This is a genomic window from Erythrobacter aurantius (genome assembly GCF_023823125.1).
Classification (GTDB): domain Bacteria; phylum Pseudomonadota; class Alphaproteobacteria; order Sphingomonadales; family Sphingomonadaceae; genus Erythrobacter; species Erythrobacter aurantius.
Genome location: NZ_CP090949.1, coordinates 1,309,099 through 1,364,914, shown reverse-complemented (window position 1 = coordinate 1,364,914; position 55,816 = coordinate 1,309,099). Strand labels below are relative to the sequence as shown.

Here is a 55,816-nt window from a genome sequence, read left to right as displayed (position 1 = left end):
GGATGAACGAACCGGCAAAGCGGTTGGGCGCGGTGAGGTAGATGTAGCCCATGTCGGGCTTGATCGATTCCTCGCCCTTTTCGATCTCGTCTTCCTCGATCGGGCGGGCGCTGGCCCCGGTTGCGGTGGCAAGACCCAGCGCCGCGACGCAGGCGAGTGTGATTGCGTGTCTGATCATCGGTCAAGCGCCTCCGTCGCCGGCTTGGGGCCGGACGCGACCTTGGCCTGTTGCAGCAGTGCGGCCTGCCGGACATCCTCGTCCTCGCGGCCGCCGCCCTCTTCGAAGTTGAATTCGGTCCAAAGGTTCTTGGGAATGCCGTAACGGCCGTATCCCTTGTACCCCATGCAGTTGCGCATGTTCACGCGGCGCATTTCGCGCCGTGCCGCAGACCCGTGGATCGCATCGGCCAGCACGGCGCCAAGCACCCCGCCGATCACCCCGCCAATGCCGTATTGATCGACATAATAGCCCGGATAGGGTTCGGCATTGCCGCGATAGGAGGCAAGGCCGCTGGCCAGATCGTCGCATTCGCTGATGTCAGCAAAGGCTTCGTCGAACGAAGTGCCCTCGCGGTGGAAGTAGTAATACTTCTCGAAATCGCCCACGCGCGCGCGGCGCATGTCAAACGCGGTTTCCGGCATCGGAATGGCGGCCACTTCCTCCGCCGTGAATGCGCGGACTTCCCGCGACTGCTCGATCGCCTGTGCCGATGCGGCACCGGCCAGGGGCAAGAGCAGCACCCCCAACAATTTTGCTTTCATACAGACCCTTCGCGCCCGCCCCCATTGGCCGCGCCATTCGCCGGGATTATCACGGATTTTGCCGCCGACAAGACAGCAAATTCAAACGCTGCTTTGTCTAAATCCTCCCCCGGAGCGCCTGATAGGCGGCGGCGGAAACGGTGTTCGCCAGATTGAGCGAGCGGATGACGTCGGAACGCATCGGCAGGCGGAACAGGCGGTCTGAGTGACGTTCGATTATGCTGCGCGGTAAACCTTTGGTTTCCTGACCGAATACCAGCATTGCATCCTCGGGATATTCGGGCTCGTAGAAACTGCGGCCGCCGAATTCCTCGAATAGAAAATGACGTGCTCCCCTGAAATGTGACCGCTTTTTGGTAGAGTCTGACGCAAGGAGTCGGACGATATGAAGCGAAGCAGGTTCAACGAAGAGCAGATCATTGCGATCTTGAAGGAGCAGGAAGCGGGCATGGCGACGACTGAGGTCTGCCGCCGCCACGGGATCAGCTCGGCGACGTTCTACAAGTGGAAGTCTAAGTTCGGCGGGCTCGAGGTGTCCGAGGCCCGGCGGCTGCGATCGCTCGAGGAGGAGAACTCGCGGCTGAAGAAGCTGCTGGCCGAGGCGATGTTGGACAACGCGGTGCTGAAGGATCTGGCATCAAAAAAATGGTAACGCCCGGCGCCAAGCGGGAAGCCGTCGCCTATGCCCGGGAGCATCACGGGGTGAGCGAGCGTCGGGCGTGTGCACTGGTTGGTGTGAGCCGCAGGGTAATCCGTTACGAGCCTACAAGGCCAGATGACGGGGCGCTGCGGCAACGGCTGCGCGAGCTGGCGGCGGAACGCCGCCGGTTCGGCTATCGCCGCCTGGGCTACCTTCTGGCGCGGGAAGGCATCAGGCCCAACCACAAGAAGCTGCTGCGCATCTACCGGGAGGAGGGGCTGCGCGTGCGTCGCCGTGGCGGCCGGAAAAGGGCCTTGGGCACGCGCAGGCCGATGGTGCTGCCGGACGGCCCGAACCAGCGTTGGTCGCTCGACTTCGTCTCCGACAGCCTGATCTGCGGTCGGCGCTTCCGTATCCTGTGCGTGGTCGATGACTACACGCGCGAGTGCCTGGCGCTGGTGGCCGATACGTCGCTGTCGGGTGCTCGGGTAGCGCGGGAACTGACCAGCCTTATCGGCATCCGGGGAAAGCCGCATACGGTGGTCAGCGACAATGGCACCGAACTGACCTCGTCGGCCATCCTGCGCTGGTCGCAGGAGCGCAGGGTCGAGTGGCACTACATCGCACCGGGAAAGCCAATGCAGAACGGCTTCGTGGAGAGCTTCAATGGCCGCCTGCGCGACGAATGCCTCAACGAGACGCTGTTCACCTCGCTGGCCCATGCCCGGTTCGTGCTGGCCGCCTGGCGACACGATTACAACACGGTCAGGCCACACTCGAAACTGGGCGGGAAGACCCCCGCCGAGATCGCCGGCCAACGTGTCTGGGGGCATGCCCCCAGACACGTTGCCATCCCATCAAACAACCATCATGAAGGAGCCAGACTCTACCTCTGACTGGTAACAATCAGGGGAGCACGTCAAAAAAGCTGACCTGGACGGGGCTGGCGCGCCTCCAGAAACGCGTCCCAACTAGCGTATTCCGTAAGGTGGACATGCGGCCAGTAATCAAGGCCCGAACGCTTCACCCGCTTGTCGCTGATTTCGAAGCCAAGCGGGTGGATCAGAATCAGTTCCATGCCCAGCGCCACACAAGTGCGCCCCACCGCCCCGGTGTTGCCGGGAATCTCGGGTTGGACGAGGACGATGGAGAGGCTCACGCCCCTGCCCTTACCCCAGCTTGTCCTTCAGCAGCTGGTTCACCACCGCCGGGTTGGCTTTGCCCTGCATCGCTTTCATCGTCTGGCCGACAAAGAAGCCGAACAGCTTGTCCTTGCCGCCGCGATATTCTTCGACCTTGTCGGCGTTGGCGGCGATGATGGCGTCGATCGCGGCTTCGATGGCGCCGGTGTCGCTGACCTGCTTCAGCCCTTCGGCATCGGCGATTTCACCCGGTTCACGGCCCGTACGCAGCACCAGTTCGAAGATTTCCTTGGCCTGACCGCCCGAAATCTCGCCCTTGTCCTGCATCGCGAGGATCGCGGCCTGGCTTTCGGCGGTGGCGCGGGCGGGATCGGCTTCCTCGCCATAGTTTTCGCGCGCCTGCTTGATCACGCCGGGGGCGACAGACAGCGCCCAGTTGGCGACCTGCGTGGCGACAGCGGTTTCAGCCTTGCCGATGGCCTTGGCCGTCGCGGCCAGCAGCGTTTCGAACCTGGCGAAAGTCTCAACCTCCGCCGTCAGTTCGCGCGCATTGTAAGGCGTGAGGCCCAGCTCCTGCTCATACCTTGTGCGCTTGGCATCGGGCAGTTCGGGCAGGCTGGCGCGGCATTCCTCGAGGAAATCATCCTCCAGCACCAGCGGCAGCAGATCGGGATCGGGGAAGTAGCGGTAATCATGCGCGTCTTCCTTGCTGCGCATCGTCCGCGTGGTGCCGGTGCCCGGATCGAACAGGCGCGTTTCCTGATCGACGGTGCCGCCACTTTCCAGCACGTCCACCTGACGGTTCGCCTCGTATTCGATAACCTGCATGACGAAGCGCACCGAATTGACGTTCTTCGTTTCGGTCCGCGTGCCGAATTCCTCGCCCGGACGGCGCACCGACACGTTCACGTCGGCGCGCATCGATCCTTCTTCCATGTTCCCGTCGCACGAACCGACATAGCGCAGGATCGAGCGCAGCTTGCGGACATAGGCCCCCGCCTCTGCGGGAGAGCGCATGTCCGGACGGCTGACGATTTCCATCAGCGCGACGCCCGAACGGTTCAAATCGACATAGGACATGGTGGGGTGCTGATCGTGCATCAGCTTGCCCGCGTCCTGTTCGACATGGATGCGTTCGATGCCGATCACCTTGTCTTCGGGAATTCCGGATTTTTCGTCCGCCTCGATCAGCAACTGCCCTTCGCCCACCAGCGGGTGGTAAAGCTGGCTGATCTGGTACCCCTGCGGCAAATCGGCGTAGAAGTAGTTCTTGCGGTCGAAACGGCTCCATTTGTTGATCTGTGCTTCGATAGCCATGCCGGTGCGCACCGCCTGACGGATGCATTCACGATTGGGCACGGGCAGCATCCCGGGCATAGCCGCATCGACGAGGCTGACCTGAGAGTTCGGCTCCGCACCAAAGGCGGTGGAGGCGCCTGAAAAGAGCTTGGCATTGGAGGTCACCTGCGCGTGGACTTCAAGGCCGATCACGACCTCCCATTCACCCGTTGCGCCCTGAATGCGGTAGTTACTCATCGTTTTCTGCCTTGTCTGTCTCAAGTCGCCGTGCGGGCTTTGCCTCATCCGGCGGTGTCGGAGCGGGATCGCGGATCACCTTCCCGCTCGCATCAAACCGCGCTTCGCCGTGATCGATCGTCTTCGAAAGATACATCACCACCCCGCCGATCAGCACAAAGGCGACGAGGAAGATAAGGACGAAGGTCGCGGTGAAACCCATTTACCACCACTTCTCCGGCGCATGGGTGAACCCGGCGCGTTCCTGAATGGCAAGGCCCGCATCGAGCACGGTCTGTTCGTCAAACGGCTTGCCCACCAGTTGCAGCCCCAGCGGCAGGCCGTCGGGGTTCAGCCCGGCAGGCACGCTCATCGCGGGAAGGCCAGCGAGGCTCGCGGGAACGGCGTAAACGTCGTTCAGATACATCGCCAGCGGATCGTCCACGTTCTCGCCCAGCGGGAAGCTGGCGGTCGGCGTGGTCGGCGCAAGGATCAGGTCACAATCAGCCCATGCGTTTTCGTAATCGCGGGCGACGAGCGCGCGCACTTTCTGCGCCTGATTGTAATAGGCGTCATAAAAGCCCGCCGACAGCACATAGGTGCCAATCAGGATGCGGCGCTTCACCTCGTCACCGAAACCGGCGGCGCGGGTGGCGGCATACATGTCCTGAAGGCCCGCACCATCGGGCAGGTCGCGCAGGCCATAGCGCACGCCGTCATAGCGCGCGAGGTTGGACGAAGCCTCTGCCGGGGCGATGATGTAATAGGCGGGCAGCGCGTATTTGGAGTGCGGCAAGGAGACGTCGACGATTTCGGCGCCCGCATCCTTCAGCCACGCCATGCCCTGTTCCCACGAAGCGATAACGCCCGCGTCGGTGCCTTCCATGCGGTATTCCTTGGGAATGCCGACACGCTTACCCTTGAGGTCGCTCGACAGCGCGGCTTCCCAGTCGGGGACGTCCATCTTGAGGCTGGTCGCATCCTTCGGATCGAAACCCGCCATCGCGCCGAGCATGATCGCGCAGTCTTCGACGCTGCGGGCCATCGGGCCTGCCTGATCGAGGCTGGAGGCGAAGGCGACAACGCCCCAGCGCGAACACCGGCCATAGGTCGGCTTGATCCCGCAAATGCCGGTGAAGGCGGCGGGCTGGCGGATCGAGCCCCCGGTGTCAGTGCCCGTCGCTGCCGGAGCGATGCGCGCGGCCACCGCAGCCGAGGAACCGCCCGATGATCCACCGGGCGACATGGCGGCGTTGCTGCCGGCCTTTTTCCAGGGCGAGGTGACATTGCCGAAATAGGAGGTTTCGTTCGACGATCCCATCGCGAACTGATCGAGGTTCAGCTTGCCCAGCATCCCCGCGCCCGCGTTCCACAGGTTCTGCGACACGGTGCTTTCGTATTCGGGTTTGAACCCTTCGAGGATGTGGCTCGCCGCGCTGGTCTGCACCCCGCGCGTTGCGAACAGGTCCTTCATCCCGATCGGCACGCCCGCCATCGCGCCCAGTTCCTCACCGGCGGCGCGCTTGGCATCGACGGCATCGGCAGCGGCCAGCGCGTGATCGGGGGTGGTGACGATGAAGGCGTTGAGCGCGGCGGCCTGCGCCACGGCGGCGTTGAAGCTTTCCGCCACTTCGCGCGCGGTGAAATCGCCGGCGCGCACGCCGTCGCGGATGGCTTTGACACCCAGAGAGGTAAAGTCGGTCATATTATTCGATCACCTTCGGCACGCCGAAAAATCCGTGTTCCGCAGCCGGAGCATTGGCAAGCACATCGTCGCGCTTGCCACCGCCCGTCAGCGGATCGGCGTCAACCACGTCATCGCGCAGGCGCAGCGTGTTGGGGATGACGGCGGACATCGGCTCAATGCCGGTCACGTCGACTTCGCCCAATTGCTCAACCCATGCGAGGATGCCGTTCAATTCGGGCACCATGCGTTCGAGTTCTTCGTCGCTCGTCTTGATCCGCGCCAGCGACGCGATCTTGGCAACATCTTGTTTGGATACTGACATGGCGCGAGCGTTAGCGCCGCACAGGGGCGCCTTCAAGCGGGAGTTGGGCTGTCAGCGCGCTATTTGAAAGGATCGCCGACAGGTTTGCCGTCGATATAGACCTGTTGCCCGGTGAAGGGGCGCAATTCAACGGTTGCGTCGCCGTCGAATTCGGGCACTTCGCGCGCCACTGACCGCCCAAGTTCGCCCTGTACCACGTCCAGCACAATCGCCCTTTGGGCATTCGGTTCAACCCGGAGCAGGCGCATGGAGCCGCCACGCTCTTTTGTGTTCAGCACCACCGCGAGCACCCCGTTCGCATCCTCGCGCAAATTCGCTACGCGGCAGCCATACTGGCACAGCCAGGCATCCTCTTCGAGCCGCGCCCTGATTGCCGTAGCCGCAGCCTCGTCAAAGCCGGAAAGATCCACCCCGGCAATTGCGTCGCGCTGTTCGGGCAGCAAGGGGCCGAAACCGCGACTTTCCATCGCCTGCGCCTCTGCAGCGAGCTTTGCCACCTCGCCTTCGCGCGCGGCGAGATCGGCCAATGCATCGCGTCCGGCATCGCCGAAATCCCAGCGCAGCGCGTTGAAATCGAAATCCTCCACACTTACCGCACCGGAATCGAGCCGGGCGATCTGGTTCTTCGCGGAAATCGCGCCGAAATTGAAAATCGGCATCGCCAGCACCAGCGCGATCCCGCAGGTCAGCATCGCCAGATGCAGGTTCGACTGACGCAAATGCTCGCGCCATCCCCCCTCCAGCAGCGTGCGCCAGCCGCGAATGGCGGAGACGAAATAGGCAACACCATAAGCCACCGCGACCGCGATCGAGACAATTGCCCAGAGGCGTTCCGGGCTGAGGCCATGCTGCGCGATCCGCGTGCCCATCGACAGCGCGGCCATCACCGACAGCGGCAAAATGCCCAGCGCCAACACGAAGCCCGCGACCCGCAGAACCCGTGAATGGCTGGCATGTTCGTCATCATCGCGCACCACCGAATTGGCGAGCACGAAACAGCCGACCGCAATGGCGAGCAACAGGGGCGTGGCACTGCGCGTTGCCTCCCACAGTACGTCGAGGCCCGACAGCGCGACCGCCAGCAGGAACAGCACCAACGCGACAGCCAGCGGCAGGGCAAGGATCGACAGCACCAGCAGCACGACATTCTGCAATGTGCCGATGATCTTCAACTGGTTGCGCAGCACACCCAGCGCCGCGCCGAAAGTGACGCCGGAATAGACCCAGCCGAAGATTTCCTCTTCGATCAGGTCTTTCAGTAGCTCGATCCGGATCGCGCTGAACAATTCGGCGAGGATCGCGATCAGCGCCCATGAAAGCCCGACAAAGGCGAGCGCCCCGGCGGCGGTGATTGCATCGGTCCAGACGTGGAAATGGGTCGCCTTGTAACTGGTCGCCCAGCGATGCCGGTGGAAACCCGCCTGGAACAGCGGGACGGAAAGCGTCACCGCCAGCAGACCGGCGGCGACCCAGAAACCTTCATCGGCATAGCGATCACCCGCGCTCGTCGCGCGCCACGCTATTCCGGCCATGACCAGCGCGACCCCGCCCGCAAACAGCGTGGATGATTTCCAGCGTTCGGGCGATAGCGTGACAGCGCAGGCGAGCGGCCCGAACACCAGGGCCGCGGTAATCGCCATGCGCCACGGCACCTGCTCGCCGCCATCGCTGGCAAAATGGACGAGCATCGCCGCCAGCCCGAGCATCAGCGCGAGCGCCCACGGCCGCGAAGGCCATTCGTTCAGGCTGTCATCATCATCAACCGCTGAGCGTTCGTCCGTCATGTGACCCCCGGCTCAGCGGCTGTCCGGATCAGTTGGCCGGAGCCGCTTCAGGCCCGGGGCCTTCCGGTCCGCCTGCGCCCATCTGGCTTTGCATTGCGCGCTGCAGGATCGACAAATTGCGATCGAACATCTCGCGGGTCATGAAATCGACCACTTCGACTTCGAATTTGAGGTCGGCACCCGGAGGGATCGGCGCACCCGGAGGCGGCGCGTCGCCATAGGCCATTTCCGCCGGGATATAGAGTTCGTACTTGCCGCCCTTCTGCATCTGCTGGAGGCCGAGGTAGAACCCTTCGATGGTCGCGTCCTTTTCGACCGGGAACGGGCTGCCTTCGGGGAAGACACCCTGAACCGGCAGCGGGATGTCCTGCGATTCGTCGAAGACTTCGCCGGTGGATGCCAGCATCCCCTTGTACCGTACGAAAACCATGTCGCCTTCCTGCGGGTTGGGGCCTTCGCCAGCCACCAGCGTATCGACGCTGAAACCCTTGGGTACGGCAGCCCATGCGAGCCCTGCGCCGAGCAGGATGGCGATGATTACGCCCAGCCAGATCTTGGTAAGCGAGCCCTTGGCAACGGGCTGGATCGGAACGCGGGTGACTTCGGTCATGGATGATCCCTGAAAGATTGCGCCGGACAGCAAAAGGGCGCGGTCAATACACCGCGCCCTGATGGCTTATCCGATTGTGTGTTTCAAGCGATTGCTGCCTGAAACGCGCCTTTGACAGCGCGGCGACGGCTTACTTGATGCCGTCACGCTCCATCCGCTTGCGCTCAAGCTTGCGAGCGCGGCGAACGGCTGCAGCCTTTTCACGGGCGCGCTTTTCGCTGGGCTTTTCGTAGTGACGACGCAGCTTCATTTCGCGATAAACGCCTTCGCGCTGCAGCTTCTTCTTGAGAGCGCGGAGAGCCTGATCGACATTGTTATCGCGAACGATGATTTGCATAAACGAAGTCTACCTTACCTTTTCAAAAGCGCGAAGACCCGCAGAAAACCGCGGAATTGCGCGTGAAACTGACGCTGAAACAGGCGCGAATCCCGATGGAGACGCGCTCAAACTGGGGGCGACATAGCGTCGCCTGCACGAAATGGCAAGATAGCAGGGCCGTCCAAAGCGAACGCGCGCTATGCAGACGGGCCACCCCGCGCTAAGGGCGGTGCAATGTCCGCTGCAAGCCTGCCCCCACTCATCGCCTCGCTTTATGTCGCCTCCGGTGCCGCCGTGGGCGGACTGGCGCGTTATCACATCGGCCGCGGGATCAATTACACCTTTGTGCAAGGCTCCACCTTCCCGTGGGCCACTCTGGTCATCAATGTTGTCGGCAGCCTGCTGATGGGCGTACTGCTGGGCTGGCTGGCGCGATCATCGGGCGCGCCGCAGTTCAAGGAAAGCATGCAATTGCTCATCGGGGTCGGATTGCTGGGCGGCTTCACCACCTTCAGCGCTTTCAGCGCTGAAATGGTGACGATGATCTATCGCGGGCAGATGCTCGCCAGCGTGCTGTATGGCTCGGCCTCGGTGATCGCCGGGATGATTGCCTTCGTGATCGCGCTGATCGCGGTGCAGGGCCTGCAATGACCGATACGAGCACCGAAGTCCGCCAGTTCACCATTGGCGAAGACGATGACGGCGTGCGGGTGGACCGCTGGTTCAAACGCAATCTGCCGCAGATCGGGTTCGCCACGATCTCGCGCTGGGCGCGCACCGGACAGGTGCGGGTTGATGGCAAAAGGGTGAAGCCCGAGGACCGATTGCAGGCAGGCCAGGTGCTGCGCGTACCGCCAGGTGGTGAAGTGTCGGGCAAGCCGCAACGCCCCCGCCGCGCGCTTTCGCCCGAACAGATCGCCGAAGCGCGCGCGATGGTGATCCGTGAAACACCCAGTGCGATCGTGCTCAACAAACCGCCGGGCCTCGCGACACAAGGCGGCAGCAAGACCAACAAGCATGTCGACGGGCTGCTTGATGCCTTTGTCGAGGATGAAGGCACACCCCGCCCGCGTCTCGTCCACCGGCTCGACAAGGATACGTCGGGCGTTTTGCTGGTGGCGAAAACGCCGGGCAGCGCAGCGAGTTATTCCAAGCGTTTCGCCGGGCGCAGCGCGCGCAAGGTGTATTGGGCGCTGGTCGTCGGCGTGCCCGAAGTGCGCGAAGGGACGATTGATGCCCCGCTCGCCAAGCAACCGGGCACCGGCGGCGAGAAAATGCATGTCGACGAAGAAAACGGCGCGGCTGCGAAAACGCGGTATCGCGTGGTCGAACGCGCCGGGCAGAAGGCCGCATGGGTCGAGCTGGAGCCGCTGACGGGCCGCACCCACCAGCTGCGCGTCCATATGGCCGCGATAGGCCATCCGATCGTCGGCGACGGAAAGTACGGCGGGCAGGACGCTTTCCTGACCGGCACGATCAGCCGCAAGATGCACCTCCACGCGCGCCGCCTGATCATCGCCACGCCCGAAAGCAAGGGAAGCAGCTCAACCGGGGGGGGCAAGCTGGACGTGACCGCCGATTTGCCGGAGCATTTCGCCGCAAGCATGGAAGCTCTGGGTTTTGACCCGGCGCTGTCCGATGCTGCGCCGATCCGCGACGAAGCGCCCGAACGCACTCCGGCGGAAAAGAAGCTGGCCGCGCGTCGCCACTTCAAACAAGCGCGCAAGGAAGCCCGCGCCCCGCGTCGCGCACGCGGAGCCGCGAACAGCGCGAAGAAACAGGCGAAAGGCAAGCCCAAGGGGCGCAAGAAGTGACCCAGCGCCTTGCTGTGTTCGATTGCGACGGCACTCTGGTTGACGGGCAGGCCGATGTGCTGTGGGCGATGGCCCGCGCATTCGAGCGCGCGCAGATGCCCACGCCCGATCCGGCCAAGGTCCGCAGGCTGGTCGGGCTGAGTCTGCCGGTCGCGATCCGCGAGCTGGCCCCCGATGCGGAGCCCGCAACGCAGCGCGACCTTACCGAATTCTACAAATCCAGCTTTCGCGCCCGGCGCGAGGAAGGGTTGCTGGACGAACCGCTTTACGACGGGATCGCGGATTTGCTCCGCGCCCTGCATGCCGATGGCTGGAGCCTGGCGGTTGCCACCGGCAAATCGGATCGCGGCCTGACCGCCTGCCTCGCCGGGCACGGCCTTACCGATCTGTTCGTCTCGCTCCAGACGGCCGACCGCCACCCGTCGAAACCGCATCCCGCCATGCTGGAGGCCGCGCTGTTCGAAGCGGGTGCGCAGCCCGAAGACACGGTGATGATCGGCGATACCAGCTTCGACATGCAGATGGCCCGTGCGGCGCGGGTGCGCGCGGTGGGCGTGGCATGGGGCTATCACTCCCCGGCCGAACTGCTGGCGAGCGGAGCTGACATCGTGGCACGCAGCGTCGCACATCTCGCGACGGAATTGGGAGCGATGCAGTGACCGACATGATCGACAGCGCGGAGATGCAGGCCCGCCGCCGCTATCTCCTCACCAATCTGGTGCGGCTGGGTTCGCTGGCCGCAGTGCTGGCCGGGCTTGCGATGGCACGTCAGGTGATCCCGGGCCCGACCATGCTGGGCGGTGCAATCGCACTTGGCGGGATGCTCGGGTTCTTCTTTGTCCCGGCCCTGCTGGTTCGACGCTGGAAATCTCAGGACGGAAAAGTCGAGAAATGAAGCGCTTTTACAAGGAAGTTGCCGCTGCCCCAGTGGATGGCGGATGGCAGGTCACGCTTGACGGACGCGGGATCAAGACGGTCAAAGGTGCGCCGCAGATCGTGCCGAGCGAGGCGCTGGCGCTCGCAATGGCGGCAGAGTGGGACGCGCAAGGCGAAAAGATCGACCCCTCCAGCTTCGTTTTCCGGGACATGGTGGATTACGCCATCGATGTCGTCGCGCCCGATCCGGCGGCGCTGGTCGAAAAGGTTTCGACCTATGGCGATACCGACACGCTGCTGTACCGCGCCGACCCGGACGAGCCGCTGTTCGCGCGCCAGCAGGAAATCTGGGAGCCGATCGTCACCACATTTGAGCAGCGCCACGGGATCGAACTGGTGCGGGTCAGCGGCATTGTCCACCGTCCGCAATCCGATGCCGCGCTGCCGCGGCTGCGAGAACGGCTGGGCGAACAGACATCCTTCGCGCTGGCTGCGACCGAAGCCATGACGAGCCTTGCCGCTTCGCTGGTGATCGGGCTTTCGGCGCTCGACACCTCGCAGGAGGATGCGGCGCTCACGCTGTGGCAGGCCGCCTGTCTCGAAGAGGAATGGCAGGCGGATCTCTGGGGCCGCGATTACGAGGCGGAAGAACGCCGCGCAAAGCGGCAGGCCGATTTCCTCAACGCGTGGCGGATGGCTCGGCTGGCAACGGCCTGACCGCCACCTATCCCGCGTCAACCACCCAGTCGGCAACTTCGCCCGCGACGGTGTTCGCCACCCGGTTGAGCGCCGGGCCGACCGATCCCGCTTCGGGCTGCACGCCCTGTTCACGCGCTTCGAACCGGCGCGAGACGACCTTGCCATCGGCATTCGTTCGGATCGCTTCGAAGCGTACCACCACCGACGAAGTCGGCGCATCGTAAGTCATGTCGAGCAACGTCCCGCGCACAAAGGTATCGGCGCGCGCCGGAGTATCGTCATTGTCCAGCACCAGCGCCGCCACGCGAGTGCGCAGCGTTTCCCCGATCAACCGGCGGAAGAGACGTGCAGGCTTTTCGATCCAGAACGCCTCTTGCAGATAGGCGACTTCGGTTTCCGACACATTCACCGGAACGCGCAGAACATCGAGCTTTGCCGGGACTTCCGGAGTCAGCACGGCAATCGCGCCTTCGCTGTCCTCTCCGCCAGCCTGCGCACCCGATCCGGCGGGCGCGCTCGCGGTCGACGACAGCGTGAGCAGGCTTTCGGGCGGTTCCTGCCCAAGGCTGATGCAGCCGGACAGGGTCAGGGCAAAGGCGGCGGAAATGCCCGCCAGCAAGCGGCGCTGTGACGCGGTGTTCATCAATGTCCCCATCATGGCTTGTAATCCGGCAGCGACTGCCCGTTAAGCAGCGACCCGGCCCCTTCGGCTTCGAGCCTTTCTGTAATGGATCGCAGGCTTCGGCTGGTGGAGCGCAGGTCCTGCAAGGTCGCCTCGGCCGCAGGCAGCGTCGATTCGCGCAATTGCCGCGCGGCAGGGCGTGTGTCCTCCAGCGTCGCGGCAAGCGCGGCTGCCGCTTCATTCGCGCTGCGCAGCGTGCCGCGCAGTTCCTCGGCCAGTTGCGGCCCTTCCTCGTTGATCAGCCTGTCGGTCGACTGGGTTGCCTTTTCAAAGGCGTCCAGCGCTTCCCCGGCTTCCTTCAGTGCCACTTCAAGCTCGGCAAAAGTGGTTTCGAGGCGCGGCGCCGCATCGGCAAGCTCACGCGTCAGCCGGTTCGAATTTTCGAGAATTCCCGCAAGCTGCGCCTGATTGTCCGGCCCCAGCAGGATGTTGAGGTTTTCGGTCAGCGTCGCCAGCCGCTCCAGCAGCAGCGGCGCGTTGTTGAGCAGCGCGTTGATGCCGCCATCCTTGGGCGGGATCACCGGCGCGCCTTCGGGGCAGGCCGTCGTTTCACAAGTGATCGCGGGCGCACCACCGCGCGCGCCGTCAAGCAGGATGGTGGAAACGCCGGTAAAGCTGGCCTGGATTGTCGCCGTCGTCCCGATCAGGATCGGCACGCCGTCCTTCACCCGGATGCGCACGCGCACAAATTCGGGGTTCTCCTCGGACAGGGCGATGTCCACCACCTGCCCCACCGGCACCCCGGCGTAGGCAACCTGGCTGCCATTGGCGAGGCCGGAGACCGATTGCGCATAAAAGATATCGTATTCGTTGTGCGCGCCCTGCCCCAGACGAGCGATCCAGACAATAAACGCCGCAAGCGCCACCAGCAGTGCCAGCGTGACCGCGCCTACCCAGAGGTGATTGGCTCTTGTCTCCATCGTCTTTCCCTATGAACGCCCTTTGGCGTCTGTGTCTATCGCTCTGTCGGTTCGCATGGGCATCACCACACCTGCTCGCTCGCTGACAAGGTCTTGAGATTGTGGGTGTTGCGCGCGCCGCGCCCGCGTGGGCCGTTGAAATATTCCTCGATCCACGGGTGCTTGGTTTCCAGCAGTTCCGGGATCGTGCCGACTGCAATCACTTTCTTGTCCGCCAGCACCGCGACACGGTCGCAAATCTCGTAAAGCGTATCGAGATCGTGCGTGATCAGGAACACGGTAAGGCCCAGTGTTTCCTTCAGCTCGCGCGTCTGGCGGTCGAACTTGGCCGCACCGATCGGGTCCAGCCCGGCGGTGGGTTCGTCAAGGAACAACAGCTCCGGATCAAGCGCGAGTGCACGGGCAAGTCCGGCGCGTTTCTTCATCCCGCCCGACAATTCCGACGGATATTTGGCGATCGCTTCTTCGGGCAGGCCCGACAGCAGCACCTTGTAGCGGGCGATTTCCGCACGCAGATCTTCCTCGATCTCGGGATAGAACTGCTTGATCGGGACTTCGACATTCTCGCCCACCGTCAGGGTCGAAAACAGCGCGCCGCCCTGGAACAATACGCCCCAGCGCCGCCGCACCCCGATCTTCTGATCCAGATCGACCCCGGTGATCGTCCGCCCGAGCACTTCGATATGCCCTGCGGTGGGATATTGCAGGCCGATGATCGAGCGCATCAGCACCGATTTGCCGGTGCCCGATCCGCCGACGACACCGATGATTTCGCCTCGGCGTACTTCGAGGTCGAGCCCGTCATGCACGGCAAAATCGCCAAATTTGTTGACCAGCCCTTCGACCTTGATGACGGGCGGCTCCTCGGCTTTGGCGGCGCGGGTTTCGTTCTCAGCCATGGCTTACCCCCACCCGATTTCGGTGAAGAACACGGCGAAGAACGCATCGAGCACGATCACCGCGAAGATCGCGGAAACCACCGCCATCGTCGTGCGGGTCCCGACTTCCTCGGAATTCCCGCGCACCTGCATCCCGTGATAACAGCCCGCCAGCGCGACGATCAGCCCGAACACCGGCGCCTTGATCAAACCGACCCACAAATCATGCGTGGGCACCACGTCCTGAATCCGCTCAAGGAAGGTGAAGAACGGGATGCCGAGCGCGAATTGGCCGACCACCGCACCGCCGACAATCGCGACCATCGACGAATAGAAGCCCAGCAGGATCATCATGAAAGTGCAGGCAAGAATGCGCGGGATCACCAGCTTTTCTATCGGGGAAATGCCGATGGTGCGCATCGCGTCGACTTCCTCGGTCAGCTTCATCGTCCCGATCTGCGCGGCAAAGGCGCTGCCCGAACGGCCGGCAACCATGATCGCCGTCATCAGCACGCCGAGTTCGCGCAGGGTCAACCTCCCGACAAGGTTGACCGTCAACGCCTCGGCCCCGAATTGCTCCAACTGCACCGCGCCCTGCTGCGCGATGACGATGCCGATCAGAAAGCTCATCAGGCCGATGATCGGCAACGCCGCCACCCCCACCAGCTCCATCTGCCGCACCAGCGCCCGCATCGGAAATTGCGACGGGTGGCGGATGAGGTTCCAGACCCCGATCAGGATCTGCCCGAAAAACCCGACGACGCCGTAAATGCCGGACCGCGCGGCAAACACCTGTTCGCCCAGCGCCAGCGGCACGCGTTCCCACACGGGGACGCGTTCGGGCACCAGTTCGGGGGTTCCGGCGACGCTCTCGACCGCGCCCAGCAAACGCCGGGCCTGCTTGTTCGCGCCGGTGATCTGCGCCGAATGCTTGGTCGAAAGCCTGCAGGCGACCCATGCGCCCACCGTGTCGATTTCCTGCACGCCTGACAGGTCGATCGCGGCGAGATCGCCCGAAATCTGCTCAAGATCCTGATCGATAAAGCCAATCGTGGACACCAGCAGCCGCCCGGAAAGCGCCAGCGTGGTCCCGCCAGCGCTGTCTTGTTCGAGCGTAAAGTGAGCGGCACCGTCCATTGCGTTCAAGGATATGCGGGGAAACGGCGTGCGGCTCAAGGGGCGATGGCATGCAAATTGTGATCAATTGTTGCGCTGCACAGCGCGGCTTGGCAAAGCACCCGCGCCATGGACACCAAACTCAACACCACCTTCAATCCCGCCGACATCGAGACACGATGGTACAAGCATTGGGAGGAAAGCGGCGCTTTCCGGCCTGAACGGCCCGATGCCGAGCCCTTCACCATCGTCAACCCGCCACCAAACGTGACGGGATCGCTCCACATCGGCCATGCGCTCGACAACACGTTGCAGGACGTGGTGATCCGCTATGAACGCCTGCGCGGCAAGGATGCGCTGTGGGTGGTGGGAACCGACCACGCCGGTATCGCGACACAGATGGTGGTCGAACGCCAGCTCGAAGCCAAGCAGGACAAGCGTACCAATTACAGCCGCGATGAATTCGTCGACAAGGTGTGGGAATGGAAGGCCGAAAGCGGCGGCCAGATCACGCACCAGTTGCGGCGGCTTGGCTGTTCGATGGACTGGTCGCGCGAGCAGTTCACGATGGACCCGCACTTTACCAAGGCGGTGCTCAAGACCTTCGTCGACCTGTACAACGACGGCCTGATCTACCGCGACAAGCGGCTGGTGAACTGGGACCCCAAGCTGAAGACCGCGATTTCCGATCTCGAAGTCGAACAGCAGACGATTGCGGGCAGCTTCTGGCACTTCAAATATCCGCTGGCGGACGGGGCGACCCTGCCCGACGGGCGCGATTATCTCGAAGTTGCGACCACGCGGCCTGAGACGATGCTCGCCGACATGGCGGTGGCGGTGCATCCCGATGACGAACGCTACAGGAGCGTTGTCGGCAAGCACATCATCCTGCCGATCACCGGGCGCCGCATCCCCGTGGTCGCCGACGAACACGCCGATCCGGAACTGGGTTCGGGCTGTGTGAAGATCACGCCGGGGCACGACTTCAACGACTTCGAAGTCGGCAAGCGCGCCGGGTTCGTGGCGGGCGAAATGCTCAACATGCTCGATGCCGATGCCAATGTCTGCCAGACCGCCGACGGGCTGGTGCCGGAGGAATTCCTCGGCCTGCACCGTTTCAAGCGTGACGGTGTTGACGGCGCGCGCGAGCTGGTGGTCCAGCGGATGAAGGAACAAGGCTACCTCATCCCGCACGTCACCAGGAACAAGGCGGGCGAGGAAGTCGAACACGACGCCGAACCGCGCCAGATCGCGACGCCATTCGGTGATCGCGGCGGCGTGGTGATCGAACCCTGGCTGACCGATCAATGGTATGTCGATGCCGCCAAGCTCGCCGAAAAACCGATTAAGGACGTGCGCGACGGCACAATCGAAATCGTCCCGAAGTCGTGGGAAAAGACCTTCTTCAACTGGATGGAGAACATCCAGCCGTGGTGCGTTTCCCGGCAATTGTGGTGGGGCCACCGGATACCCGCGTGGTTCGATGCGGACGGCAATGTCTATGTCGCCATGTCCGAAGAAGAAGCGCAGGCGCAGGCCGGTGAAGGCGTGGCGCTGACCCGTGACGAGGACGTCCTCGACACGTGGTTCTCCAGCGCGCTCTGGCCCTTCGCCACGCTTGGGTGGCCCGAGGACGGCCAGCCGCTGCTCGAAAAGCACTTCCCCAACAACCTCCTGATCTCGGGCTTCGACATCCTGTTCTTCTGGGATGCGCGGATGATGATGATGGGGCAGTACAATATGGGTCAGGCCCCGTGGCCGCGCCTGTATCTGCACGGCCTCGTGCGCGCCGCCGATGGCGCGAAAATGTCCAAGTCAAAGGGCAATGTCGTCGATCCGCTGGGCCTGATCGACCAGTATGGCGCCGACGCTCTACGGTTCTTCATGGCCGCGATGGAAAGCCAGGGCCGCGACATCAAGATGGATGAAAAGCGGGTCGAGGGATACCGCAACTTCGCGACGAAACTCTGGAACGCGACCCGTTTCTGCCAGTCGAACGGCATAGGCGCTTCCACCACGCTGAAAGCACCCACCGCCCGCCTCGCGGCTAACCAGTGGATCATCGGCGAGGTTCAGGCCTGCGTCGCCGAAATCGACAAGGCGATGGCTGACCTGCGCTTCGACGCGGCAGCGAACGCGATCTACCAGTTCACCTGGAGCAAATTCTGCGACTGGTATCTGGAGCTGATCAAGCCGGTGTTTGCCGAAGGCGCGAGCGAGATGGCGGCGAGCGAAACCCGCGAAGTCGCCGGGTGGGCGCTCGACCAGATTCTCGTCATGCTCCACCCCTTCATGCCCTTCATCACCGAAGAGCTGTGGCATGCGCAGGGCGAGCGGAAGTACGACCTGATCCTTGCCCAATGGCCGAACCCGCGTGCCGAAGTGTCGAAGGACGCGACTGACGCGATCGACTGGGTGATCGACCTCACCACCAATGTCCGCAGCGCCAAGAACGAACTCGGCATCGCGCCGGGTGCAAAGCTGGCGGCTTACCTGCCCGCAGCCTCGCCCCTCGCAGCAAGCACCGTCGAACGTTCAAGCGCCGCGATCGAGCGCCTCGCCCGCCTCACCCCGGTAACTCTGGACGAAGCGCCCGCCGGCCCGGCGATGCAGGTGACCGCGCTCGGCGATATCTTTGTCATCCCGCTCGAAGGGATCATCGACATCGAAGCGGAAAAGACCCGTCTGGCAAAGGCTTTGGAGGCAAGCGCGAAGGAAGCGAAATCGCTCGAAGGGCGGCTTTCCAACCCTAACTTCGTCGAACGCGCCAAACCCGAAGCGGTGGAAAAGGCCAAGGCCGACCACGCGCACCATTCGGGCGAAGTCGAACGGCTGACAGCGGCGCTGGCCCGGCTGGGGTAACGCGTGTTGCAAAAGCTTCTTGGCAAGCTCTTTTCGGCCGGCGCTGAAGGACCTGACCGAGAGCCAGTCGAGATCACCGGCGTGTGCGACCTGCTCGGCCCTTCCATCGACAGCTTCAGGACAGGCGCAAAGCAGGTGGGCCGGGTAACCCTGATCGCTTGGCGCACTGATGGGAGGGAAATCGAGACTGGACGATTGGTCCTGAAATTCCTGCTTCCGTTCGACGGCACCGGGAACGATGCGTTCCTGAGGCAATTCGCGACACAGAAATTAGTACGTGTGACCCTAACCAGCCCGCCTCGCCCTCTTGCAAGCTGGCTAAGCGCCACAGTCGCGAACACGCATAGTGTGCAGCCCGATCCGGCACTCGAAAGCAAAGCAGCGGAATTGCTCGATCCGCCGCCATTGCAGCATCCGGTTCTCGGGACTTTCACTCACCACCCGCGGCTGGTGTGGCAATATCATGGGAATGCTAAGTGGGGCGGCGCTGACGTAGATATTGTCCTGCAGGGGCACGGCCCGTTTGCCGACATCGAAGACTTGAATGCACAGGCTGATGCGGCTGCTGCGATCCTTGAGCGTGAGGCACAGTTTTCGACGTCACTGGAAAGAGTGCTGCTGACTGATGCGTATTCGGAATGGAGCAACGAGTGGCGGAATCCGTCACACGGCGAAGTGTCAGCAAAGGAATATGCCCGGCGCTTGCGATTATGTGCGATGTACCCGTCTACCGAAGGCTACTTCGAATTCGAGCTCGATGCGGGCGATCTGCACGATGGTCATTTCGTAATGGCTTACGGGACGATGGCAGCAGGATTTGAAGGGGCTGGGGTTCCCGGCTGACGGCAGCGCTGGCACGGCTGGGGTGACGAGGTTTGCGGATGGCTTCGCACCCTAACAAAGGGGACGAAGCCATCCTACATCTCATAAATGTCCCCCTGGCTGATCCTCCTTGCCATCGCGCTGATCCCGGCGGGGCTGGTGTATCGCCACTTTGTCAAACAGCGCCGCCGCAAGGCATTACTCGCGTCCTCGCTCTCGCCCGGGCAGCGCGAAATCATCGCCCGGCTGGTCCCGATCACCCGCCGCCTGCCCGCATCGCTGCGGCCAAGTCTTGAGGGGAAGATCAATCTCTTCCTCGACCAGATCACCTTTCGCGGCAAAGGCGGGATCGCAGTGACCGATGAAATGCGGCTTTCCATCGCCGCGCAGGCGTGCCTGCTGATCGTCAACAGTCCGGCGTGGTACGACACGCTCAGGAACGTGCTGATCTACCCCACCGTTATCCGCACCCGGCGCGACACGCATGACGGGCATCTGGTGCGCGAGCATGATCTGCACATGGCGGGCGAAAGCTGGGTGCGCGGGCCGGTGGTGCTGTCATGGGATCACGCGCTGGAGGGCGGGCTGGACGATTCCGACGGCTACAACGTCGTGATCCACGAATTCGCGCACCAGCTCGACAGCCTCACCGGGCATACCAACGGCATACCCGTGCTGCGCGAAGGACAGGATTATGCCGGGTGGGAAAAGGCGATGCTGGATGCCTTTCACCGCCATGTCGACCGGGTGGAGGCGGGATACGAAACGCTGATCGATCCCTATGGCGCGACCAATCATCAGGAATTCCTGGCCGAAGCGATCGTGACCTTTTTCGAAAGGCCCGTGGCATTGCAGCGCGAAGAGCCTGAACTCTATGCCGAATTTTCCGAATTGCTGGCGATTGATCCGGCGCAATGGCACTGACGCGCGCAAACCGATTTTCCTACACCGCCATTTCGTGGCATGGGAAGCGAATGGTGGAGGCCGGAAGAATTTTTAAAAATAGGATAAGTGTCAATTTCGCTTTTCGGGCGATTTGGCCCGGATTTCTGCGGGTTTCGGGGGCGAAAGAGTGCCTTACACGCTGTCGGCTTTGTCAACTTCATTCGCAGGCGCAGCATGGCTGATCTGATCTGTGCCACCGACGATTCCGGCGCGGCGGAGATATTCGCCAGCCTGCAAGGCGAAGGGCCGAGCGCAGGCGTGCCGGTCGCCTTCATCCGCCTGTCGCGGTGCAACCTTGCCTGCACCTGGTGCGACACCGCCTACACATGGCGGTTCGAAGGGGACAACCGCCCGCACCGCGACGGTGTCGCCTATGATCGCAAAGCCAACCAGATCGCGCTCTCGCCCGAGAAAGCGGCGGCGAAGATCGCGGCGCTGGGGCAGAAACGGCTGGTTATCACCGGGGGCGAGCCGTTGATGCAATGCGGGCCGCTGGCGGATATGCTCGCGATCCTGCCCGATATCGAGGTGGAGATCGAAACCAACGGAACGACCAAAGCCAGTTCCCATGTCGATATCCGCGTCGATCAGTACAACGTCAGCCCCAAGCTGGCGCATTCGGGCAATGATGCCGCGCTTGCGCTGATCCCGGAACGGCTCGATTTCTACGCCTGCGACCCGCGCGCCTTCTTCAAGTTCGTGGTCGCATCACCGCAGGATGTGGACGAGGTGCTGGCGCTGCAACGCGAATACCGGTTCCGCCCCGGCCATGTGTTCCTGATGGCAGAAGGGACCGACAGCGCGACCTTGCGTGCGCGCCAGCAATGGCTCAGCCCGCTATGCCTTGAGCACGGTTTCCGCATGAGCGACCGGATGCACATCCACCTCTACGGGGATACACGGGGGACGTGACTTGTTTTCACCCTCAAGCGCCGGGCGCGGGCCATCCGGCCCGCTTGGCTTCGCCGCAGGAGCGGCGGCGCGCAGTCGCGCGCTGGCTCGCCTCCGGCTCGCGACCATTTTGAAAGGAGGTACCAACCGGCCCGCATAAGCGGGCCGCAAGGGCGACCGCCCGCCCGCAGCGATGCGACCTTTAGGTCGCATGAGCGAGGATATCGCACCCCGGATGGGGTGCGGAACACAAAAACCCTAACCCTGACTTCTCCAGCGCAGGACGACACGCTCGACCAGTTCTTCCTCTCCGCCGCCAGTGGCCCAGAGCTGTGAGAAGCTGGGGTCTTCGGATGCAGGGCGCTTGTGTTCCTCGAGCGTGTCGAAATTGACGCGGATCGGGATGGCGACACCCTCGCCGCAGATGATGCATTCGCGGTTGCGCAAGGCGGGGATCGAATCGAGGAAGCCGCGCGAACCTTCGGGCATGGCCGAACGGACGAAGGCCTGATCGCGATCGTTGTTGAGACGCATCGAGATGATCGTGCCGCACTGCGACAGCACGCCTTCGGCAAGGTCGGACGGGCGCTGGGTGATCAGGCCAAGGCTGATGCCGTACTTACGGCCTTCCTTGGCGATACGGCTGAGGATCTTGCCGACAGAGGAACCGTCGGCGTTCTTCTCGTTCGGGACGTAGCGGTGCGCTTCCTCGCAAACGAGCAGGATCGGACGGGTCTTTTCCTCGCGGCCCCAGATCGCGAAGTCGAACACCAGCCGCGAAAGCACGGCGACCACGGTGGAGGTGATGTCGGACGGCACGCCCGACACGTCGATGATGGAGATCGGCTTGCCGTTGCTGGGCATCCGGAACACCTTGCCGATGAAGTCGGTCATGGTGTCGCCCACGAGCAGGCCGGAGAACATGAACTGGTAACGCGGATCGTTCTTGAGCTCGTCGAGCTTGCCCTTGATCCGCATGTAAGGCGCGGACGAAGTCGCCTTGTCGAGCTTGCCCATCTCGTCCTGCAACTTGTTGGACAAGTCGGACAACAGATAGGGGATGGGAGAATCGACGGTGATCTTGCCCATCATCTCGGCCAGACGGTTCTTGCCGCGGGCATGCAGCAGACACTTGGCGAGAATGTCCATATCGACCTGGCGTTCGTTGCCGTCGCTGGTCAGCAGGACTTCGCAATGCTCTTCGAAGTTCATCAGCCAGTACGGCATCTGCAGGTTCGACACGTCGAGGATCTGCCCGGTCTGGCGGAAGGCCGCCGAATATTCGCCGTGCGGGTCGATCATCACGATGTGACCCTCGGGCGCGGCCTGGCAGATGCGGTGCAGGATCAAGGCGGCGCTGGTAGATTTACCGGTACCGGTCGAGCCCAGCAGCGCGAAGTGCTTGCCCAGCATCGCGTCGATGTAGAGGCCGGCGCGGATGTCCTTGGTCGGGAACACGGTGCCGATGGTGATGTGGGCGCGCCCGTCGCTGGCGTAGATCTGTTCAAGGTCCTTGGTCGTCGCGGGATAGACCATTGCGCCGGGAACCGGATAGCGGGTGACACCGCGCTTGAAGCCGTGGATGCGACCAGTGAGCTTTTCCTCCGAGCCTTCACCGAGGAAGTCGATATGGGCGATGATCCCCGCTTCGCTGCGGCGATCCTTGCGCTGGTCACGGACGTTGGCGAGCAGCCATGCGTCGCCCACGCGGATCTTGATCTGGCTACCGACCTGGCCAGCAAGTGCAACCGAGCGGTCTTCGTCCTCCATGCATTCGTTCAAACGCTGAAGGTCGAGCGCGATTTGCGAACCGGCACCGGAAATCTCCAGCACGATACCGATAGGCTGGCGCGCGTTATCGACACCGCCATTCGAAACGTCTGCCGGAGAGGCGTTGCCTTCTGCCGCAAAATTGTGGCTGCCCATGTCGGTCATGCAGTCTTCCCTGTCCCTTGTGAGGAATACGCTTTGGTCCATGCCGGAAACTCCCGTTTCCAGCGTGCCTTGCATGCCCCAACTTGGGTTAAGATCGCGTCAATGCTGCTGCGCGACGTTGCGGGCCTTGTGCTATCTGGCGAACAGCCGCCCGGCCAGCCAGCCCATGCTCAGCGACAGGAAGATCGCCCCGAGACCGTAGATCAGCGACCACTGCTCCGCGAAGTAGACCACCCGCCCTTCAAGCCCCACCTTGACCACTTCGATATCAGCGGTGGCGCTCGCCAGCACTCGGCCATTGGCGATGGCAAAGGTTTCGGCAGTGTATTGCCCGGTCGTCACGTTCGAAGGCAGGGCAATGCGCGCCTGATACAGCACGCCTTCGCTGATCCGCACACCCTCTTCCGATTCCTTGTAGAGGCCCGAACGACGCCGCAAATCGACGAGGCCCTGGGCAAACCGAATCTGCTCTTCGGGTTCGATCTGGCCCGTCGGACTGAGCTGGATGAACTCGGTGCCAAGTTCGTAGATCGCAGCGGTGCGAGGATCGACGATTTCTGCCACCGGGCGCGAGGATGCGACAGCGAAGAAAGAGGGGGCAGAGCGAAAATCGCTCGATCCCGAATTCATCCAGACGCCGGCGATCCGTTCCTTCTCACGCAGGCGGATCGGTTCGGTAGGTCCCTTCAGCACGACGACGATATCATATTGCGTCCGGCTGGCCGCCCCCGCCGGATCGATCACCGCTCCATACAGCAGCAGGTTTGCGCCCGTGAAACCTTGCCGTACTTCGATCCGGGACTGGCTGACTTCGGGCACGAGTACGGGTTCGCGCTGCCCCATCAGGATCGGCGCTGCACATATCAGGGCAAAGGCGGCGATCCGGCGAGTCACAAAGGATCGACCGTGTAAATCTCATCGGGCTGCACACCCAACCCGTAAAGCATTCGCAAGGCTACCAGGATCACGATACCAGCCAGAACGAGACGCAGGATTTCAGGGCGAGCCTTCATCGCGATCTGCGTGCCGAACTGCGCGCCCAACACCGAACCAAGGAGCAGCAGGCCCGCCAGCACGATGTCGACAGCCTTGGTCGTGAGTGCATGTGTCATGGTGGTGACCATGGTGACGAACAGGATCTGGAACAGCGAGGTGCCGACAACGACATTCCCGCTCATGCCAAGGATATACAGCATCGCAGGGACAAGAATGAAACCGCCACCTACGCCCATCAGCATGGTCAGAATCCCGACCACTGTTCCCAGAATCAACGGCGCAAGCGGCGAGATGTAAAGTCCTGAAGCGTAGAAACGCGCCCGGAACGGCAACCCGGCGACAAGCGGATGGTGGCGGCGTTTGCGCGGTCGGACGTCGCCCTGTTCCGGGCCCGGAGCAAGTGCATCGAGCGCTTCGCGCATCATCAGCGATCCGATTGTCCCCAACATGATTACGTAAAGGACGCTGATCACCACATCGATCTGCCCCCATGCCTGAAGCAGGCGGAACAGTCCCGCGCCTATCAGGGCGCCGACAACGCCGCCGGCCACCATGACACCACCCATGCGATAATCCACGCCCTTGCGCCGCCCGTGCGCGATCACGCCCGACACGCTTGCGCCCGTCACCTGCGTTGCTGCAGAGGCAGCAGCCACCGTCGGCGGGATGCCATAGAAGATCAGCAATGGCGTCGTCAGAAACCCGCCGCCAACCCCGAACAGGCCGGAAAGGATACCCGTCAATCCTCCAAGCAGGACGATGAAAAGGCCATTCACCGACAGATTCGCAATGGGAAGATAGACGTCCATGCCAATGCGATTACCGCAGGTGCGAATGGCATGGAAGGCAGTGAGTGCACCCGATCCCCGAACTCCGAACGGCGAAACGCCTTGCGATGTTCAGAAGCGGGTCGAAATCGTTGCAGCCAGCCCTGCATCGGGCGCGGCATCACCCCCTACCCGCTCACGCCAGTCGAGCGAGATGCGCGCGGGAACCTCTCCCACGGAAAGATCGATCCGCATGGTCGGCCCGACATCAATCCTGCTTGCGTCCTCTTGTGCACCTCCCCACGAAGCTGCACCCAGACTGACGCGGACAGGACTGCCGCCATGTCCTTCAAAACGGGCTATCTCGCGCGTGGCCGCAATCTGGCCATCGACAAAACCCGTCGCCGCTTCGCCCCCGACGTACCCTGCACCGGCATAGGTTTCGAGCGTGAAATCCAGCGGCAGGCTTGCAGGCGCCAATTCGGTGACAACGTAGGCGGCTGGCCGGATATCGGTGCCAAAGCTGTTTTGCGTCAACCTGACTTCGGCAAATGCACGAACCGGAACCTTGCCCACCGGCCGCGCCGAGAAGCCACCGGCAATCTCCTGCTCTCCATCGGGTACGAATGCGCGATAGGCCCGCACAAACACTCTCGGGTCATGCGAACCTGCATTGCCAAGCCGATGCTGCAAATTGAGCGCGATCTGGCTCGCGCCGTAAACCGGCACCCTCCCCTGCGAGATGGAATTGGAGCCAGATCCGGCACGGTAGAAGGCAAAGGCATCGAGCGACCAACGGTCGGTACTTTGCGATGATGATTGGGCTGGCAAGCCAAATGTGGATGCTTGCCGCTGCCGAGGGGCTGTCGATCGGGATGGCGACGCTGGTTGTGCATTGGCGGCCAACCAATCGACATTGAAGGCGGCCGCCATGAGCAGTTGATGCCCCGCCGCGACCGCAGGCGAAAGCGGCGTTGCCCCTCGTTCGATGGGCTGGAGCAGCCGCTCAGGCAACTGAATGCCCGGCTGCATTGTTGCGATTGCGAGTCTCGGAAATAGCAAGTTCGTCGGATCGGCTGTCTGATCAAACGGTGAACCACTGACCAGTTCAGGCCCTTCGCCTCCATTCTTGCGGGCTACGCTCGCGATATCGATACCCGGAACCAGCTCCTGAAACGCAACAGGGAACGGGTTTTCCCACATCATCGCCCGACCGCTTACCCATGCCCCAAGCACCAGTGCGAGCACGACGAGAGGCGCGCCGCGGACGCCTCGGTTTGTACCGGCCCTCATACCTGAACCGGCCTTGCCGGTGTGATCGGCAGGGCTGCTTCCGCGGGATGGCGATCATGCGGGGTCTTGTCCCATTCAAGGGCTCCGCCAGCGAGTGCGCGCATATAGGCAACAACTGCACGATGTCCGGCCATGATCGCCACAAGGTTTGTTACCGGAATGCGCAACACCGCCAAGACGCCTTCCTTCACACCATAATTGCGCGCAGTGAAGACAAAGCGCCAAATGGCACGCCAAACGAAGAAACCAAGGTTCGTGAAAAGCAGTGCAGCCACAAGCGGGCTTAGCGGTTGCGGATCGGTCCAGCCCAGATTGGCGGCGGCCAGCAGCAGCAGGGTAAGCGCCAACAGCGTGTAACCCAGCAACAGCAGCATGGCCGTGAAGGGCCCTCTCCGGTCACGGGCACGCATCCAGGTCTCGATGCCGCCTCTTGCCCAACCGGTGCGATCCCAGCCCTGAAGCGCGATCCCGTGAACCCAACGTGTCTTTTGGCGAACGATGTGATCGATGCGCGAAGGGAAATAGGCTCGGGTCGCGACAAGCAGATCATCTTCGCCACGCACCCGGACGAAGCGGCAAGAACCCCCATTCTCCGCAATCGTCAATCCAAGCTCGTAATCTTCGGTCAGGGATGCAGGATCAAACGGCTTGAGGTCGGACCGCATGCGGCAAAGCCCTTGCAATGCAGAGCGTGAAATCGCGCAACCAACTCCGGCTGCCGGGAGTGCTGCACCCACCGCACCGCGCACCACCATCGCTTTCCCATGAGCCTCGGCAAATTCCTCGCAATAATGGCTGCCCAGCCACTTCACGCCTGATTGCGGCAATGGTTCGACCGGCAATTGCGCAAAATCGGCACCGCCCGCGATGGCCTGATCCAGCAAGCCCAGCCCTGCAGGATCGACCAGGTCTTCGGCATCGTGCAGCACAATTGTCGAAAACAATTGCCCCATGCGCCGCTCGTCATCCCGCATCGCCTTGTAGAGACGGTTCAGGCAGTCGGCCTTGGTGCTGGGCCCGTTGCGATCATGGATTACGATCCGCAGTCTTGCATCGCCCGGTGCGGCCTGCATCGCGGCAGCCAGGGTGTGCGGATCATTGCGATAGGTGCCGATGTAGAGGCGCAACTGCTCTTGCGGCCATGCAGCGAGGATGTGCCTGATTGTTTGCGCAATCACCGTCGCTTCCTGCCAGGCCGGAATAAAAATCGCCGCAGGGCCGTGAAGCGCGCGCTGCTGCAATTCCGAACGCCGGATCCGGGCTGTATCCGCCCGTCCAGTCCATCTCAACCACAGCCACGACAGATCGACCGCAAGATCGTCAATCGCGCCGATCAGGAAGAAAACCGCTGCGAACAGCAGCACCTCATGCTGGAAGACAGCCAGCCACTGCCAGACATTCCATTCGAATATAGACAAGGCGACCCACCTCGTTGAGAGATTTTCAGACTAACGCGCCGGGATTGGCCTTGCAACCACGCTGACTTTTCTGAAAGGAGGCTCTCCTATGTCAGATTCGTCCGTTCCCCTCGCGCGGCCCCTGCGCCGCATCTTTGCTCCGGTTCGCGCATTGTTCGTCAGCGATGCTTCGGCAGGCGTTCTGCTGATCCTTGTCGCCGCTGCCGCGATGATTGCAGCGAATTCGCCGTTCGCAGGGGAATATCGCGATTTGTTCTACGGAAAACTGCCGTGGACCCCGATCGAAAAGCTCAAGGATCTGCATTACTGGATCAACGACGGCCTGATGGCGATCTTCTTCTTCGTGGTCGGGCTGGAAGTGAAGCGGGAAATCGTTTCCGGTCAGCTTTCTGATCCGGCAGCGCGGCGTTTGCCGATGCTGGCTGCTGCCTCTGGCATGGCGGTCCCTGCTATCGTCTACCTAGCGGTATCAGGCGGTGGTGAATATACCAACGGCTGGGCAATTCCGGCTGCAACCGACATCGCCTTTGCGATGGGTGTGCTGGGCCTGCTTGGCAGCCGGGTTCCTGCATCGCTGCGGCTGTTTCTACTGACTGTCGCAATTGTTGACGACATTGGCGCGGTGGTGGTGATCGCCGTTTTCTACACCAAGTCGCTTTACACTATGTGGCTGGTCGCCTCGATCGTGGTGTTCGGGTTGCTGCTGGCGCTCAACCGGTTCCGCGTTTCGGTGTTCTGGCCCTATATCCTGCTGGCCGTCGTGCTTTGGTATTGTGTACTGAACTCAGGCGTGCACGCCACCATCGCCGGGGTCGTTGCCGCGTTGACGATCCCGCTGCGCCGGCGTGACGGCAATTCCATGCTCGAAAAGCTGGAGCACGGTTTGGCTCCTTGGAGCGCTTATCTGGTGGTTCCGGTCTTCGGATTTGCCAATGCCGGTGTCTCGCTCGCGGGAATGGGGCCTGAGGCCTTGCTGGACGCGCTTCCGATTGCGATTGCCGCCGGGCTTGTGATCGGCAAGCAGGTCGGCATCTTCTCGGTCGTATTCCTGGCAGACAAGACCGGTTTTGCACCGCGCCCGGAAAACGCAAGCTGGGCGGAAATCTGGGGCGTTTCGATCCTTTGCGGGATCGGCTTTACGATGAGCATATTCATCGGCGGCCTCGCCTTCCCCGACCAGCCTCTGCTGATCGAGGAAGCCAAGATCGGTATCCTGACAGGCTCCGCAATCTCGGCTGTGCTAGGCTTTATCGTCTTGCGACTGACAACGACGCATCCCGAAGAGGAATGCAACGATCAGGGCAATCAGCCAACCGAAGCGTAAACGCCTTTACGCGTCGGGTTACCAGCTACCGGTGTTTTCCATGCTGGCCCACGGCTCGGCGGGTTCCAGTCTTCCGTCCTGAAGAAGTTCGACCGAAATCCCGTCGGGCGACTTGACGAAAGCCATGTGCCCATCGCGCGGCGGACGATGGATCGTGTGCCCTGCATCGGCAAGGCGCTGGCAGGTTTCATAGATATTCTCGACCCGGTAGGCGAGATGGCCGAAGTTGCGTCCGCCATCATATTGTTCCGGCTCGCTTCCGTCTGCCGGTGGCCAGTTGTAGGTCAGCTCGACCTCGGCCACCCCCTCCTGTCCCGGCGCGGCGAGGAAAATGAGTGTGAACCGACCGGCCTCGACATCGAAACGCCGCACTTCCTCAAGCCCGATCAGCTTGAAGAAATCGACCGTTGCCTGCGGATCGGTGACCCGGATCATGCTGTGGAGGTATTTGACCATTGCAGTTCCTTTCGACCCCGAAGTAGGCCCCGGCCTTGTCCTGCACAAGAGAAAGGGCGCAGGACCATCCGGCCCTACGCCCTTCCGTTCCTCCCGCTTGCCTGCGGGCTATTCCAGCTAATCGATCAACGCATCAGAAGCTGGCGCTGATGGTTGCGACGATCGCGCCATCGGTGAAATCGTAGGCGCCCGGCGCCGGGTCGCCTTCGGCTTCGATGTAAGCGATATTGGCCGAGAAATTGCCACCCAGAGCCACATCTGCACTGATGGACCAGTCGAAGGCCTTGCCGTCGTTGGTGAACGTCAGCGAACCATCGGTGTAGCCGAGGTGACCATTCAGCGTGATCGGCGTGTCCGGAATGCCAAGGCTCAGATCGGTGTACAGATAGAGGTTGTCATCCGTGCCACCGCCGAAATCGAGGCCGTCTTGTCCAGGCGCATAGGCAACACCAGTAGTCGTCGAAACCGGTCCGAAGGTGAAGCCAAGCGAGCCGTAGAATTCGTAGTAGTCGAAATCACCCGGACCCGCATCGGGATAGGTATAGGCAATGAAGCCGACATCGACAGACACCGCGTCGGAAACATTACCGCTCCAGCCGCCGTAGAGATCGAGTTCGGTGGAGCCATAGCCAACCGTTTGCTCATCAAGGCTGGACGCCCAGGTTCCGACATAGAAACCGGACGAGTGGCTGACGTCGAAACCGCCTTGAATCGCGATTTCACCGCCCGACAGGTCGACACCACGGAAACGGTATTCGGTGGTTAGAGCCACGTTTGCGGAGAAGGTGAGACCGCTTTCACCACCCATCGAACTTGCGTCTTCGACGACAGGTTCGCCAGCGCGATCAAACGTTACCGGCTGGGTAGTGATTACGACAGTATCGCCGTCAAGTGCGGCGGATGCCGCGATCAGATCGGTGCTGATCCCGTCATCAGCAAGATCTGCATTGGTGATTGCTTCAGAATTCGATCCCGAGGCGAAAGCGGGCGCTGCGCCAAGCAGAAGGCCCGCAGAGAGGGTTGCAGCCGTGAGGCCGCGGATGGACGTGAGCATGACAACTTCCTTGTTGTTGTGTTGTTGCTTCGTCCCACCTGCACATCCGTCGGTTGCTTATTTTTGTGAGCAATCTCATCCGAATGCGAAACAATCGTGCAGGGATTTGCTGCAAAGCACAAGAGAAATTACGCGACTGCACACAAGGCGCCTCGAGTGTTGAAAAATTGCATCACTCATTGCGGGCTGTCCCTGCCGGTTGCTCACGGACGACCGCTACCTTCGCTCGGGTGAGTTGCTGTTTCGGCAGCATGGGATTAAAGGGCGCCGACAAGACGCGACACCCCGACCTGCCTGGACTCGATCCGACAGGAAGCGTTCAACTTCTTCAATGCAACGATATCACCCATGTTCAAAGCCTTGCGTAATCTGTTCCGGTCGGCACCGCAGCCTCGCCTCGCTGCTGTGCCAGAATGCACACGTTACTACCTCATCGGCGATATTCACGGTCGGCTGGACCTCTACAGCGCATTGATAGACGGTATCGAGCAGGACGACGCGGCTCGCCCCGGGGCAGAAAGCCATGTCGTGCTTCTGGGCGACCTGGTGGATCGCGGGCCGGACAGCGCCGGAGTGATAGCGCGGACCAGAACCTGGCAGCAGCAACGCTCTGTCAGGGTGCTAGCAGGCAACCACGAAGAAATGTTCCTGAACTCCTTCCAAAAGCCCGAAGTCCTCCGCCATTTCCTCAAGCATGGCGGACGTGAAACTGTGCTTTCCTACGGCCTTTCAAAGAAGCAGTTCAATGCCATGAACCTTGATGAGCTGTTCGAGCTGATGCCGAAGCTCATCCCGCAGGCCGACATTGATTACATTCGCAATTTCGAAGAGATGATCATCGCCGGCGATTATCTCTTCGTGCATGCCGGGATCGATCCTGCCGTGCCGCTGAACGAGCAGAAACGCAGCGACATGCTGTGGATTCGCGACCGCTTCCTCGACCACACCGGTCCGCTGGAAAAAGTGGTGGTTCACGGCCACACGATTTTCAACAAAGTCATGGATTGCGGCAACAGGATCGGCATTGACACTGGCGCTTTCCGCTCAGGTGTGCTTACGGCGCTCGTGCTTGAAGGCGACCAGCGAAGGATCATTCAGGCCAGCCAATCCGATGGCGGCCCGATAGAGGTCTTTCAGGGCGAACGAGAGCGATAGCCGGTCGGCATAGCCGGAGCGGCACCGAATGTTTCGCGTATTCTCGGACAGGGGCAAGGCGCAATGAAGATTGCAATGGTGGGTTCGGGCTATGTCGGCCTGGTGTCGGGCGCATGCTTCGCCGATTTCGGTCACGATGTGGTCTGCATCGACAAGGATCAGAGCAAGATCGATCGCCTGCACGAAGGCGTGATGCCGATCTACGAACCCGGTCTTGACGCCCTTGTCGAAAGCAATGTGAAGGCCGGACGCTTGTCTTTCACAACTTCGCTGGCCGAAGGAATTGAAGGCGCAGCAGCGATTTTCATTGCAGTGGGTACTCCCAGCCGTCGCGGCGACGGACATGCCGACCTGTCGTTCGTCTATGCTGTGGCCAAGGAAGTGGGTGAAAACCTTTCCGGAGAAGCCGTAATCGTCACCAAGTCGACCGTACCCGTGGGCACTGGCGACGAAGTCGAACGGATCATCCGCGACACCGGCACGGCGCACCGCTTTGCCGTTGTTTCCAACCCGGAATTCCTGCGCGAAGGCGCGGCCATCGGCGATTTCAAGCGCCCTGACCGCATCGTGATCGGGGCGGAGGACGATTTCGGCCGCGAGGTCATGCGCGAAGTCTATCGCCCGCTGTTCCTCAATGAATCGCCGATCCTGTTCACGTCGCGTCGCAGCAGCGAGCTGATCAAGTATGCAGCGAACGCGTTCCTCGCGACCAAGATCACTTTCATCAACGAAATGGCCGATCTTTGCGAAAAGGTCGGAGCGAATGTGCAGGATGTCAGTCGCGGGATCGGCATGGACAACCGCATCGGATCGAAATTCCTGCATGCCGGCCCGGGTTATGGCGGATCTTGCTTCCCGAAGGACACGCTGGCCCTGCTCAAGACCGCAGAAGACTACGACAGCCCGACCCGCATCGTCGAAGCCGTGGTCAAGGTGAACGATAGCCGTAAGCGCGCAATGGGACGCAAGGTGCTCGACGCGCTTGGTGGCGCCGAGGCTGCCCGCGGCAAGAAGGTTGCCCTGCTCGGCCTGACATTCAAACCCAACACCGATGACATGCGGGACTCACCCGCAATCGCCGTAGCCCAGACCCTGATCGACGCCGGCGTCCAAGTCAGCGCCTACGATCCCGAAGGCATGGAACAGGCCAAACCGCTGATGCCGCAGGTGACCATGTGCGACAATCCCTATGCCGCGATCGAAGGGGCCGATGCGACTGTGATTGTCACCGAGTGGGACGCATTCAGGGCATTGGACTTTGCCCGCGTGAAGGAATTGGCCGCAGCGGCGGTGCTCGTCGACCTGCGCAATATCTACAATCCCGAAGACGTCCGCGCTCTTGGTTTCACCTATGAGAGCATCGGTCGGGCTTAAACGCCGCACGGAACACAAAGAAAAATTGGCCCTTAGTGAAATTTTTTTCACAAAGGCGTGCAGCTAATTGCAGCAACGAACTGCAAGCCCTTTGCTTGCCCTGCTAACCCCCACAATAAATTAACAAATCCCGTTGGGATTCCATACGTAATTATACTACGTTGCGACTCGGGTAGGGGTAACCATTAGCAAGGGGGCTATCATGAAAAGTCGTAATTTCTTGTCCGGCGTCGGTATTGTGGCGCTTGCCGGGGCGCTTGCCGCTGTTCCGGCTCATGCTTCGGAAGGCGAATCTGAAGGCACGGTAGCGGAAGAGGCTTCGGGCGAAGAAACACCACTCATTGCGAGCGCAGTAAGGCCGGTCGCTCGCAGGGCGGAAGGTCTCGCCGGGACGATAGCCCCGATCGACACTTTCGCTGGCCTCAAACGCAACGATTTCGACATTGACTTCACTGGCACGGTCAATCTCGCCATCCCGCGCACAGGAAGTGGTTTCGTTGCTACGGTGACGGGGCCTACACAGGAAATCATCGCGCGCGATGACGTTGGCTCTGGTGGCATTATCGACGTCAACAATACGCAGCCTTCGGTCGTCCAGATCTTTAGCCAGCGCAATTCTGACGGCGGGGTCTTCTTCAACTGTACCGGCAGCGTCATCAACCCGCGCACCATCCTGACCGCCGCACACTGCGTCAACGCAAGCGGAACGCGGTCTTCGGAGGCCTATGGTCTGCCTGGAACCGGCGCCGAGCGCACCCAGCTGATCGCCACCGGGGTCGACACCAGCGGACGCCTGTTCACCTATCTCGGCAGCGGTGCGGGCTACGGCGAGGGTGGGGTCGCATCGAGTACCGACGTGATCATTCACTCCTCATCGAATCCCGGTCAGGGAGGATTGAATTTCCCTTGGGCCGATATTGCGCTGATCGCTGTCGACAGCCCGATTGTGGACGTTCCTTCGCTGCCGATTCTGCTCACACCGCTGACTGAACTCACTCATGTGGTGCAAGTCGGATACGGAACTTTCGGTGTAGCCAATGGTATCAATGGTGGCGGATCGCAAGGGATCGGTTTCCTGCGACGCGTTGGCGAAAACATGCTCGGGGCGCTTGCTTCGCCTGCCGATCTTGGCGACAGTCTTTTCCCGGCCTTCGCACCTACCAGCGATTTCGGTTTCGAGACGCAGGCCTACTACTTCACCGATTTCGACAATCCGAACCGCACTCAGGAAGAGATTGATGGCTGTACCTTCAGTCCGACCGGCATCAGCTGCGTCAGCCTGGCGGCAGTTCGCGCGATCGACTATTTCGACGATGACGCCCTGCCCAACGAGGTCGCTACTGCCGGCGGCGACAGCGGCTCCCCGCTGATTGTCGATCAATTGTATGATTTCCCGATCGCGGTCGCAGTGCTTTCGGGTGGGTTCGATTTCTTCGGTGTGCCTGAGGGCTATGGCGACATCAGCTTCTACAACCCGATCTACCCGTTCTTTGAATTCATCACCGAGAACACTGCATACAAATATGTGTCAGCAGTTGAAGGCGATGGCGTTTGGTCAGATCCGAGCCGCTGGACTCAGGATCTCGACCCCGGGTTCTTCATCGACGATGGCACCGGAACGCTGGTGAACGGCATTCCCACTGGAAGCGAGCCGGGCATATACGAAGCCGGTCCGAAGCTGGGGACGATTGTAGGGATCGACATTTCGGGTAATTCCGAAGCGCCCTCACCCTTCATTCCCCCCGACGGCACGCCTAATTTCGGTTCGAACACGCCGAACAGTTCCGCTCTGCTCGGACCGGGCTCGACTGGCTTTGTGCCGCAGAACACCGACGGTACGCCGGGAGTCGCATTCGCCAATCCGGCGCAGTATTTCGAGGTTCATCTCAACCGTGCAGGAACCACCACGGTCGACATGGATGTCGAAATCGACAAGCTTGTTATCGACAATGATGATGCAGGTTTCGTTCTGCCTGACGCATGGGATTTTACCTCCCTTATCGATGTCGAACACCTTGCAGGTACCGCCGAAATCGATGGCACGCTCAATACCCCGATCTACATCCTGGGTGAAGGCGCTCTCGAAGGCGATGGCGGCACCATCAACACCAACGTGCTGTTCAACGTTGCCGGTCTTATGAGCGCTGGCGGCACGGGCGGTTTCGGCACGCTCACCATCAATGGTGATTACGTGCAGACCAGCGGCGGCGCCCTGTGGGCCGATTACACTGTTGGTCGTCGCCGTGCGATCACGTCGGACTTCTATGCGGTGTCCGGTACGGCCGTGCTTGATGGCGATCTGGTGGTTTCGACCGGTGACCGCGCTGTCCGGTTCGGCACGGAGTTCACCGTGTTGAGCGCTGGCGCGATCGACGGCGATTTCGCCTCGACCTTCTTCGTCAGCCGTTCGCCGATCCTGACGGCGGTTCACAGCATCGAAGGTGGTGACGTGGTTGTCCGGATCACGGCCCGCAGCATTCGCGGTCTTGTGGGCGCTGCCAGCCCGCTCGGCTCGATCGGCGGAGCACTCGACACGATCCGCGCAAACAACTTCGATCAGTTCGTCGGCCTGTTCGACATCATCGACGGTGCAACCGTCGATACTCTCGGCGCGACCCTGTCCTCGCTGGCTCCGACCAGCGCGTTCAGCCAGACCTTCACCGCCAACACGTTCTCTCAGCGGTTTACCGGTCAGATCGCCCAGCGCACTCTCGCGCTGCGCGGCGGATCGCGTGCGGCTGGCGGGTTCAGCGCAGCGGGCAACGCGAGCTTTGCGCTCGCCGGAAATACCCCGACCGAAGCCGGTCGGATCGGTATCTTCGGAAGCGCATCGGGCGTGTTCCTGAACGGTGGACAGCAGGGCGGAGTGCTCGGCAACGGTGTTCAGGGCTTCGGCTTTGACGCGTTCAGTTCCGGCAATCTGGCTTCGGGCGTCGTGGGTGCAAACGCATTCGAGCAGGCTTCGCTGACGCAGGCTGGCGAGATGACGGTGGGCGCAGACATGCGCGTTTCCGACGGCTTCAGCTTCGGTGTGGCCGTTTCGGAAATCCGCAACAGCCAGGTCGCGACCAGCGCGCTTCAGCCGCAGGAAGACCGCAGCCAATCGGTTGCGATCTACGCCACCTACGCAGATGGCGGCCTGTTCGCTGACGGCTATGCCGGTACGTCAGACCAGCGGTTTGGCGTGGAGCGGGCGGCGCAGGGCGATTTCACTCGCGCCTATGCCAATGCCATCGGCCAAGCCGACGGTCGCCAGACCTTCGGCGGGCTGCGCCTTGGTTATGCGTTCGATCTGGCCAAGGGTGTTGAAGCAGGTCCGGTGATGAGCATGGATTATGTTCGCAACCGGATTGGCGGCTACGACGAAATCGGCGCTGGCGCGTTCGGTCTGTCGATTGCCGATCGCACCTTCACGTCGATGGGCGCGAAGGCCGGCGCAATGGCCTCCTTCGACATCCGCAGCGGACAGAACACCGCGATCCGAGCCTTCGGATCGGTTGCCTATGCCCGCGAACTGGCGGATACGCAGGACGTTGTGACTGCGCACTTCTTCGGTGCGGCTGACACGCCCTTCACCATTTCGAACCAGCTCGACCCGGAATGGGTAAGCGTCAACGCCGGAGCGGAAATGCAGGTGGGTGCAAACCTTCGCGCATCGATCTCCGTCACTTCGGACATGGGCCGCGGCGTCCTGTCGAACGACCAAGCCCAGGCTTCGCTGAGCTGGCGCTTCTAAGCCCGGCTTAGGAAGCGATCCGGCGACAAAAGCGCCGGGCCTTGCCAGATGGTGAGGCCCGGCGTTTTTCTTTGCGGTTTGCGCTATTGGTCTAGAAGCCCAGCCAATGACGCCGGTTAGCCGGATTGGCGAGGCCGATAGCCATGCCCAGGATAACCAGCGCCCCGGCAAACATGCAGGAACCGGCAATCATCGCATCCTGTTGTCCGCCGCGAAAATAGATCGCCAGCACGGCCCAGCAGAACACCAGCGCATACCATGGGTTACCGCGTGATCGCACAGTGGCAAGCGCGGCGATCACGCCTCCGACGGCGACCATGGCCGCAGCAGCCAGAGGAAATGCGAAACCGCCGCCCAAACCGTAATAAACCAGCGTCGCCGACACATTGACGATGCTCGCCGCTGTCAGCCAGGCTGCAAGCGAACTAAGCACCAGTGCCGCGAACCAGCGCTCGCCGCCTGTCAGCGCATCTTGGGCTGACAAGGCCCGCAAGCACAACAGCAGACCGCCTAGCGAGGTCAAGATAATCGCTGCGGAGACCGCCGTGAGATTGGCGAACTGGGTGTAGGTCGCCCAGACACCCTGAGCCGCCAGCGCTACAGCTGCGGGCCATGCGATCTTGTCGAGCAAGGCGTTGTTGCGCTGCGCTGGGAGCGCCTGCCAGATCGCGAACAGGGCTGATCCCAGGAACAATGGCCCCCAGATGGCGAACGCCCAACCCGAAGGCGTGATCAGCGTTCTCACGCTGTCGGAGCGGTTGCCAATCGGCTCTCCAAATCCGAGTTGCGGCAGGAATGTAGCGCCGATCTGAATGACAACCGCCAGCACAATGATGTTGCGTTGGACAAAACTGCGAGTGGGGTGGGTCAGCATGGTCATTCTACCTGAACGGAGCCGCAAACCACCGGTTCCTAGGTAAGGCGGGAAAGGGTATCAGGGGGCGTCATAAGCCGGGTTCTGTCTCCGCAACCGGTATGCTTTCGCACCAGCGCTGCGGCAGCAGCCATTCATCTGGACCGCCTGTTGCCAGACGGCTCTAGCAGCCAACCCGGGCCTCTCGGCGCGAAACACGCCTGCGTCCTTGCGGACGCGCGAGGCCCCTATTTGGCCTTGCTCCGGGTGGGGTTTGCCATGCGGACCCTGTTACCAGCGCCCCGGTGCGCTTTTACCGCACCCTTTCACCCTTGCCTGTGAGCTTTAGGCTCCATCGGCGGTATACTCTCTGTGGCACTTTCCCTGAACTCCGGCGCGAACACCGAAGCCCGGCGGGCGTTACCCGCCACCCTTGTTTCGTGGAGCCCGGACTTTCCTCGCATCCCTTGGGGAAACGCGGCTGCCTCAGCCCCCTGATACCTGTTAGATAGGCGCGCATGCCGGCTTTGGAAAGACGCCGTCGGGATCAGGGCTCGACAATCTCGAACAAGGGGTCCGGCTGGTCCAGCGCCTGAAACAGCGCAAGCAGGGCCATTGGGTTCCCTTCGATCGAAGCGGCTCCGCTGGCCATCAGTTCTTGCACTCCCACCTCTCGCGCCAGCAAGCGGTTGAAATCCGACCTGTTGATGGTGAGCAGCGCGCTGGGTGCTTCTGCCTCGCCCTTCCGCGGGAACATCACGCTCTTGCGCAAATCGACCGTGATTGCCTCGCCGATATCCGGGAACGTGAATTGCACGATTGCCTCAGCTCCGTTCATCTTTGCCGGATTGAATCGCGCTGCCAGGGAATCGAACAGGTCGACGGTGGGTATCGCGGCCAGCACGGCGGCTGATGTGGTGGAAAGCGCGTTGGTATCGGGCGGATCGCGCAAGTCTTGGGCTGCGGAAAGATAGATGTTGCGCCATGTCCCGCCTTCCGCCTGAAAGCCGACTTGTTCGTATGTCGCGGCGAGCCATTGTCTTGCCTCGGCATTGTCCGGCGCGGCGAAGACCAGCGTCTGCAACAAGGTGGCGCCCCAGCGGTATTCGCCTTCGTCAAAGGCCTTGCGCCCGATCGCAAGCGCCGCATCAGCGCCGCCCAGTGCCTCCACCCATTTGCGTGCCTCTTCTACCTTGGGCAGCGCGTCGTAATCTGCGGGGACGGCGTTCCACCATCCGAAATACCGCTGGTACACCGCTTTCGCGTTGTGCTGATACGTGCCGTAATAGCCGCGAGTGCCGAAATCGCCGGCAGCAAAGTCCGGCTCGCCGATCAGTTCGGCGATCTCATCCATCGTATAACCCTGATTGGCGAGACGCAGGGTCTGATCGTGGGTGAAGCGATAGGTGTCGCGCTGGTTGCGCAGCTTTTCGCGCACATTCTCCGCCCCCCATGCTGGCCAATGGTGCGAGGCAAGCATGACGTCGCTTTCCGATCCGAACCGGGTCAGGATCGCATCAAGTGTGCGGCTCCACTTAAGGGCATCGCGCACCAATGCTCCGCGCGGGGTCAGGATATTGTGGAAGTTGCGGGTCGCCACTTCGGCGGTGTGGAGCGCCCGGAACTGCGGCAGGTAGAACACGAACTCGGATGGCGCCTCGGTTCCTCCGGCATCGAGGAAGTCGAACACGATGCCGTCTATCAAGAGGCGCTCGTCTTCAGCGCCAAGCTCACGCGTCGGCGGCAGAAGACCGATAGCCCCGGTCGACAGCTTTGCGCCCAAGCCGACACCCACCCGGTTTTCCGGCCCGTCGGCCAGCTTCGCCCCGAACTGGTACTGTGCGCGCCGACCCATTGCGGGCCCAGCCAGAACGCTTTCCCCGACCGTTTCAGCCGTGAACCCTTCCGGCGCGATGATCTGCACCTCGCCCGCCGCAAGCGCCTCACGCGTGGTCACGCCCAGCACACCGCCGAAGTGGTCGGCATGGCTGTGGGTGTAGATAACCGCGACCACCGGCTTTTCGCCAAGAGTGCGGTTCGCCAGGTCCAACCCGGCCTTGGCAGGCGCGGCCGTCAACAGCGGGTCGATGACGATCCAGCCGGTCTGCCCAGCGATCAGCGTCATCACCGACAGGTCATAGCCGCGAATCTGGTAGATGCCGGGAACAACTTCAAACAGGCCGTGGATCGCCGTCAGCTGGCTTTGCCGCCAGAGCGATGGGTTGACCGTGTCAGGGGCCTCCGCATCGAGGAAATCCAGCCCGTTTACGCTCCACGCGACGCTGCCGTCGGGATTGAGGATGTCGCCATCAAGCTGCGCCAGCAGGCCGCGTCGTGCGTCCTCAAAGTCGCTCTGATCGTCCAGCGGCAGGCTTTCGGCAACAGCAGCATTGCGCGCCGCAGTCGCCTCGGTCGCAGTCCCTTGTGGCGGCGCATTGCCTGCCAGAGCCAGCAGCGCGACCAGCGCCCCCAGCGTCGTCGAATTCCTCATGTCCTCTCCCTCTCCTCGCGGGCCTTGTGGCCTCGTCCTTATCTTGCCGCGCCGCGATCCCTTTCCAGCAGTAGGTGCCACAGGATCGCGCCAAGCTGCGCATCCGGCCGGCCTTCGATCCGGTCCGGTCGCCAGCGGCGCTCAAACGCCTCGATAGTCTTGCGACCCTCGGTGATGTCATAGCCGAACCGTTCCAGCGCGAGGATGAATGCTCCTTCGTTGTGGAACGGATCAACATGCTCAAGCTTGCCCGGACGCGGCAGGCACAGCCCGTATTCAGCCAGCCGATCCCACGGGAACAGCTCGCCCGGATCGATCTTGCGCAGCGGCGCGACGTCCGAGTGTCCGACGACATTGGCGCGCGGGATGTCGTATTGCTTCACGATCCGCGCCACCAGTGGCACCAGCGCTTCGAACTGGGCATCGGTGAACTCGCGATAACCGCCCGCGTGACCGGGGTGGTCAAGCTCGATTCCGATACTGGCCGAGTTCACATCCTTGATCCCGCGCCAGTACGAAGTCCCGGCATGCCAGGCGCGCTTGGCTTCCGACACCAGCTGGATCACTTCGCCTTCTTCGGTGATCAGATAGTGCGCGGACACTCCCGCTTCGGGATCGGTCAGCCGGTCAAGCGCGGTCTCCACCGGCTTCATCTCGGTGTAGTGCAGCACCAGCATGGTTATGGGCAAGGCGCGGTCATTGAAGTTGGGCGACGGCACCACCCGGTGAACCAGCTCGCTTTCCTCCATGTCGCGCCAATCGCCCGTCACCCGATCATGCCCTCCGCTTCGGGCAGGACCCCGCCCAGCACCAGCGCCTTGTCCGAAAGCGCATATTGCAATCCGCCGCCCATTTCCTCGGCCAGCAGCGCGACCATGTGCGCGGCTGCGGTGCGGCTGGTGATGTCCTCGGCATCGAGATCGCCCTGCAAGGCCTTGCCGATGGTTTCGTCAAAGGCGATGCGATCGCCGGTTGCCCGCGCCACAATCTCGACATTGCCGTCGCGCCGTTCCGCCCCGATGTCGAGCGTCCCGCCGCGCACCAGCGCATCGAGCGCGATCTGCGACAGGTTCAGCAACACCTTGACGGCTGGCTTGGGAAGGTTCGCATCGGCGATCGCCCAGTTCAGTTCGACCCGCTTGTTGTCCCCTGCCAGCGCCGCGATCACCTCCTGCGCTTCCTCGACCGGGACGGTTTCGCCAAAGCCCCCGGCAGCCCCGAAAGCGAGGCGGAAGAACTTGAGCTTGTCGGTACTGATCTTGGCGCTTTGTTCGAGCAGTTCGATGCAGCGTTTGCGCATTTCCGGGTCGGTTTCGTCAGCCAGCAGTTCCAGCCCGTTCGACAAAGCCCCGACGGGCGAAAGCATGTCGTGGCAAAGACGCGAACACAGGAGCGCGGCAAGATCGGTTTGCGAAGTCATTTCGGTATCGGATTTCCTACAGGATGGAACACTTGGAACACAGTCCTAGGGATAAAAAATCCGCCTATCCACCTCGCGCCGACATTTGGCATCAAATAGCCGGGGAAGTGGCGGATTTCTGCGGTCATCTGCCGTTATCTAGCGGTCAATGACACGGTAGGAAAGCGCAGCGAAGGCCTCCGGTAGGTCACGCCAGAGTGTCACCGTCGAACCGGCCACGATCACCCACAGCTTGCCGTCGCCTGCCGCCATTGCCCGGTCAGTCGCCGAAGGCCGGGCATCGCCGGTGGGATGCGAATGATAATATCCCATGATTGCCGGGCCGCCTTCGCGCTCCTTGCGGTGCGCGTCGATCAATGCCTGCGGGTCGATTTCGAAATGCGTTTCCGGGTGACGGTGAACATTGCGGGTGGGTATCGCAGCCGTGATATGCGCCCCCTCGCCCAACAGGATGCCGCAGGCTTCGTTCGGGTGCGCAGCTTCGCTCATTTCGTAAAGAGCATCCAGCACCGCTCTTGTAACCTCAATGTCCATCGCGCATGCCCGCAATCATGTCCGAACCGGAAATCATCACCGGCACCATTACCGCCCCTGCCCGCCTCGACAAGGCGTTGGCGGATGCGACCGCGCTTTCGCGGGCGCGAATACAGGCGTTGATCGCGGACGGGATGGTCGAAGTGGGCGGCGCCTATGCCGCATCCCCAAGCCAGAAAGTCGCCCCCGGCACCAGTTTCCGCATCGCCGTTCCCGCCGCTGCCGAAGCGGAAGCGCGGCCACAGGCTATCCCGCTCGACATCGCTTACGAGGATGATCACCTGATCGTCATCAACAAGCCCGCCGGAATGGTGGTGCACCCGGCCGCCGGCAATCCCGAAGGCACGCTGGTCAACGCGCTGCTGCACCATTGCGAGGGATCCTTGTCGGGCATCGGTGGGGTTGCCCGCCCCGGCATTGTCCACCGCATCGACAAGGACACATCGGGCCTGCTGGTGGTTGCCAAATCCGATGCCGCGCACGAAGGGCTGGCGGCGCAATTCGCCGCGCATACCGTCCACCGCCGCTATATCGCGGTGTGCGCGGGCCATCCCAACCCCGCAGAGGGCACGATTGATGCGCGAATCGGGCGCAGCGACGCGAACCGAAAGAAAATGGCGGTGCTCGACAAGAATTCCTCACGCGGGAAACACGCGATCACCCATTACAAGACGCTCAAGAGGCTGGATTCGAGCGCGATGATCGAATGCCGCCTTGAAACCGGGCGTACCCACCAGGTGCGCGTTCACTGTGCGTCAATTGGCCATGCGCTATTGGGAGATCCGCTTTACGGAAAAACACCCAAGGAACTGAAATCCCTGCTGACTTCGCTAGGGTTTGCGCGGCAGGCGCTGCATGCGGCGGAATTGGGTTTCCTACACACGATTTCCTCGCAAGAACTGCGGTTTACCGCCGATTTACCCGACGACATGCAGGAACTAATCGACGAACTTGGGCGTTCTAATCGATGAAAAGCGCAGCAAAGCGCGCAAAGACTGTCTATATGTAACCACGTGGCCCAAACGACCGGATGCCCATCAGGGGTCCGGCATCAGAGGTCGACACAGGAAAGGTTAGGGAAATAGTGAGCAAAGCAAACGCAGTCCCGGCCCTGAGTGGTGAGCAGAGCCTCAACCGCTATCTGGCCGAGATCAAGAAATACCCGGTGCTTACCGCTGAGCAGGAATACATGCTCGCAAAGCGCTACGCCGAACACGAAGATCCGGAAGCCGCCGCGCAGCTCGTTTCGAGCCACCTGCGCCTCGTCGCGAAAATCGCGATGGGTTACCGCGGCTATGGTCTGCCCGTGTCGGACCTCATTTCCGAAGGCAATGTCGGCCTGATGCAGGGCGTGAAGAAGTTCGAGCCCGATCGCGGTTTCCGCCTCGCGACCTATGCGATGTGGTGGATCAAGGCGAGCATTCAGGAATACATCCTGCGTTCGTGGAGCCTCGTCAAAATGGGCACCACCGCCGCCCAGAAAAAACTGTTCTTCAACCTGCGCCGGATGAAGAAGCAGCTCGAAGCCTATGAAGACACCGACCTGTCGCCCGATGACGTGACCAAGATCGCCACCGATCTGGGCGTGCCGGAGCAGGAAGTGGTCAACATGAACCGCCGGATGATGATGGGCGGCGACGGATCGCTCAACACGCCGATGCGCAATGGTGAAGAAGGCTCGGGCGAATGGCAGGACTGGCTGACCGATGATCGTCCGCTTCAGGACGAAGTCGTGGCCGATGCCGAGGAAGCCGATGTGCGCCACGAAATGCTGGTCGAGGCGATGAAGAGCCTCAACGAGCGCGAGCAGCACATCCTCACCGAACGCCGCCTGACGGAAAAGCCGCAGACGCTCGAAGAGCTGTCGCAGGTCTATGACGTCAGCCGCGAACGCATCCGCCAGATCGAAGTGCGCGCCTTCGAAAAGCTGCAAAAGGCAATGCAGCGGATCGCCGGCGAAAGGCTGCTGCCCGGCGTCGCATGACGCGTTGTCAGGGGCCTGGCTGACCAGCCGGCACCACGAAAATCGGCCCGCAAGGGTTTGAATTGCCCTCCCCTCCCGTTATGCCGGGGGTGGGAGGGCAAATTTCATGCCGCAGCACATTCGTACCGTCGCACTCGCACTGGCCGCAGTCATCATGGGGCTGTGCGCGCCCGTTGCGGCTCAGAACGAGGTCGAGAATCCGCCTGATCCCTACGTTCACAAGGCCGTGGGAATTGCCTTTCCGGCTGTGCTTGGCGGCTTCACCCGTGGCCGGGTCGTTGAATTCGACGAGAGCGGCAGCGATGCGAGCGTCGGATATTCGCCCGATGGAATGCCGGGGGAGATTTCGCTTTATGTCTATCCGCTCAGCGGATCGACCTGCCGCGATCAGTTCGACGGGGCCAACAGCCCGATCCTCAGCCGAGGCGGCTCGGTAAAGGAGGAGGATGCCGGTCTCTCGATGGCGGGATTTGACGGCATGACGCAATATTCGCGCAGCTACACGATCGAGCCGGGCGGCTATGGCTTTGACCACCCCGAACTGGCGTCGTTCCTGTGGGTCGGTTGCCGTCCGGGATCGGATTGGGTGGTCAAATACCGCGGATCGTTTTTTGCCAGCGATGCCGATCGGATCGGCAACATCGCCAACCGGCTGTTCGCCCAGATCGACTGGTCAAGCCTGACAGGCGGCGGCAAGACCAAGGTGAAGTGAGGGGCGCCCGCCCGGTTCCCGACTAAGGAAAGCCGACTATCCCTGCAGCCGTTCCAGCAACGCGTCGAACACCGAAACATCGAACCGGTGGGGTTCCCCCGCTGACGAATTGCGCGCGATCTCGGCCAGAACTGTGTCCTTGTCGGGGAAGTCAAACTCGACTTTCCCCGGCAGCGCCTGCGACAAGGCACCGAACCAGTCCAGAAGGTGCGGTTGCAGTGCGAGGTGCATATCGAAATTGCGCCGGGTGCGCGTCGCATCCCCTTCTTTCTGGGCGCGGGCAATTTCTGGAGCGATGCGTTTTACAAAATAGCGATCGCCAAAGCCGATGCGGCGCTCGACGATAGCCTTGCGCGCCAGAGGTATCGCAGCGTTGAACACGTCAAAGGATTTGTAGCCGGCGCGCGCCATGCACCAGTCGAAGTGCGACTTGAACGGCTCGGTATCGCAGATTGCGAAGCCGTGCTCCCGCTCTGCCGCGACCGCTGCATCGAAACGGCGGATATTGTGCTCTATCCAATAGGCGGCATGAACCTCAGCAGGATCATCCTTTCCCGGCGCAACCCCATGGTCGGGGAACTCGGTCACGTGATGCGCTGCGCCAAACTGCCGCGCAAAGGTGGTCTTGCCAGCCGCGCTGATGCCTTCGAGCACGATAATCATCGTCGCCAGCTCTATTTGCGCAAACGGCAGTAATCGTCGCGTGTCGCGGTATCGAGGATGCTGCGATATTCGGCCATGCGCGCGTCACTTTCGCGCACCAGCCCGAATTGCGGGTCTTCGATCTGCGCCATTGGCACCAGCGCGACCGGGCATGACACCGGCACGAGTTGCGACCCTTGCCCAACTTGCAGCGTGGCGAGCAGGCCGAACATGCGCTGTTCGCGGGTCGCGCGGCCCAGCATGATCATGCGGTACTGCCCCGCCTCGCTCGTCATCAGATAGGTGTGGCCCGACAGGTTCGGCATCGAGACAAAGCCCGCCTGCTGGAATGTCGCATCGCTCCGGTCGCTTTCCGCAAACACCAGATGCCCCTTCGCGTTCGACCAGCGGATTTCGGTGCGATAGGCATAGACCGCGCCGTCTTCACCGAAGCTGGCGCGCAGGGTCAGATAGTCGCCTTCGATCCATTGCACCGCAGGGCGCGCATAGCTGCCCATCTCGGGCGGCGCGAGCGAAGGGCCGGCGGCCTCCACCTCGGCTTCCTCGCGCAGGCTTGCGCCCAAGGCTTCTTCCAGCCGCACGATTGTCGCCAGAGTGAATGGCCTGCGCCCGGCAATCGCCTTTTCCAGCGTCGACACCGACAGTTTCGCCCGCTCCGCCAGCCGCGCGCGCGACAGGCGCCGCCGCGCAATCTCCTCGCGCAGCCGGAACGCCACCTCTGCGTTGTCGAAATCGCTCATGAAACCCGCATACCCCATTCCTTCCTCCACTGTCTTGTCTTTGCCCCGCACCAATCCGCACAATTCCGCACAGACCTGCATTTTGCCGGCGCACCGTCCGGTCTGGCGGCGGATATTGGCCAGTCTTGGCCGTGGCGCGCCGCCTCCGTTCGTCGCTAAAGCGATACAGAACTGCGATGAATGGAGGCTGAAATGAGACGAATTGCACTGAATTTTGATCGAGACGCGCTGGCGGTGATGCTGATCCTGGGCGTGATCGCGATGGGCACGGCGGCAAGCACGGCGTTCTCCACCCGCGCCACCGCAAACCCCGTTTCCACCGCGCGCGCAGAACCCGCCCCCCCCGCACCGATGCCCGTCAACAGCGATGGCGGACTGGTGCTGCGCTCGATTGGCGGAGTAGCCAAGGACGTGCCCGCGATGCGGCTGGGCACCGATATCGTCGCCGATGTCGACGGCCAGACCGCTCGCGTCACGGTGACACAGGCGTTCCGAAACACCTCCGATCAATGGATGGAGGCGACCTATCTCTATCCCCTGCCGGACAATGGCGCCGTCGACACGCTCAAGATGGTGGTGGGCGATCGCATCTTCGAAGGGCGGATCAAACCCAAGGAGGAAGCGCGCGAAATCTATGAGGAGGCCAAGGCCAATGGTCAAAAGGCCGGGCTGGTCGAACAGCACCGCCCCAACATGTTCCGCAATTCGATCGCCAATGTCGGCCCGGGCGAAACCGTGCTGGTGCAGATCGAATTTCAGGCCCCGATCCAGCAGGTCGCGGGCGATTATTCGCTGCGGATGCCGCTGGTCGTCGGCCCGCGCTATATCGCCGGAAGCGCGAAGGACGGCGGCTCGCTCAGCCGTGCGGCGCTGCTTGCTGGGGCGAGCGATATCGTCGCGCCGACCGCCGATCCCGACATGGTCGCGCGCGCTGGCGGCGGGCTCAATCCGGTCAGCATCACCGTCAATCTCGATCCCGGCTTCACCGCCGACACCATTTCCAGCCCCTATCACGCGGTGAATGTCGCAGGCCAAGGCGCCACCCGGACGATCACGCTGGCCGATGGCGCGGTACCAGCCAATCGCGACTTCGAATTGCGCTGGAGCGCGGCGGGTGATGCCCCCAGCGTCGGCCTGTTCCGCGAAAAGCACGGCGAACTCGATTACGTCATGGCGACGATCACCCCGCCTTCGGCCGAACGCACCGGGGCTGTTCCGCCACGCGAGATGATCTTCGTGATCGACAATTCCGGGTCGATGGCCGGGGAATCGATGCCCGCCGCACGCCGAAGCTTGCTCTACGCGCTGGAGACGCTGCGCCCGCAGGATAGCTTCAACATCATCCGCTTTGACGACACGATGACCGAGCTGTTTGAATACCCGGTTCCGGCCAATCGTCGAAATCTGGAGCAAGCCAAGAGCTTTACGCATGCTTTGGAAGCTGAGGGAGGCACCGAGATGCTTCCGGCGCTCAGAGCCGCGTTAGACCCATGTGGCGACGCCAAGCCTGTAACAGCAGCAGATTGCGCTGCCGAGCAAGCGGCCGAAGCGGACCGGGTGCGCCAGGTGATCTTCCTCACCGACGGCTCGCTTTCGAACGAGGCCGAGATGATGGCCGAGATCAGCCAGAATCGCGGGCGCAGCCGGGTGTTCATGGTCGGCATCGGCTCCGCTCCCAACACTTTCCTGATGCGCCGCATGGCTGAGGCCGGGCGCGGCACCTTCACCCATGTCGGGATGGGCGAAGAGGCCGAGAGCCAGATGCAGCGGCTGCTCGACCGGCTGGCCAGGCCTGTCGCGACGAACCTCACCGCGACCGTCAACGGCGGCAATATCGACTTTGCCCCGCGCGACCTGCCCGATCTCTATGCGGGCGAGCCGCTGGTTCTGCTGGGCCGAACGCGCCACCTTCAGGGCACGCTCACCGTCAACGGCCTGATCGAAGGGCGGCGCTGGTCGCAGACCATCGACCTGTCGCAAGGCAGCCAGAGCGATGTCGTCGCCAAGCTGTGGGCCTATCGCCGCATCGCCGAGGTCGAGGCGGAGCGTTGGTCGGGCGAAACCTCTTACGAGCGCGCTGACGAAAGCATCGAGGAACTGGGCATGGCCTTCCACCTCGTCACCAGCCGCACCAGCCTGATCGCGGTGGACGACACCCCAAGCCGGCCGGAAGGCGCGACGCTGACCCGCGAGGAATTGCCGCTGCTGCTGCCAGCCGGATGGGATTTCGATCACCTGTTCGGGGTGCAATTCGCCAACCGTGATCGCGATCTGCCGATGCGCGAAATGGAAAAGCAGCGGCAGCAGCTCGAATTGCCGGAAACCTCGACCGGCTATGTCCTGACCCTGGGCCTTGGCCTCCTGCTCCTCCTGGCAGGTCTGGCGATGGCCGTGGGCCACCGGTGGGAGCGGCTTCGCAGCGCGCTTCTCCTGCGCAGCCTCCATTCGCAGGTGGCCTGATGCAGGCCGCTCTCACCATCGTTCAGGACAAGGGGCGCGCCGCTTCGGAAGGAGGTATCGGGCGCGCCCTTCCCCTGCTGCTATGCGCGATCCTGCTGCTGAGCGGCGCGGCGCTGACCACCAAGGCGCTCTATATCCCGGTCAAAGCCGAAGTCGCGCAGGTTCTGCTCAACCGGGCGTTTGATCAGAGCCTTGCCACGGGCACTCCCGTCAAACCGTGGAGCTGGGCCGATACCGCGCCGATGGCTCGAATGTCGGTGCCGCGTCTTGGTGCAAGCGATGTGGTGCTATCGGGCGGATCGGGCGAGGCGATGGCATTTGGTCCGACCGCCATGGTCGACGATCCGGCACGCCGCGTGACGATCCTCGCGGCGCATCGCGATACGCATTTCATGTTCGTCCGGGACCTCAAGGCCGGAGACGAAATCGTGATGGAACGCATCGACGGAACGCGGGCGCGCTACCGCGTCACCGGGTTCGAAACCGTGCGGTGGGACGAATTCAGCTATCCTGCCGATGGCGGGGAAGGCTTGCTCGCGCTCACCACCTGCTTCCCGTTCGACACCCACACGCCCGGCCCGCTGCGCCGGGTCGCGTGGGCTCAGCGAATGCCTTAGTTCGCCGGAGCTAGATCAAGCACCGCCGCGATCATTGCGTGGGTTCCCAGCGTGACGCTTTCCCGCGGCGCGACCTTGAACAGCGGCGAATGGTGGCTCGGCACGGCTGGGCCACCGTTTGCGGCAGCGTCAAAGGCTTCCTGCGGAGTGCCTCCAACCGCGAAGTAGTAGCCGGGCACGCCCAGTTCTTCCTCGACGAAATAGGCGAAGTCTTCCGCGCCCATGCCCTGTTGTTCGAACGGGATGAACGCGTCCTCTCCCAAATCGCGGATCATCACGCTGTTGAGCCGCCGGGCAAGTTCCTTGTCATTGTAAGTGACGGGGGTGCCTTCCACCACCTTCACTTCGACCGGCAGATCATCGGGCAGGCCATGCGCCTTGCCGGTATTGACGGCAATCCGCTCAATCGCGGCGAGCAGTTGCGCGCGCACAGCTTCGTCGTTTGAACGCACCGTCAATTGCAGGTCGGCGCGGTCGGAAATGATGTTATGCTTCGATCCCGCGTGGAACGATCCCACGGTGATGACAGCGGGCGAAAGCGGCATGATCTCGCGGCTGACGATGCTCTGCAGGGCGGTGACGATCTGCGAGGCGATATACACCGGATCGCGGCCCGCGTGCGGGCTGGCACCATGCGCGCCGATGCCCGGCACGGTAATATCGACCGAATCCGAGCTGGAATACTGGATGCCCTCTGCTGCTGACACCTTGCCCGTGGGCAATTGCGCGGCGACGTGGAAAGCGAGCGCATAGTCGGGCTTGCCAAAGCGCTCATACAGCCCGTCTGCGAGCATCGCCTTGGCCCCGCCGACGCGTTCTTCCGCCGGCTGGACGACGAACATGATCGTGCCCGACCACCTGTCCTTCATCTCCATCAGCTTGCGCGCGGTGCCGACCATAGAAGTGATGTGCACATCATGGCCACAGGCGTGCATCACCGGGTATTCGACCCCGTCCTGACCCACCTGTGTCGCGGTGGAGGCGTAATCGAGCCCGGATTTTTCCGGCACGGGCAGTCCGTCCATGTCGGCGCGCAACAGGATCAGTGGCCCGTCACCATTGCGCAGCATTGCGACAACGCCGGTTCCCCCGACGCCTTCCGTCACCTCAAGCCCCGCCTGCCGCAGTTCCAGCGCCATGCGCGCCGCGGTCTCGCTTTCAAGGAAGGACAGTTCTGGATTGCGGTGGAAATGCACGAACAACGGGGCGAGATAGCTGTCGTAATCCGCTTCGATCGCTTCGGCGAGCGCGGCATGATCGACCGCATGATCATCGGCCATTGCGGCAACGGGCAAGCCCGCGATGGCAAGCGCGATGGCGGTGGCGGCGGTGTGGTAAAGGCGCATGGTCAAATTCCCCTGTTTGGCCGCATAGAAGCACGCTCACCGCGGCCATACAACAAGTGTTTGCAGCGTCTTTCCTGCCAGCGTATTTGCGGCGTCATGGACCGTCCGCTCCCGCTTCGCATCGCGCGCATTCTTGCTCAGGCAATCCTGTGGTTCATCGGCATCAGCCTGCTGCTGGTGCTGGTGTTCAAATGGGTTCCCGTACCCGTCACGGCGACAATGCTGATGGATGAAAACGGCATCACCAAGGATTGGGAGAGCCTCGACAATATCGATCCCAACCTGGTCGCAGCAGTGATTGCGGCGGAGGATTCCAAGTTCTGCACCCATTGGGGCTTTGACACCGAAGCAATCGAACAGGCCGCGCGCGAAAACGCCGAAGGCGGGCGCATCCGGGGCGGCTCCACCATCAGCCAGCAAACCGCCAAGAATGTCTTTCTTTGGCAAGGCGGCGGCTATTTCCGAAAGGGGCTGGAGGCGTGGTTTACCTTCTGGATCGAAGCGGTCTGGGGCAAGCGGCGGATCATGGAAGTCTATCTCAACGTCGCTGAGACCGGCATCGGCACCTATGGCGCGGAGGCCGGCGCACAGCGGTATTTCGGCAAGAGCGCCGCCCGCCTTTCCCCTGACGAAGCCAGCCGCATGGCAGTCGCCCTGCCCCAACCCAAGAAGCGCGCGGTGCGCAATCCGGGCGGCTGGCTCGCCCGGCACGGCAACAGCGTGGAACGCCGCATCAATGTCGTAAAGGGTGACGGGCTCGACGACTGCGTCTACGATTGACGTCTATGGGTCACGCACAAGCACATCATCACGGGCATTCCCACGCCGACAGCGATTGCCACGGCCTGCATGATCATCACGGCCATCATCATGCGCCGGTCGATTACGGCCCCGCCTTTGTCATCGGCATCGTGCTCAATTCAGCCTTCGTCGCGGTCGAGGCGACATTCGGCTTCCTTTACGATTCAATGGCGCTGGTGGCCGACGCAGGGCATAATCTGTCCGACGTGCTCGCGCTGCTGCTGGCTTGGGCGGCCAATCTCGCAGCCAAGCGCGCGCCCAGCGATCGATACACCTACGGTTTCAAGAGCTCGACCATACTCGCTGCCATCGCCAATGCGTTGCTGCTGGCCTTCGCGATCGGGGCGATCCTGTTCGAAACCGCGCATCGCCTGTTCGAGCCAAGCGAACCGCAGGGGATGGTGATCATCATCGTCGCCGGGATCGGCGTCGTCATCAACACCGCCACCGCGCTGCTGTTCCTGCGCGGGCAGGATGATCTCAACATCCGCGGCGCCTATCTCCACATGGCCGCCGATGCGCTGGTATCTGTGGGCGTGGTGGTGGCCGGGATTGCCATCCTGTTCACCGGCCTGTGGTGGATCGATCCGCTGGTCAGTTTTGCCATTGTCGCGATGATCGCCTGGGGTACCTGGGGTCTGGCCAAGGACAGCATCAGGCTGGGCTTGCTTGCAGTTCCTGCAAGGATTGACGTGGCCGAAGTGCGCGCGCATCTGGCTGGGCTCGAAGGGGTGAGCGCGGTGCACGATCTGCATATCTGGCCAATGTCGACAACGGAAACGGCGCTGACCGCGCATCTCGTCATGCCTGACGGGCCGGCTTCGGATGAATTCCTGCACGCCATCGCCCACGATCTCGAAGATCGGTTCGGCATCGGCCATGCCACGATTCAGGTGGAACGCGGCAATTGGCCGCACGCGTGCAAGGCCGATTGCTGATGGCCGACGGGCGCACTGATCCGGCAACGATCGCACGTGAGCGGCTGCGCGATGCCATGGTGCGTCTTGCCGATGGCGATAGCGCGGCGCTTGAGGAAATCTACGCTGCGACGCGGGTGAAACTGTTTGGCATATGCCTGCGTATCTTGGGCGACAGAAAGGAAGCCGAGGACGCCTTGCAGGACGTCTACATCAATCTGTGGCAACGCGCCGACCGATACGATCCCACGCGGGCGAGCCCGATTTCGTGGCTGGCGACCTTTGCGCGCAACCGGGCGGTTGACCGGCTGCGCACGGGCAAGGTCCGCAGCGGAGCGGTGCCGGTGGAAGAAGCCCTGCCGCTTCCCGACGAAGCACCGCTGGCAGACGCGCTGCTGGTTGATGCGGAACGGACTGCGCAAATCCATCAGTGCCTTTCAAAGCTGGACGAAAACACCGCCGCGCACATCCGCTCGGCCTTTTTCGAAGGCTACACCTATGCCCAGCTGGCCGAAGCTGCCGATGTGCCGCTCGGCACGATGAAAAGCTGGATCCGCCGCGGCCTGCAAAGACTGCGCGCCTGTCTGGAAGCGAGTGAGGCGTCATGAGCGATACGGACAAGACCCCCGAAGATATCGACCGCGACGATCCGATGATCGCGGCGGAATGGGCGCTGGGCCTGCTCGAAGGCGAGGAACTGCTCGACGCGCGCGGCAAATATGCGAGCGATCCGAATTTTGCATGGCGCAAGCAATGGTGGGACAACTGGTTCGCGCCTTGGACTGACGATATCGCCGGTGCCGAACCCGGCGCGCATGTGTGGCAAGGCATAGCCGCAGCACTGAATGCGCCCGCAGCCGGGACCGGCGGCGAAGTCGTGGCATTCGAACTTGCAAAGGCGCAGGCACGCGCGCGGCGCTGGCAATGGACCGCTGCGATCACTTCTGCGGCGGCGGCTGTGCTGCTGGCAGTGCTCGTGCTTGGGCCGCAGGCCGCGCCAGATCCGGCGCCCACCGGCGCTCCGCAGCTTGCGGTCAGTAATCCTCTGGTCGCACAGGTTCCGATTGGCGATGCCGGACTGCGGCTCGACGTCACCTACATTCCCGAAACCGGCGAGATGCTGGTCGGCGCGATCGGGCTGACGGCGGACGGAGTGCATGATCACGAATTGTGGCTGGTGCCTGCCGATGGCAGCGCGCTGCAATCGCTTGGCGTGGTGACACCGGGAGCGGTCGCCCGCATGGACCTGCCCGAGGACGTGACCCGCAACCTTTCAAGCGGCGTCGGGCTGGTGCTGACGCGTGAGCCCATCGGGGGCAAACCCGAAGGTCAGGATGCCGGCCCGGTGGTGGCTCAAGGCGCGTTCTCGCAGGTTTAAGACCGCTCGGCCTGCCGCTTGCCGAAACCGCTTCACGGCACTTTCGCGAAATTTTTCAAACAAATGCAGAAGCAGTGCATCCCTCATGCCAGCGGTGTCGTAGCTCTTGCGCAAGATCGGGAGGGCTTGCCTTAACCAAGGAGATCCCAATGCCTGTCCCTACCAAGACCATCAAGACCAGCCTGTTTGCCGCCGCTGCCGCCATCGCTGCCATCACCCCGGCAACAGCGCATAATCACCAGCACCATCACGCCAGCCAGGCGCAGACACCGAACATCGTCGAAACCGCCGTCAGCACCGGCGTGCATCAGACGCTGGTTGCCGCAGTGCAGGCCGCCGGTCTGGTCGAAACGCTTTCCAGCCCTGGCCCCTTCACCATCTTCGCCCCGACCGACACCGCCTTTGCCAAGCTGCCCGAAGGCACCGTCGCCACTCTGGTGAAGCCGGAAAACAAGGGCACGCTAACCGGCATCCTGACCTATCACGCGGTCGCAGGGCGGGTCACGGCGAGCGACCTGACCACCCTGATCAAGTCCAAGGGCGGCGAAGCCACCATCGAGACCGTGGCAGGCGGCACTCTCACCGCGCGCCTTTCGGGTGACACCATCGTCATCACCGATGCCGCCGGACGCGCCACTGCCGTGACGCAGGCCGATGTCGATACCTCAAACGGCGTAATTCACGTCACCGACGGCGTCTTTCTGCCGGGCTGATCCGTAGCTGTTTTCAGTTGGCGCGGCCCGCCGTTCCCCTCCCACCCTTGGGCCCGCCACGTCCCGACCCCGTCCGGCCAATCCTCCAGGCCGGGCGGGGTTTAGCTTTCACAGCGATGCTGCACCTGCGCAGGAAGTTGACAAAGCCGACATCGTGACGATCGCGGTTTCCCCAATCAAAGGACTGATATGATGAGGAAAACGGGCCGCAAAGCGAAGTTGACACTTATCCTATTTTAAAGAATTTTTCGCTCCTTCGTACATGGTCATGGCACGAAGCAGGCCAAGTAGGAAAGCGTCTAGGGCTTCAGTGCGAATTCGGCCGCCGCGCGGGCGTGTAGCCATGTCGTGTCGAACACGGGTAAAAGGCTGTCATCAGCAGAAAGCAGCAGGCCGATCTCGGTGCAGCCGAAAATCACCGCTTGCGCCCCGCGCGCGGACAGCCGGGTGATTATGCCGCAATAGGCATCGCGTGATGATTTCAGAATCTTACCCGCGATGAGTTCCTCGTAGATCACCCGGTGGACCTCGCCCCGGTCTTTGGCGTCGGGTATGATGATTTCGAGCCCGTGGCGTTCGGCAAGGCGGGCTTTCAGGAAATCCTGCTCCATGGTGAAGCCGGTGCCGAGCAGCGCAACCCTGGCATGGCCCTCTGCCACGATGGCAGCCCCGGTTGCATCGGCGATATGCAGCAGCGGCAGGGCGGTTGCCGCTTCGACGCGGTCTGCCAGCTTGTGCATCGTGTTGGTGGCGATGACGATGCAATCCGCCCCGCCCGCCTCCAGCGCCCTTGCGCTGTCCGCCATGATCTCGCCCAGCCGGTCCCACTCCCCCGCAGCCTGAAACGCGGCGATGGGTCCGAAATCGAGGCTGTGGAGCAGGATCTTCGCCGAATGCGATGGGCCGAGCCGATCGCGCACCGCCCGGTTGATGATCGCGTAATATTGCGCCGAGCTTTCCCAGCTCATTCCGCCGATGATGCCGATGGTTTTCATGGGCGCCCATTACGGCCCGCCCTGTTGCGAAAGCAACGGAGAGGTACGCGTTCCGTCAAGCTTGCCCGGCTGCCCAGCGATCAAGCAGCCACAGCACCAGCCCCTGCGCGCCAAGCAAGGTGATGCTGGCGATAACCAGGCCGGCATCCGGGCTGTTCTGAACATCGGCAGGGAGCATGGCCATGGCGACGCCCATCGCCGCAAGCATAAGCGAGAAAGTCAGCGGCAGTAGCCAGGCCATCGTCCGGCGCGGAGCCATTCGCGTGGCCCGCCCCCTGAAATCGTAATGACCAGGCAGTTCGCTGAAACGGCTGTACGTCCGATCGGTCCAGACACCTGAAAGCAACAGCAGCACAATGGCGACCAAAACGATCGCTACAGTGCCGAAACTGATGCTC

56 protein-coding genes and 1 other RNA gene (2 of these 57 running past the window's edge) are annotated in these 55,816 nt (G+C 62.3%); 24 read left to right on the top strand and 33 right to left on the bottom strand.

All coding sequences use genetic code 11. The annotated features are described in order from the left end of the window. From L1K66_RS06485 to L1K66_RS06475, 3 genes are all read right to left on the bottom strand, one after another. Positions 1-178 carry the 5' end (the start) of a hypothetical protein gene (locus tag L1K66_RS06485; RefSeq protein ID WP_252260137.1) on the bottom strand. It extends 698 nt beyond the left edge of the window, so only the first 178 of its 876 coding nucleotides appear in the window; its start codon is at positions 176-178; the stop codon falls past the left edge of the window. After that, positions 175-741 carry a hypothetical protein gene (locus L1K66_RS06480; RefSeq protein WP_252260136.1) on the bottom strand — a complete coding sequence of 189 codons (567 nt, stop codon included), beginning with the start codon at positions 739-741 and terminating at the stop codon, positions 175-177. Before L1K66_RS06480 ends, L1K66_RS06485 begins: the two co-directional genes overlap by 4 nt. Before the next feature lie 118 nt (positions 742-859). Beyond that, positions 860-1,240: a TrmH family RNA methyltransferase gene (locus tag L1K66_RS06475; protein WP_252260135.1), complete on the bottom strand. Its 381-nt coding sequence runs from the start codon at positions 1,238-1,240 to the stop codon at positions 860-862. On the opposite strand from L1K66_RS06475, the gene L1K66_RS06470 reads away from it, so the two are divergent. Beyond that, positions 1,148-2,298 (top strand): IS3 family transposase gene (locus L1K66_RS06470; protein WP_252258086.1). Its coding sequence is split into 2 segments (ribosomal slippage): positions 1,148-1,400 and positions 1,400-2,298, totalling 1,152 coding nucleotides; the frame shifts between segments, so codons are not numbered across the junction. The genes L1K66_RS06475 and L1K66_RS06470 overlap by 93 nt on opposite strands. Positions 2,299-2,321: 23 nt before the next feature. Here L1K66_RS06470 and L1K66_RS06465 read toward each other — a convergent pair. The 8 genes from L1K66_RS06465 to rpsU all read right to left on the bottom strand — a co-directional run bounded on the left by L1K66_RS06465 (position 2,322) and on the right by rpsU (position 8,799). Then, complete coding sequence (locus tag L1K66_RS06465; protein ID WP_252260134.1) at positions 2,322-2,561, bottom strand: tRNA (cytidine(34)-2'-O)-methyltransferase; 240 nt, start codon at positions 2,559-2,561, stop codon at positions 2,322-2,324. Between the two features lie 10 nt (positions 2,562-2,571). Next, positions 2,572-4,080: an Asp-tRNA(Asn)/Glu-tRNA(Gln) amidotransferase subunit GatB gene (gatB, locus tag L1K66_RS06460; RefSeq protein ID WP_252260133.1), complete on the bottom strand. Its 1,509-nt coding sequence runs from the start codon at positions 4,078-4,080 to the stop codon at positions 2,572-2,574. Beyond that, positions 4,073-4,282 (bottom strand): hypothetical protein, encoded by a 210-nt coding sequence (locus L1K66_RS06455; protein ID WP_252260132.1) that lies wholly within the window; start codon positions 4,280-4,282, stop codon positions 4,073-4,075. Before L1K66_RS06455 ends, gatB begins: the two co-directional genes overlap by 8 nt. After that, on the bottom strand, positions 4,283-5,764 hold the full coding sequence (gene gatA / locus L1K66_RS06450) for an Asp-tRNA(Asn)/Glu-tRNA(Gln) amidotransferase subunit GatA (RefSeq protein WP_252260131.1): 1,482 nt from the start codon (positions 5,762-5,764) through the stop codon (positions 4,283-4,285). It lies immediately after the preceding gene. A 1-nt stretch (position 5,765) separates the two neighbouring features. Continuing rightward, on the bottom strand, positions 5,766-6,068 hold the full coding sequence (gatC, locus tag L1K66_RS06445) for an Asp-tRNA(Asn)/Glu-tRNA(Gln) amidotransferase subunit GatC (RefSeq protein WP_252260130.1): 303 nt from the start codon (positions 6,066-6,068) through the stop codon (positions 5,766-5,768). A gap of 59 nt (positions 6,069-6,127) precedes the next feature. After that, positions 6,128-7,852: a DUF4153 domain-containing protein gene (locus L1K66_RS06440; protein ID WP_252260129.1), complete on the bottom strand. Its 1,725-nt coding sequence runs from the start codon at positions 7,850-7,852 to the stop codon at positions 6,128-6,130. A gap of 28 nt (positions 7,853-7,880) precedes the next feature. Beyond that, the gene (locus L1K66_RS06435; protein WP_252260128.1) at positions 7,881-8,462 is read right to left on the bottom strand and encodes an FKBP-type peptidyl-prolyl cis-trans isomerase; all 582 of its coding nucleotides are present in this window, start codon (positions 8,460-8,462) and stop codon (positions 7,881-7,883) included. A gap of 130 nt (positions 8,463-8,592) precedes the next feature. Next, on the bottom strand, positions 8,593-8,799 hold the full coding sequence (gene rpsU / locus L1K66_RS06430; protein WP_034952298.1) for a 30S ribosomal protein S21: 207 nt from the start codon (positions 8,797-8,799) through the stop codon (positions 8,593-8,595). A 216-nt stretch (positions 8,800-9,015) separates the two neighbouring features. Between rpsU and crcB the strand changes: the two genes are divergently transcribed. The 5 genes from crcB to L1K66_RS06405 are packed head-to-tail and all read left to right on the top strand — an operon-like array spanning position 9,016 to position 12,188. Further along, positions 9,016-9,432, top strand: coding sequence for a fluoride efflux transporter CrcB (gene crcB, locus L1K66_RS06425; protein WP_252260127.1), 417 nt, complete (start codon positions 9,016-9,018; stop codon positions 9,430-9,432). Beyond that, on the top strand, positions 9,429-10,595 hold the full coding sequence (locus L1K66_RS06420) for an RluA family pseudouridine synthase (protein ID WP_252260126.1): 1,167 nt from the start codon (positions 9,429-9,431) through the stop codon (positions 10,593-10,595). Before crcB ends, L1K66_RS06420 begins: the two co-directional genes overlap by 4 nt. After that, positions 10,592-11,254 (top strand): HAD-IA family hydrolase, encoded by a 663-nt coding sequence (locus L1K66_RS06415; protein WP_252260125.1) that lies wholly within the window; start codon positions 10,592-10,594, stop codon positions 11,252-11,254. The genes L1K66_RS06420 and L1K66_RS06415 overlap by 4 nt, the downstream gene beginning before the upstream one ends. After that, positions 11,251-11,490, top strand: coding sequence for a hypothetical protein (locus L1K66_RS06410; RefSeq protein WP_252260124.1), 240 nt, complete (start codon positions 11,251-11,253; stop codon positions 11,488-11,490). Before L1K66_RS06415 ends, L1K66_RS06410 begins: the two co-directional genes overlap by 4 nt. Continuing rightward, on the top strand, positions 11,487-12,188 hold the full coding sequence (locus tag L1K66_RS06405; protein WP_252260123.1) for an ATP12 family chaperone protein: 702 nt from the start codon (positions 11,487-11,489) through the stop codon (positions 12,186-12,188). The genes L1K66_RS06410 and L1K66_RS06405 overlap by 4 nt, the downstream gene beginning before the upstream one ends. A gap of 7 nt (positions 12,189-12,195) precedes the next feature. Here L1K66_RS06405 and L1K66_RS06400 read toward each other — a convergent pair whose 3' ends face one another. The 4 genes from L1K66_RS06400 to L1K66_RS06385 form a co-directional block, all read right to left on the bottom strand. Continuing rightward, on the bottom strand, positions 12,196-12,813 hold the full coding sequence (locus L1K66_RS06400; RefSeq protein ID WP_252260122.1) for an ABC-type transport auxiliary lipoprotein family protein: 618 nt from the start codon (positions 12,811-12,813) through the stop codon (positions 12,196-12,198). A gap of 11 nt (positions 12,814-12,824) precedes the next feature. Then, positions 12,825-13,772, bottom strand: a complete 948-nt coding sequence (locus L1K66_RS06395; RefSeq protein ID WP_252260121.1) for an MlaD family protein — start codon at positions 13,770-13,772, stop codon at positions 12,825-12,827. A 62-nt stretch (positions 13,773-13,834) separates the two neighbouring features. Next, positions 13,835-14,671: an ABC transporter ATP-binding protein gene (locus L1K66_RS06390; protein ID WP_051699556.1), complete on the bottom strand. Its 837-nt coding sequence runs from the start codon at positions 14,669-14,671 to the stop codon at positions 13,835-13,837. 3 nt (positions 14,672-14,674) lie between these two features. Continuing rightward, positions 14,675-15,787, bottom strand: coding sequence for an ABC transporter permease (locus L1K66_RS06385; RefSeq protein ID WP_252260120.1), 1,113 nt, complete (start codon positions 15,785-15,787; stop codon positions 14,675-14,677). 108 nt (positions 15,788-15,895) lie between these two features. On the opposite strand from L1K66_RS06385, the gene L1K66_RS06380 reads away from it, so the two are divergent. The 4 genes from L1K66_RS06380 (at position 15,896) to L1K66_RS06365 (ending at position 21,307) form a co-directional block, all read left to right on the top strand. Continuing rightward, a complete protein-coding gene (locus L1K66_RS06380) occupies positions 15,896-18,628 on the top strand; it encodes a valine--tRNA ligase (RefSeq protein WP_252260119.1) in 2,733 nt (910 codons plus the stop codon). Positions 18,629-18,634: 6 nt separating this feature from the next. Then, positions 18,635-19,471 (top strand): DUF2262 domain-containing protein, encoded by an 837-nt coding sequence (locus L1K66_RS06375; protein WP_252260118.1) that lies wholly within the window; start codon positions 18,635-18,637, stop codon positions 19,469-19,471. An 87-nt stretch (positions 19,472-19,558) separates the two neighbouring features. After that, on the top strand, positions 19,559-20,374 hold the full coding sequence (locus tag L1K66_RS06370; protein WP_252260117.1) for a M90 family metallopeptidase: 816 nt from the start codon (positions 19,559-19,561) through the stop codon (positions 20,372-20,374). A 195-nt stretch (positions 20,375-20,569) separates the two neighbouring features. Next, positions 20,570-21,307: a 7-carboxy-7-deazaguanine synthase QueE gene (locus L1K66_RS06365; protein WP_252260116.1), complete on the top strand. Its 738-nt coding sequence runs from the start codon at positions 20,570-20,572 to the stop codon at positions 21,305-21,307. 237 nt (positions 21,308-21,544) lie between these two features. On the opposite strand, the gene L1K66_RS06360 is transcribed toward L1K66_RS06365, so the two are convergent. The 5 genes from L1K66_RS06360 to L1K66_RS06340 all read right to left on the bottom strand — a co-directional run bounded on the left by L1K66_RS06360 (position 21,545) and on the right by L1K66_RS06340 (position 27,695). Further along, positions 21,545-23,221, bottom strand: a complete 1,677-nt coding sequence (locus L1K66_RS06360) for an ATP-binding protein (RefSeq protein ID WP_252260446.1) — start codon at positions 23,219-23,221, stop codon at positions 21,545-21,547. Between the two features lie 132 nt (positions 23,222-23,353). Beyond that, positions 23,354-24,064, bottom strand: coding sequence for a TIGR02186 family protein (locus L1K66_RS06355; protein ID WP_252260445.1), 711 nt, complete (start codon positions 24,062-24,064; stop codon positions 23,354-23,356). Between the two features lie 47 nt (positions 24,065-24,111). Beyond that, entirely contained in the window at positions 24,112-25,026 is a 915-nt protein-coding gene (locus tag L1K66_RS06350) for a sulfite exporter TauE/SafE family protein (RefSeq protein WP_034952274.1), read from the bottom strand. 90 nt (positions 25,027-25,116) lie between these two features. Then, on the bottom strand, positions 25,117-25,815 hold the full coding sequence (locus L1K66_RS06345) for a hypothetical protein (protein WP_252260115.1): 699 nt from the start codon (positions 25,813-25,815) through the stop codon (positions 25,117-25,119). Between the two features lie 458 nt (positions 25,816-26,273). Then, positions 26,274-27,695 (bottom strand): glycosyl transferase family protein, encoded by a 1,422-nt coding sequence (locus L1K66_RS06340; protein ID WP_252260114.1) that lies wholly within the window; start codon positions 27,693-27,695, stop codon positions 26,274-26,276. 88 nt (positions 27,696-27,783) lie between these two features. On the opposite strand from L1K66_RS06340, the gene nhaA reads away from it, so the two are divergent. Further along, positions 27,784-29,019: a Na+/H+ antiporter NhaA gene (nhaA, locus tag L1K66_RS06335; RefSeq protein WP_252260113.1), complete on the top strand. Its 1,236-nt coding sequence runs from the start codon at positions 27,784-27,786 to the stop codon at positions 29,017-29,019. Between the two features lie 18 nt (positions 29,020-29,037). On the opposite strand, the gene L1K66_RS06330 is transcribed toward nhaA, so the two are convergent. Next, entirely contained in the window at positions 29,038-29,475 is a 438-nt protein-coding gene (locus L1K66_RS06330) for a VOC family protein (protein ID WP_034952270.1), read from the bottom strand. Between the two features lie 133 nt (positions 29,476-29,608). Further along, positions 29,609-30,529 (bottom strand): TorF family putative porin, encoded by a 921-nt coding sequence (locus L1K66_RS06325; protein ID WP_252260112.1) that lies wholly within the window; start codon positions 30,527-30,529, stop codon positions 29,609-29,611. 348 nt (positions 30,530-30,877) lie between these two features. On the opposite strand from L1K66_RS06325, the gene L1K66_RS06320 reads away from it, so the two are divergent. From L1K66_RS06320 to L1K66_RS06310, 3 genes are all read left to right on the top strand, one after another. Then, on the top strand, positions 30,878-31,684 hold the full coding sequence (locus L1K66_RS06320; protein ID WP_252260111.1) for a metallophosphoesterase family protein: 807 nt from the start codon (positions 30,878-30,880) through the stop codon (positions 31,682-31,684). 63 nt (positions 31,685-31,747) lie between these two features. Beyond that, complete coding sequence (locus L1K66_RS06315; RefSeq protein WP_252260110.1) at positions 31,748-33,058, top strand: UDP-glucose dehydrogenase family protein; 1,311 nt, start codon at positions 31,748-31,750, stop codon at positions 33,056-33,058. Between the two features lie 202 nt (positions 33,059-33,260). After that, positions 33,261-36,794: an autotransporter domain-containing protein gene (locus L1K66_RS06310; protein ID WP_252260109.1), complete on the top strand. Its 3,534-nt coding sequence runs from the start codon at positions 33,261-33,263 to the stop codon at positions 36,792-36,794. 91 nt (positions 36,795-36,885) lie between these two features. Here the strand turns inward: L1K66_RS06310 and L1K66_RS06305 are convergent, their stop codons facing one another. The 6 genes from L1K66_RS06305 to L1K66_RS06280 all read right to left on the bottom strand — a co-directional run bounded on the left by L1K66_RS06305 (position 36,886) and on the right by L1K66_RS06280 (position 42,092). Then, positions 36,886-37,674 (bottom strand): hypothetical protein, encoded by a 789-nt coding sequence (locus L1K66_RS06305; protein WP_252260108.1) that lies wholly within the window; start codon positions 37,672-37,674, stop codon positions 36,886-36,888. Between the two features lie 51 nt (positions 37,675-37,725). Next, positions 37,726-38,144: RNase P RNA component class A (gene rnpB, locus L1K66_RS06300), an RNA gene on the bottom strand. A gap of 50 nt (positions 38,145-38,194) precedes the next feature. Then, entirely contained in the window at positions 38,195-40,138 is a 1,944-nt protein-coding gene (locus L1K66_RS06295; protein ID WP_252260107.1) for an alkyl/aryl-sulfatase, read from the bottom strand. 38 nt (positions 40,139-40,176) lie between these two features. Continuing rightward, on the bottom strand, positions 40,177-40,887 hold the full coding sequence (locus L1K66_RS06290) for an N-acetylmuramoyl-L-alanine amidase (protein WP_034952257.1): 711 nt from the start codon (positions 40,885-40,887) through the stop codon (positions 40,177-40,179). A 17-nt stretch (positions 40,888-40,904) separates the two neighbouring features. After that, the gene (locus tag L1K66_RS06285; protein WP_034952254.1) at positions 40,905-41,558 is read right to left on the bottom strand and encodes a histidine phosphotransferase family protein; all 654 of its coding nucleotides are present in this window, start codon (positions 41,556-41,558) and stop codon (positions 40,905-40,907) included. A 138-nt stretch (positions 41,559-41,696) separates the two neighbouring features. After that, entirely contained in the window at positions 41,697-42,092 is a 396-nt protein-coding gene (locus tag L1K66_RS06280) for a Mov34/MPN/PAD-1 family protein (RefSeq protein WP_252260106.1), read from the bottom strand. A 17-nt stretch (positions 42,093-42,109) separates the two neighbouring features. Here L1K66_RS06280 and L1K66_RS06275 point away from each other — a divergent pair, with 17 nt between their 5' ends. The 3 genes from L1K66_RS06275 (at position 42,110) to L1K66_RS06265 (ending at position 44,788) form a co-directional block, all read left to right on the top strand. Further along, positions 42,110-43,063, top strand: coding sequence for an RluA family pseudouridine synthase (locus L1K66_RS06275; RefSeq protein WP_252260105.1), 954 nt, complete (start codon positions 42,110-42,112; stop codon positions 43,061-43,063). 59 nt (positions 43,064-43,122) lie between these two features. After that, positions 43,123-44,076: an RNA polymerase sigma factor RpoH gene (rpoH, locus tag L1K66_RS06270; protein WP_252260104.1), complete on the top strand. Its 954-nt coding sequence runs from the start codon at positions 43,123-43,125 to the stop codon at positions 44,074-44,076. A 106-nt stretch (positions 44,077-44,182) separates the two neighbouring features. After that, complete coding sequence (locus L1K66_RS06265; protein ID WP_252260103.1) at positions 44,183-44,788, top strand: hypothetical protein; 606 nt, start codon at positions 44,183-44,185, stop codon at positions 44,786-44,788. A gap of 36 nt (positions 44,789-44,824) precedes the next feature. Here the strand turns inward: L1K66_RS06265 and L1K66_RS06260 are convergent, their stop codons facing one another. Beyond that, on the bottom strand, positions 44,825-45,451 hold the full coding sequence (locus L1K66_RS06260; RefSeq protein WP_252260102.1) for a hypothetical protein: 627 nt from the start codon (positions 45,449-45,451) through the stop codon (positions 44,825-44,827). An 11-nt stretch (positions 45,452-45,462) separates the two neighbouring features. Beyond that, complete coding sequence (locus L1K66_RS06255) at positions 45,463-46,191, bottom strand: helix-turn-helix domain-containing protein (protein ID WP_252260101.1); 729 nt, start codon at positions 46,189-46,191, stop codon at positions 45,463-45,465. Between the two features lie 192 nt (positions 46,192-46,383). Here L1K66_RS06255 and L1K66_RS06250 point away from each other — a divergent pair, with 192 nt between their 5' ends. Together L1K66_RS06250 and L1K66_RS06245 are read left to right on the top strand one after the other, a co-directional pair. Beyond that, on the top strand, positions 46,384-48,651 hold the full coding sequence (locus L1K66_RS06250; RefSeq protein WP_252260100.1) for a marine proteobacterial sortase target protein: 2,268 nt from the start codon (positions 46,384-46,386) through the stop codon (positions 48,649-48,651). Continuing rightward, entirely contained in the window at positions 48,651-49,268 is a 618-nt protein-coding gene (locus L1K66_RS06245; protein ID WP_252260099.1) for a class GN sortase, read from the top strand. The genes L1K66_RS06250 and L1K66_RS06245 overlap by 1 nt, the downstream gene beginning before the upstream one ends. Here the strand turns inward: L1K66_RS06245 and L1K66_RS06240 are convergent. Further along, positions 49,265-50,614, bottom strand: coding sequence for a M20 metallopeptidase family protein (locus tag L1K66_RS06240; protein ID WP_252260098.1), 1,350 nt, complete (start codon positions 50,612-50,614; stop codon positions 49,265-49,267). The genes L1K66_RS06245 and L1K66_RS06240 overlap by 4 nt on opposite strands. A gap of 96 nt (positions 50,615-50,710) precedes the next feature. Between L1K66_RS06240 and mtgA the strand changes: the two genes are divergently transcribed. From mtgA to L1K66_RS06215, 5 genes are all read left to right on the top strand, one after another. After that, positions 50,711-51,394, top strand: a complete 684-nt coding sequence (gene mtgA / locus L1K66_RS06235) for a monofunctional biosynthetic peptidoglycan transglycosylase (protein ID WP_252260097.1) — start codon at positions 50,711-50,713, stop codon at positions 51,392-51,394. Between the two features lie 5 nt (positions 51,395-51,399). After that, positions 51,400-52,353: a cation diffusion facilitator family transporter gene (locus L1K66_RS06230; protein WP_252260096.1), complete on the top strand. Its 954-nt coding sequence runs from the start codon at positions 51,400-51,402 to the stop codon at positions 52,351-52,353. Continuing rightward, a complete protein-coding gene (locus tag L1K66_RS06225) occupies positions 52,353-52,940 on the top strand; it encodes a sigma-70 family RNA polymerase sigma factor (protein WP_252260095.1) in 588 nt (195 codons plus the stop codon). The genes L1K66_RS06230 and L1K66_RS06225 overlap by 1 nt, the downstream gene beginning before the upstream one ends. After that, positions 52,937-53,710: an anti-sigma factor gene (locus tag L1K66_RS06220; RefSeq protein WP_252260094.1), complete on the top strand. Its 774-nt coding sequence runs from the start codon at positions 52,937-52,939 to the stop codon at positions 53,708-53,710. The genes L1K66_RS06225 and L1K66_RS06220 overlap by 4 nt, the downstream gene beginning before the upstream one ends. 149 nt (positions 53,711-53,859) lie before the next feature. After that, positions 53,860-54,423: a fasciclin domain-containing protein gene (locus tag L1K66_RS06215; RefSeq protein ID WP_252260093.1), complete on the top strand. Its 564-nt coding sequence runs from the start codon at positions 53,860-53,862 to the stop codon at positions 54,421-54,423. A gap of 299 nt (positions 54,424-54,722) precedes the next feature. Here the strand turns inward: L1K66_RS06215 and L1K66_RS06210 are convergent, their stop codons facing one another. Together L1K66_RS06210 and L1K66_RS06205 are read right to left on the bottom strand one after the other, a co-directional pair. Continuing rightward, complete coding sequence (locus tag L1K66_RS06210; protein WP_252260092.1) at positions 54,723-55,418, bottom strand: aspartate/glutamate racemase family protein; 696 nt, start codon at positions 55,416-55,418, stop codon at positions 54,723-54,725. A 55-nt stretch (positions 55,419-55,473) separates the two neighbouring features. Then, positions 55,474-55,816: the 3' portion of a hypothetical protein gene (locus L1K66_RS06205; protein ID WP_252260091.1), read on the bottom strand. It continues 2 nt past the right edge of the window; the window shows 343 of its 345 coding nt (coding positions 3-345); only part of the start codon is in view: it crosses the right edge, with 1 base visible at position 55,816; its stop codon occupies positions 55,474-55,476.

Bases quoted from the DNA above. Each gene is read 5' to 3' on its own strand.
- L1K66_RS06215 (WP_252260093.1), top strand. From the start codon at position 53,860: ATGCCTGTCCCTACCAAGACCATCAAGACCAGCCTGTTTGCCGCCGCT.
- L1K66_RS06325 (WP_252260112.1), bottom strand. From the start codon at position 30,529: ATGCTCACGTCCATCCGCGGCCTCACGGCTGCAACCCTCTCTGCGGGC.
- L1K66_RS06265 (WP_252260103.1), top strand. From the start codon at position 44,183: ATGCCGCAGCACATTCGTACCGTCGCACTCGCACTGGCCGCAGTCATC.
- L1K66_RS06350 (WP_034952274.1), bottom strand. From the start codon at position 25,026: ATGGACGTCTATCTTCCCATTGCGAATCTGTCGGTGAATGGCCTTTTC.
- L1K66_RS06385 (WP_252260120.1), bottom strand. From the start codon at position 15,787: ATGGACGGTGCCGCTCACTTTACGCTCGAACAAGACAGCGCTGGCGGG.
- gatB (WP_252260133.1), bottom strand. From the start codon at position 4,080: ATGAGTAACTACCGCATTCAGGGCGCAACGGGTGAATGGGAGGTCGTG.
- L1K66_RS06455 (WP_252260132.1), bottom strand. From the start codon at position 4,282: ATGGGTTTCACCGCGACCTTCGTCCTTATCTTCCTCGTCGCCTTTGTG.
- L1K66_RS06250 (WP_252260100.1), top strand. From the start codon at position 46,384: ATGAGACGAATTGCACTGAATTTTGATCGAGACGCGCTGGCGGTGATG.
- L1K66_RS06435 (WP_252260128.1), bottom strand. From the start codon at position 8,462: ATGACCGAAGTCACCCGCGTTCCGATCCAGCCCGTTGCCAAGGGCTCG.
- L1K66_RS06255 (WP_252260101.1), bottom strand. From the start codon at position 46,191: ATGAGCGATTTCGACAACGCAGAGGTGGCGTTCCGGCTGCGCGAGGAG.
- L1K66_RS06295 (WP_252260107.1), bottom strand. From the start codon at position 40,138: ATGAGGAATTCGACGACGCTGGGGGCGCTGGTCGCGCTGCTGGCTCTG.
- gatA (WP_252260131.1), bottom strand. From the start codon at position 5,764: ATGACCGACTTTACCTCTCTGGGTGTCAAAGCCATCCGCGACGGCGTG.
- L1K66_RS06220 (WP_252260094.1), top strand. From the start codon at position 52,937: ATGAGCGATACGGACAAGACCCCCGAAGATATCGACCGCGACGATCCG.
- rpoH (WP_252260104.1), top strand. From the start codon at position 43,123: ATGCCCATCAGGGGTCCGGCATCAGAGGTCGACACAGGAAAGGTTAGG.
- L1K66_RS06230 (WP_252260096.1), top strand. From the start codon at position 51,400: ATGGGTCACGCACAAGCACATCATCACGGGCATTCCCACGCCGACAGC.
- L1K66_RS06285 (WP_034952254.1), bottom strand. From the start codon at position 41,558: ATGACTTCGCAAACCGATCTTGCCGCGCTCCTGTGTTCGCGTCTTTGC.
- L1K66_RS06420 (WP_252260126.1), top strand. From the start codon at position 9,429: ATGACCGATACGAGCACCGAAGTCCGCCAGTTCACCATTGGCGAAGAC.
- L1K66_RS06240 (WP_252260098.1), bottom strand. From the start codon at position 50,614: ATGCGCCTTTACCACACCGCCGCCACCGCCATCGCGCTTGCCATCGCG.
- L1K66_RS06360 (WP_252260446.1), bottom strand. From the start codon at position 23,221: ATGACCGACATGGGCAGCCACAATTTTGCGGCAGAAGGCAACGCCTCT.
- L1K66_RS06310 (WP_252260109.1), top strand. From the start codon at position 33,261: ATGAAAAGTCGTAATTTCTTGTCCGGCGTCGGTATTGTGGCGCTTGCC.
- nhaA (WP_252260113.1), top strand. From the start codon at position 27,784: ATGTCAGATTCGTCCGTTCCCCTCGCGCGGCCCCTGCGCCGCATCTTT.
- L1K66_RS06330 (WP_034952270.1), bottom strand. From the start codon at position 29,475: ATGGTCAAATACCTCCACAGCATGATCCGGGTCACCGATCCGCAGGCA.
- L1K66_RS06305 (WP_252260108.1), bottom strand. From the start codon at position 37,674: ATGACCATGCTGACCCACCCCACTCGCAGTTTTGTCCAACGCAACATC.
- L1K66_RS06210 (WP_252260092.1), bottom strand. From the start codon at position 55,418: ATGAAAACCATCGGCATCATCGGCGGAATGAGCTGGGAAAGCTCGGCG.
- L1K66_RS06225 (WP_252260095.1), top strand. From the start codon at position 52,353: ATGGCCGACGGGCGCACTGATCCGGCAACGATCGCACGTGAGCGGCTG.
- L1K66_RS06355 (WP_252260445.1), bottom strand. From the start codon at position 24,064: ATGGGGCAGCGCGAACCCGTACTCGTGCCCGAAGTCAGCCAGTCCCGG.
- rpsU (WP_034952298.1), bottom strand. From the start codon at position 8,799: ATGCAAATCATCGTTCGCGATAACAATGTCGATCAGGCTCTCCGCGCT.
- L1K66_RS06395 (WP_252260121.1), bottom strand. From the start codon at position 13,772: ATGGAGACAAGAGCCAATCACCTCTGGGTAGGCGCGGTCACGCTGGCA.
- gatC (WP_252260130.1), bottom strand. From the start codon at position 6,068: ATGTCAGTATCCAAACAAGATGTTGCCAAGATCGCGTCGCTGGCGCGG.
- L1K66_RS06280 (WP_252260106.1), bottom strand. From the start codon at position 42,092: ATGGACATTGAGGTTACAAGAGCGGTGCTGGATGCTCTTTACGAAATG.
- L1K66_RS06260 (WP_252260102.1), bottom strand. From the start codon at position 45,451: ATGATTATCGTGCTCGAAGGCATCAGCGCGGCTGGCAAGACCACCTTT.
- L1K66_RS06440 (WP_252260129.1), bottom strand. From the start codon at position 7,852: ATGACGGACGAACGCTCAGCGGTTGATGATGATGACAGCCTGAACGAA.
- mtgA (WP_252260097.1), top strand. From the start codon at position 50,711: ATGGACCGTCCGCTCCCGCTTCGCATCGCGCGCATTCTTGCTCAGGCA.
- L1K66_RS06275 (WP_252260105.1), top strand. From the start codon at position 42,110: ATGTCCGAACCGGAAATCATCACCGGCACCATTACCGCCCCTGCCCGC.
- crcB (WP_252260127.1), top strand. From the start codon at position 9,016: ATGTCCGCTGCAAGCCTGCCCCCACTCATCGCCTCGCTTTATGTCGCC.
- L1K66_RS06390 (WP_051699556.1), bottom strand. From the start codon at position 14,671: ATGGCTGAGAACGAAACCCGCGCCGCCAAAGCCGAGGAGCCGCCCGTC.
- L1K66_RS06320 (WP_252260111.1), top strand. From the start codon at position 30,878: ATGTTCAAAGCCTTGCGTAATCTGTTCCGGTCGGCACCGCAGCCTCGC.
- L1K66_RS06370 (WP_252260117.1), top strand. From the start codon at position 19,559: ATGTCCCCCTGGCTGATCCTCCTTGCCATCGCGCTGATCCCGGCGGGG.
- L1K66_RS06290 (WP_034952257.1), bottom strand. From the start codon at position 40,887: ATGGAGGAAAGCGAGCTGGTTCACCGGGTGGTGCCGTCGCCCAACTTC.
- L1K66_RS06315 (WP_252260110.1), top strand. From the start codon at position 31,748: ATGAAGATTGCAATGGTGGGTTCGGGCTATGTCGGCCTGGTGTCGGGC.
- L1K66_RS06365 (WP_252260116.1), top strand. From the start codon at position 20,570: ATGGCTGATCTGATCTGTGCCACCGACGATTCCGGCGCGGCGGAGATA.
- L1K66_RS06245 (WP_252260099.1), top strand. From the start codon at position 48,651: ATGCAGGCCGCTCTCACCATCGTTCAGGACAAGGGGCGCGCCGCTTCG.
- L1K66_RS06400 (WP_252260122.1), bottom strand. From the start codon at position 12,813: ATGAACACCGCGTCACAGCGCCGCTTGCTGGCGGGCATTTCCGCCGCC.
- L1K66_RS06405 (WP_252260123.1), top strand. From the start codon at position 11,487: ATGAAGCGCTTTTACAAGGAAGTTGCCGCTGCCCCAGTGGATGGCGGA.
- L1K66_RS06380 (WP_252260119.1), top strand. From the start codon at position 15,896: ATGGACACCAAACTCAACACCACCTTCAATCCCGCCGACATCGAGACA.